Source organism: Pantoea sp. YU22, from assembly GCF_003970755.1.
GTDB lineage: Bacteria > Pseudomonadota > Gammaproteobacteria > Enterobacterales > Enterobacteriaceae > Pantoea > Pantoea piersonii.
This window is the reverse complement of sequence record NZ_RYDU01000021.1, coordinates 1-56,080: the sequence shown is the minus strand read 5'-3', so window position 1 is coordinate 56,080 and position 56,080 is coordinate 1. Positions and strand designations below refer to the sequence as shown.

The 56,080-nt window shown below is 56.1% G+C and carries 57 protein-coding genes, 3 tRNA genes and 2 pseudogenes; 39 read left to right on the top strand and 23 right to left on the bottom strand.

Annotated features, from left to right (window positions below):
• From EKL29_RS20550 to EKL29_RS20540, 3 genes are all read left to right on the top strand, one after another.
• Positions 1–77 (top strand) — tRNA-Met (locus EKL29_RS20550).
• 6 nt (positions 78–83) lie between these two features.
• Positions 84–158: transfer RNA gene (locus EKL29_RS20545), tRNA-Gln, on the top strand.
• Positions 159–185: 27 nt separating this feature from the next.
• Positions 186–260 (top strand) — tRNA-Gln (locus tag EKL29_RS20540).
• A gap of 263 nt (positions 261–523) precedes the next feature.
• On the opposite strand, the gene ubiF is transcribed toward EKL29_RS20540, so the two are convergent.
• On the bottom strand, positions 524–1,696 hold the full coding sequence (ubiF, locus tag EKL29_RS20535) for a 3-demethoxyubiquinol 3-hydroxylase (RefSeq protein ID WP_126690549.1): 1,173 nt from the start codon (positions 1,694–1,696) through the stop codon (positions 524–526).
• A 239-nt stretch (positions 1,697–1,935) separates the two neighbouring features.
• Between ubiF and miaB the strand changes: the two genes are divergently transcribed.
• The 9 genes from miaB (at position 1,936) to EKL29_RS20490 (ending at position 11,204) form a co-directional block, all read left to right on the top strand.
• A complete protein-coding gene (gene miaB / locus EKL29_RS20530) occupies positions 1,936–3,357 on the top strand; it encodes a tRNA (N6-isopentenyl adenosine(37)-C2)-methylthiotransferase MiaB (RefSeq protein ID WP_179256419.1) in 1,422 nt (473 codons plus the stop codon).
• A gap of 204 nt (positions 3,358–3,561) precedes the next feature.
• Positions 3,562–4,623: a PhoH family protein gene (locus tag EKL29_RS20525; protein WP_120451414.1), complete on the top strand. Its 1,062-nt coding sequence runs from the start codon at positions 3,562–3,564 to the stop codon at positions 4,621–4,623.
• Positions 4,620–5,093: an rRNA maturation RNase YbeY gene (ybeY, locus tag EKL29_RS20520; RefSeq protein ID WP_126690548.1), complete on the top strand. Its 474-nt coding sequence runs from the start codon at positions 4,620–4,622 to the stop codon at positions 5,091–5,093. Before EKL29_RS20525 ends, ybeY begins: the two co-directional genes overlap by 4 nt.
• Positions 5,094–5,174: 81 nt before the next feature.
• Positions 5,175–6,056 (top strand): CNNM family magnesium/cobalt transport protein CorC, encoded by an 882-nt coding sequence (gene corC, locus EKL29_RS20515; RefSeq protein ID WP_120451410.1) that lies wholly within the window; start codon positions 5,175–5,177, stop codon positions 6,054–6,056.
• Between the two features lie 4 nt (positions 6,057–6,060).
• Entirely contained in the window at positions 6,061–7,584 is a 1,524-nt protein-coding gene (lnt, locus tag EKL29_RS20510) for an apolipoprotein N-acyltransferase (RefSeq protein WP_126690547.1), read from the top strand.
• Between the two features lie 421 nt (positions 7,585–8,005).
• Positions 8,006–8,905: a glutamate/aspartate ABC transporter substrate-binding protein gene (locus EKL29_RS20505; RefSeq protein WP_126690546.1), complete on the top strand. Its 900-nt coding sequence runs from the start codon at positions 8,006–8,008 to the stop codon at positions 8,903–8,905.
• A 155-nt stretch (positions 8,906–9,060) separates the two neighbouring features.
• Entirely contained in the window at positions 9,061–9,801 is a 741-nt protein-coding gene (locus tag EKL29_RS20500; RefSeq protein ID WP_120451407.1) for an amino acid ABC transporter permease, read from the top strand.
• Entirely contained in the window at positions 9,801–10,478 is a 678-nt protein-coding gene (gene gltK, locus EKL29_RS20495) for a glutamate/aspartate ABC transporter permease GltK (RefSeq protein WP_126690545.1), read from the top strand. The genes EKL29_RS20500 and gltK overlap by 1 nt, the downstream gene beginning before the upstream one ends.
• On the top strand, positions 10,479–11,204 hold the full coding sequence (locus EKL29_RS20490) for an amino acid ABC transporter ATP-binding protein (RefSeq protein WP_126690544.1): 726 nt from the start codon (positions 10,479–10,481) through the stop codon (positions 11,202–11,204).
• A 179-nt stretch (positions 11,205–11,383) separates the two neighbouring features.
• On the opposite strand, the gene EKL29_RS20485 is transcribed toward EKL29_RS20490, so the two are convergent.
• Positions 11,384–11,872 (bottom strand): zinc ribbon-containing protein, encoded by a 489-nt coding sequence (locus EKL29_RS20485; RefSeq protein WP_120451401.1) that lies wholly within the window; start codon positions 11,870–11,872, stop codon positions 11,384–11,386.
• A gap of 224 nt (positions 11,873–12,096) precedes the next feature.
• On the opposite strand from EKL29_RS20485, the gene leuS reads away from it, so the two are divergent.
• The 13 genes from leuS to lipA all read left to right on the top strand — a co-directional run bounded on the left by leuS (position 12,097) and on the right by lipA (position 25,595).
• Positions 12,097–14,679, top strand: a complete 2,583-nt coding sequence (gene leuS / locus EKL29_RS20480) for a leucine--tRNA ligase (RefSeq protein WP_120451399.1) — start codon at positions 12,097–12,099, stop codon at positions 14,677–14,679.
• 14 nt (positions 14,680–14,693) lie between these two features.
• The gene (gene lptE, locus EKL29_RS20475; RefSeq protein ID WP_120451397.1) at positions 14,694–15,287 is read left to right on the top strand and encodes an LPS assembly lipoprotein LptE; all 594 of its coding nucleotides are present in this window, start codon (positions 14,694–14,696) and stop codon (positions 15,285–15,287) included.
• Positions 15,284–16,315, top strand: a complete 1,032-nt coding sequence (holA, locus tag EKL29_RS20470; protein WP_120451395.1) for a DNA polymerase III subunit delta — start codon at positions 15,284–15,286, stop codon at positions 16,313–16,315. The genes lptE and holA overlap by 4 nt, the downstream gene beginning before the upstream one ends.
• Positions 16,308–16,952, top strand: a complete 645-nt coding sequence (gene nadD, locus EKL29_RS20465) for a nicotinate-nucleotide adenylyltransferase (protein WP_126690543.1) — start codon at positions 16,308–16,310, stop codon at positions 16,950–16,952. The genes holA and nadD overlap by 8 nt, the downstream gene beginning before the upstream one ends.
• A 119-nt stretch (positions 16,953–17,071) precedes the next feature.
• Entirely contained in the window at positions 17,072–17,389 is a 318-nt protein-coding gene (rsfS, locus tag EKL29_RS20460) for a ribosome silencing factor (protein WP_120451391.1), read from the top strand.
• A gap of 3 nt (positions 17,390–17,392) precedes the next feature.
• Complete coding sequence (gene rlmH / locus EKL29_RS20455) at positions 17,393–17,863, top strand: 23S rRNA (pseudouridine(1915)-N(3))-methyltransferase RlmH (protein ID WP_033751828.1); 471 nt, start codon at positions 17,393–17,395, stop codon at positions 17,861–17,863.
• A 34-nt stretch (positions 17,864–17,897) separates the two neighbouring features.
• On the top strand, positions 17,898–19,802 hold the full coding sequence (gene mrdA, locus EKL29_RS20450; protein WP_120451389.1) for a peptidoglycan DD-transpeptidase MrdA: 1,905 nt from the start codon (positions 17,898–17,900) through the stop codon (positions 19,800–19,802).
• Positions 19,803–19,810: 8 nt separating this feature from the next.
• A complete protein-coding gene (gene mrdB / locus EKL29_RS20445) occupies positions 19,811–20,923 on the top strand; it encodes a peptidoglycan glycosyltransferase MrdB (RefSeq protein ID WP_048783134.1) in 1,113 nt (370 codons plus the stop codon).
• Between the two features lie 10 nt (positions 20,924–20,933).
• The gene (rlpA, locus tag EKL29_RS20440; protein ID WP_126690542.1) at positions 20,934–22,019 is read left to right on the top strand and encodes an endolytic peptidoglycan transglycosylase RlpA; all 1,086 of its coding nucleotides are present in this window, start codon (positions 20,934–20,936) and stop codon (positions 22,017–22,019) included.
• A 124-nt stretch (positions 22,020–22,143) separates the two neighbouring features.
• A complete protein-coding gene (dacA, locus tag EKL29_RS20435; protein WP_120451386.1) occupies positions 22,144–23,355 on the top strand; it encodes a D-alanyl-D-alanine carboxypeptidase DacA in 1,212 nt (403 codons plus the stop codon).
• 100 nt (positions 23,356–23,455) lie between these two features.
• Positions 23,456–23,719 (top strand): DUF493 family protein YbeD, encoded by a 264-nt coding sequence (gene ybeD, locus EKL29_RS20430; protein WP_033751835.1) that lies wholly within the window; start codon positions 23,456–23,458, stop codon positions 23,717–23,719.
• A gap of 81 nt (positions 23,720–23,800) precedes the next feature.
• The gene (gene lipB, locus EKL29_RS20425) at positions 23,801–24,460 is read left to right on the top strand and encodes a lipoyl(octanoyl) transferase LipB (protein ID WP_126690541.1); all 660 of its coding nucleotides are present in this window, start codon (positions 23,801–23,803) and stop codon (positions 24,458–24,460) included.
• Between the two features lie 169 nt (positions 24,461–24,629).
• A complete protein-coding gene (lipA, locus tag EKL29_RS20420; RefSeq protein ID WP_120451382.1) occupies positions 24,630–25,595 on the top strand; it encodes a lipoyl synthase in 966 nt (321 codons plus the stop codon).
• Positions 25,596–25,701: 106 nt separating this feature from the next.
• On the opposite strand, the gene tatE is transcribed toward lipA, so the two are convergent.
• The 3 genes and pseudogenes from tatE to EKL29_RS20405 form a co-directional block, all read right to left on the bottom strand.
• Positions 25,702–25,905 (bottom strand): twin-arginine translocase subunit TatE, encoded by a 204-nt coding sequence (tatE, locus tag EKL29_RS20415; protein ID WP_033751842.1) that lies wholly within the window; start codon positions 25,903–25,905, stop codon positions 25,702–25,704.
• 104 nt (positions 25,906–26,009) lie between these two features.
• A pseudogene (locus EKL29_RS20410) lies at positions 26,010–26,257 on the bottom strand (ectoine/hydroxyectoine ABC transporter ATP-binding protein EhuA); the annotation flags it as partial.
• A 59-nt stretch (positions 26,258–26,316) separates the two neighbouring features.
• Entirely contained in the window at positions 26,317–27,111 is a 795-nt protein-coding gene (locus EKL29_RS20405) for a deaminated glutathione amidase (protein WP_126690552.1), read from the bottom strand.
• Between the two features lie 161 nt (positions 27,112–27,272).
• Here EKL29_RS20405 and EKL29_RS20395 point away from each other — a divergent pair, with 161 nt between their 5' ends.
• Complete coding sequence (locus tag EKL29_RS20395; protein WP_126690540.1) at positions 27,273–27,572, top strand: hypothetical protein; 300 nt, start codon at positions 27,273–27,275, stop codon at positions 27,570–27,572.
• Here EKL29_RS20395 and EKL29_RS20390 read toward each other — a convergent pair.
• The 3 genes from EKL29_RS20390 to pagP form a co-directional block, all read right to left on the bottom strand.
• A complete protein-coding gene (locus tag EKL29_RS20390; RefSeq protein ID WP_120451378.1) occupies positions 27,556–27,981 on the bottom strand; it encodes a GNAT family N-acetyltransferase in 426 nt (141 codons plus the stop codon). The two genes, EKL29_RS20395 and EKL29_RS20390, sit on opposite strands and share 17 nt — an antisense overlap.
• 355 nt (positions 27,982–28,336) lie before the next feature.
• Positions 28,337–28,546 carry a transcription antiterminator/RNA stability regulator CspE gene (cspE, locus tag EKL29_RS20385; RefSeq protein ID WP_033751857.1) on the bottom strand — a complete coding sequence of 70 codons (210 nt, stop codon included), beginning with the start codon at positions 28,544–28,546 and terminating at the stop codon, positions 28,337–28,339.
• 150 nt (positions 28,547–28,696) lie between these two features.
• The gene (gene pagP, locus EKL29_RS20380; RefSeq protein ID WP_376749720.1) at positions 28,697–29,269 is read right to left on the bottom strand and encodes a lipid IV(A) palmitoyltransferase PagP; all 573 of its coding nucleotides are present in this window, start codon (positions 29,267–29,269) and stop codon (positions 28,697–28,699) included.
• A gap of 384 nt (positions 29,270–29,653) precedes the next feature.
• On the opposite strand from pagP, the gene EKL29_RS20375 reads away from it, so the two are divergent.
• Entirely contained in the window at positions 29,654–29,866 is a 213-nt protein-coding gene (locus EKL29_RS20375; protein WP_120451377.1) for a hypothetical protein, read from the top strand.
• Between the two features lie 30 nt (positions 29,867–29,896).
• Here EKL29_RS20375 and EKL29_RS23150 read toward each other — a convergent pair whose 3' ends face one another.
• Positions 29,897–30,127 carry a hypothetical protein gene (locus tag EKL29_RS23150; RefSeq protein WP_158591210.1) on the bottom strand — a complete coding sequence of 77 codons (231 nt, stop codon included), beginning with the start codon at positions 30,125–30,127 and terminating at the stop codon, positions 29,897–29,899.
• Between the two features lie 96 nt (positions 30,128–30,223).
• On the opposite strand from EKL29_RS23150, the gene EKL29_RS20370 reads away from it, so the two are divergent.
• Together EKL29_RS20370 and EKL29_RS20365 are read left to right on the top strand one after the other, a co-directional pair.
• Positions 30,224–30,469 carry a hypothetical protein gene (locus EKL29_RS20370; RefSeq protein WP_120451375.1) on the top strand — a complete coding sequence of 82 codons (246 nt, stop codon included), beginning with the start codon at positions 30,224–30,226 and terminating at the stop codon, positions 30,467–30,469.
• Between the two features lie 114 nt (positions 30,470–30,583).
• The gene (locus tag EKL29_RS20365; RefSeq protein WP_126690539.1) at positions 30,584–31,666 is read left to right on the top strand and encodes a malate/lactate/ureidoglycolate dehydrogenase; all 1,083 of its coding nucleotides are present in this window, start codon (positions 30,584–30,586) and stop codon (positions 31,664–31,666) included.
• A gap of 35 nt (positions 31,667–31,701) precedes the next feature.
• On the opposite strand, the gene gntT is transcribed toward EKL29_RS20365, so the two are convergent.
• Positions 31,702–33,018 (bottom strand): gluconate transporter, encoded by a 1,317-nt coding sequence (gene gntT / locus EKL29_RS20360; RefSeq protein WP_120451372.1) that lies wholly within the window; start codon positions 33,016–33,018, stop codon positions 31,702–31,704.
• Positions 33,019–33,306: 288 nt separating this feature from the next.
• On the opposite strand from gntT, the gene EKL29_RS20355 reads away from it, so the two are divergent.
• Positions 33,307–34,458 carry an iron-containing alcohol dehydrogenase gene (locus EKL29_RS20355; RefSeq protein WP_126690538.1) on the top strand — a complete coding sequence of 384 codons (1,152 nt, stop codon included), beginning with the start codon at positions 33,307–33,309 and terminating at the stop codon, positions 34,456–34,458.
• Between the two features lie 37 nt (positions 34,459–34,495).
• On the opposite strand, the gene EKL29_RS20350 is transcribed toward EKL29_RS20355, so the two are convergent.
• The 5 genes from EKL29_RS20350 to EKL29_RS20330 all read right to left on the bottom strand — a co-directional run bounded on the left by EKL29_RS20350 (position 34,496) and on the right by EKL29_RS20330 (position 40,300).
• Positions 34,496–35,320 carry a Cof-type HAD-IIB family hydrolase gene (locus EKL29_RS20350; RefSeq protein WP_126690537.1) on the bottom strand — a complete coding sequence of 275 codons (825 nt, stop codon included), beginning with the start codon at positions 35,318–35,320 and terminating at the stop codon, positions 34,496–34,498.
• Positions 35,321–35,480: 160 nt separating this feature from the next.
• Positions 35,481–35,948 carry an RcnB family protein gene (locus tag EKL29_RS20345; protein ID WP_126690550.1) on the bottom strand — a complete coding sequence of 156 codons (468 nt, stop codon included), beginning with the start codon at positions 35,946–35,948 and terminating at the stop codon, positions 35,481–35,483.
• Positions 35,949–36,782: 834 nt separating this feature from the next.
• Complete coding sequence (locus EKL29_RS20340) at positions 36,783–37,484, bottom strand: EAL domain-containing protein (RefSeq protein WP_120451365.1); 702 nt, start codon at positions 37,482–37,484, stop codon at positions 36,783–36,785.
• 316 nt (positions 37,485–37,800) lie between these two features.
• Entirely contained in the window at positions 37,801–38,895 is a 1,095-nt protein-coding gene (locus EKL29_RS20335) for an ABC transporter substrate-binding protein (protein WP_126690536.1), read from the bottom strand.
• 109 nt (positions 38,896–39,004) lie between these two features.
• On the bottom strand, positions 39,005–40,300 hold the full coding sequence (locus tag EKL29_RS20330) for an HAAAP family serine/threonine permease (protein WP_126690535.1): 1,296 nt from the start codon (positions 40,298–40,300) through the stop codon (positions 39,005–39,007).
• Positions 40,301–40,668: 368 nt separating this feature from the next.
• Here EKL29_RS20330 and EKL29_RS20325 point away from each other — a divergent pair, with 368 nt between their 5' ends.
• Positions 40,669–41,793 carry an AI-2E family transporter gene (locus tag EKL29_RS20325; RefSeq protein WP_120451362.1) on the top strand — a complete coding sequence of 375 codons (1,125 nt, stop codon included), beginning with the start codon at positions 40,669–40,671 and terminating at the stop codon, positions 41,791–41,793.
• Between the two features lie 199 nt (positions 41,794–41,992).
• On the opposite strand, the gene EKL29_RS20320 is transcribed toward EKL29_RS20325, so the two are convergent.
• The 6 genes from EKL29_RS20320 to EKL29_RS20295 all read right to left on the bottom strand — a co-directional run bounded on the left by EKL29_RS20320 (position 41,993) and on the right by EKL29_RS20295 (position 46,736).
• Positions 41,993–42,559 (bottom strand): UPF0149 family protein, encoded by a 567-nt coding sequence (locus EKL29_RS20320; protein WP_120451361.1) that lies wholly within the window; start codon positions 42,557–42,559, stop codon positions 41,993–41,995.
• A gap of 467 nt (positions 42,560–43,026) precedes the next feature.
• On the bottom strand, positions 43,027–43,299 hold the full coding sequence (locus EKL29_RS20315; protein WP_126690534.1) for a hypothetical protein: 273 nt from the start codon (positions 43,297–43,299) through the stop codon (positions 43,027–43,029).
• A gap of 101 nt (positions 43,300–43,400) precedes the next feature.
• Positions 43,401–44,546, bottom strand: coding sequence for an NADH:flavorubredoxin reductase NorW (gene norW, locus EKL29_RS20310; protein ID WP_126690533.1), 1,146 nt, complete (start codon positions 44,544–44,546; stop codon positions 43,401–43,403).
• 4 nt (positions 44,547–44,550) lie between these two features.
• Positions 44,551–46,020, bottom strand: coding sequence for an anaerobic nitric oxide reductase flavorubredoxin (gene norV, locus EKL29_RS20305; protein ID WP_120451358.1), 1,470 nt, complete (start codon positions 46,018–46,020; stop codon positions 44,551–44,553).
• Positions 46,021–46,240: 220 nt separating this feature from the next.
• On the bottom strand, positions 46,241–46,474 hold the full coding sequence (locus tag EKL29_RS20300) for a DUF2526 family protein (RefSeq protein WP_120451357.1): 234 nt from the start codon (positions 46,472–46,474) through the stop codon (positions 46,241–46,243).
• 4 nt (positions 46,475–46,478) lie between these two features.
• Positions 46,479–46,736, bottom strand: a complete 258-nt coding sequence (locus tag EKL29_RS20295) for a hypothetical protein (RefSeq protein WP_126690532.1) — start codon at positions 46,734–46,736, stop codon at positions 46,479–46,481.
• Positions 46,737–46,887: 151 nt separating this feature from the next.
• Here EKL29_RS20295 and norR point away from each other — a divergent pair, with 151 nt between their 5' ends.
• The 8 genes and pseudogenes from norR (at position 46,888) to EKL29_RS20255 (ending at position 54,936) form a co-directional block, all read left to right on the top strand.
• Entirely contained in the window at positions 46,888–48,408 is a 1,521-nt protein-coding gene (gene norR, locus EKL29_RS20290; RefSeq protein ID WP_126690531.1) for a nitric oxide reductase transcriptional regulator NorR, read from the top strand.
• Positions 48,409–48,618: 210 nt separating this feature from the next.
• Positions 48,619–49,242, top strand: coding sequence for a pyridoxamine 5'-phosphate oxidase family protein (locus EKL29_RS20285; protein ID WP_126690530.1), 624 nt, complete (start codon positions 48,619–48,621; stop codon positions 49,240–49,242).
• Between the two features lie 95 nt (positions 49,243–49,337).
• Positions 49,338–49,820, top strand: coding sequence for a serine hydrolase (locus EKL29_RS23590; RefSeq protein ID WP_126690529.1), 483 nt, complete (start codon positions 49,338–49,340; stop codon positions 49,818–49,820).
• Positions 49,745–50,599: a serine hydrolase domain-containing protein gene (locus tag EKL29_RS20275; protein WP_158618942.1), complete on the top strand. Its 855-nt coding sequence runs from the start codon at positions 49,745–49,747 to the stop codon at positions 50,597–50,599. Before EKL29_RS23590 ends, EKL29_RS20275 begins: the two co-directional genes overlap by 76 nt.
• Entirely contained in the window at positions 50,583–51,497 is a 915-nt protein-coding gene (locus tag EKL29_RS20270) for an alpha/beta fold hydrolase (protein WP_126690527.1), read from the top strand. The genes EKL29_RS20275 and EKL29_RS20270 overlap by 17 nt, the downstream gene beginning before the upstream one ends.
• A 658-nt stretch (positions 51,498–52,155) precedes the next feature.
• Entirely contained in the window at positions 52,156–52,668 is a 513-nt protein-coding gene (gene eco, locus EKL29_RS20265; protein ID WP_126690526.1) for a serine protease inhibitor ecotin, read from the top strand.
• A 383-nt stretch (positions 52,669–53,051) separates the two neighbouring features.
• Positions 53,052–53,831, top strand: coding sequence for an MBL fold metallo-hydrolase (locus EKL29_RS20260; protein WP_126690525.1), 780 nt, complete (start codon positions 53,052–53,054; stop codon positions 53,829–53,831).
• 124 nt (positions 53,832–53,955) lie between these two features.
• Positions 53,956–54,936: pseudogene (locus EKL29_RS20255) on the top strand (GlxA family transcriptional regulator).
• On the opposite strand, the gene EKL29_RS20250 reads toward EKL29_RS20255, so the two are convergent.
• Complete coding sequence (locus EKL29_RS20250; protein WP_126690523.1) at positions 54,840–55,127, bottom strand: hypothetical protein; 288 nt, start codon at positions 55,125–55,127, stop codon at positions 54,840–54,842. The pseudogene EKL29_RS20255 and the gene EKL29_RS20250 sit on opposite strands and share 97 nt — an antisense overlap.
• 495 nt (positions 55,128–55,622) lie before the next feature.
• On the bottom strand, positions 55,623–55,964 hold the full coding sequence (locus EKL29_RS20245; protein WP_126690522.1) for a hypothetical protein: 342 nt from the start codon (positions 55,962–55,964) through the stop codon (positions 55,623–55,625).
• Positions 55,965–56,080: the final 116 nt, after the last annotated feature.

Here is a 56,080-nt window from a genome sequence, read left to right as displayed (position 1 = left end):
GGCTACGTAGCTCAGCTGGTTAGAGCACATCACTCATAATGATGGGGTCACAGGTTCAAATCCCGTCGTAGCCACCAAATTATTGGGGTATCGCCAAGCGGTAAGGCACCGGATTCTGATTCCGGCATTCCGAGGTTCGAATCCTCGTACCCCAGCCATACAAAGACAATTTGAACAGACACTATTGGGGTGTCGCCAAGCGGTAAGGCACCGGATTCTGATTCCGGCATTCCGGGGTTCGAATCCCTGCACCCCAGCCAAATTGCACAACAGGCCCGCTTTCGCGGGCTTTGTTGTTTTTGTCGTCTGCTATTTCTTTTCAAACAGCAACGTTGCTGCACACCGGCTAAAAAGTCTCTTCCCAAAAAGCAAAGTGTCCCGCGACAGGGCCGTTGCGGGCCGAGCGGCCATGGATGACGAACAGCGGCTTTGCGACCGGGAAGAGACTCTGGCCTAAAGCCACGTACAATCACGGCAGAGGTCTACTATCATCCGCTGCCGCTTACACCTTTAAAACCCGCCGCTACAACCCCAGCGCGTACCGCAGCACCTTGCGCTTCAGCGCCCCCGACCGCTCCGCCGCGATCAACCCCAGGTTGCGCGCAAACGTCAGCGGCGGTAGTCGGTTGCTGAAGGCGAAATAGAAGAGATCCATTCCGCCCTGCATCAGCAAATTATCCCGTCGGCGCTGTGACTGATAACGACGCAGCACGTTCTCCGAGGCCCACTCTTGCGCATTGCTGCGCGCCTCTACCAGCACCTCCACCAGCGCGTCCACGTCGCGATAGCCAAGGTTGACGCCCTGCCCCGCCAGCGGGTTGATGGTGTGCGCCGCGTCGCCGATCAACGCCAGTCCGGGCAGCACATAACGCTGCGCATGGCGTCGCACCAGCGGAAAGCCACCCGCCGCATGCGCTTTAAAGCGTCCCAGCCGCGCCGGAAACGTCGCGGCGATCTCTTTTTCCAGCTGCGGCATCGGCATCGCCTGTAGCTGGCGAATGCGCGCCGGCGCGTCATACCACACCAGCGAGGCGCGATTGTCATACAGCGGCAGAAACGCGCGCGGACCTTGCGGCGTAAACTGCTGCCAGGTGGAGTCACCTGCCGGATGTTCGCAGGTGACGCTGATAAGCAAACAGGATTGCGCATAGCTCCAGCCCTGAATCCCAATGCCCGCCATCTGCCGCACCTGCGAGTTCGCGCCGTCGGCGCCGACCACCAGCCGCGTATGCAGCGCTTCGCCGTCGCTGAGATCGAGCCGCCAGCCGCCATTCTCCTGTTGCAGGCTGGAGAGCGTCGCGGGACAGCGCAGCTGAATATCGAGCTGCTCCATCCTTTCCCACAGCGCGCGCTGCAGAACGTTATTCTCGACCATAAAGCCCAGCTCCGGCAGACCCAGCGACGCGGCGTCGAAACTGACGTGGGCCGTTTGCCACTCCCAGGTTTCCAGCTTGCGATAGGGCGCGCAGCGCATCGCCTGGACGCGCGGCCAGACGTCGAGCTGCTTCAGTAGCCCTACCGAGGCGCTGCCAATCGCGGAGATACGCACGTCGGGATCGCTGTCGGGGTCAAAAGGCGCAGGCTCCGCGCGCTCCACGACCGCGACGCGAAACTGCTGAAGCGCCAGGCCGCACGCCAGCGCCGCGCCGACCATGCCGCCGCCTACCACCACCACATCAAAGCGGTTATCCTGCATTGCTTATCTCCTTCTGCTCTTTACCCGCCGCGTAAGACGGGATAACTGGCGCAAAGTGTACCGGAAAAACGCCCGGCCGGCAGAAATGCCCGGCAAGGGCGGAGAGAATGGTCAGCGTTCGCGTCTCTTCAGGGTCGCTGTATGCGAAGTATGACGGCGATGCGCTGGTCACAACAGCGTCAAAGCATTACAATACGCGCCCTGCACTTCACTGCACTGAATCAATGGCTAGTTCGACAATGAAAAAACTGCATATCAAAACCTGGGGCTGTCAGATGAATGAGTACGATTCATCCAAGATGGCTGACCTGCTGAACAGTACCCACGGCTACACGCTGACCGAGGATGCTGACGAGGCGGACGTTCTGCTGCTCAACACCTGCTCTATTCGCGAAAAGGCGCAGGAGAAAGTTTTCCATCAGTTAGGCCGCTGGAAAACCTTAAAAGAGCGCAACCCTGATTTGATTATCGGTGTCGGCGGCTGCGTGGCGTCGCAGGAAGGGGAACATATTCGCCAGCGCGCCAGCTACGTGGATATCGTATTCGGCCCGCAAACCCTGCATCGCCTGCCGGAAATGATCAACAGCGTGCGCGGCAGCAAAAGCCCGATCGTGGATATCAGCTTCCCGGAAATCGAAAAATTTGACCGTCTGCCGGAACCCCGTGCGGAAGGCCCGACCGCGTTCGTCTCCATCATGGAAGGCTGCAACAAATACTGCACCTTCTGCGTGGTGCCCTATACGCGCGGCGAAGAAGTGAGTCGTCCATGCGACGATATTCTGCTGGAGATCGCCCAGCTGGCGGCGCAGGGCGTGCGTGAAGTCAACCTGCTGGGCCAGAACGTGAACGCCTATCGCGGCGCGACCTTTGACGGCGAAATCTGCACCTTCGCCGAGCTGCTGCGCCTGGTGGCCGCCATTGACGGCATCGATCGCATTCGCTTTACCACCAGCCACCCGATCGAGTTCACCGACGACATTATCGAAGTGTACCGCGATACGCCGGAGCTGGTGAGCTTCCTGCACCTGCCGGTACAGAGCGGCGCGGACCGCATTCTGACGCTGATGAAACGTGCACATACCGCGCTGGAGTATAAAGCGATTATCCGCAAGCTGCGCGCTGCGCGTCCGGATATCCAGATCAGCTCCGACTTTATCATCGGTTTCCCTGGCGAAACTCAGCAGGACTTCGAACAGACCATGAAGCTGATCGCCGACGTCAACTTCGACATGAGCTTCAGCTTTATCTACTCTGCGCGTCCCGGTACGCCAGCGGCGGACCTGCCGGATGACGTCTCGGAAGAAGAGAAAAAGCAGCGTCTCTATATTCTGCAGGACCGCATCAATCAGCAGGCGATGGCCTGGAGCCGCCGTATGCTTGGCACCGTGCAGCGTATTCTGGTGGAAGGCACCTCGCGTAAAAATGTGATGGAGCTGTCAGGCCGTACCGAGACCAACCGCGTAGTGAACTTCGAAGGTTCGCCGGAGATGATCGGTAAATTTGTCGATGTAGAGATCGTTGACGTCTACACTAACTCGCTGCGCGGCAAAGTGGTGCGCACCGAGGATGAGATGGGGCTGCGCATTGTAGAAAGCCCGGCATCGGTTATCGCGCGCACGCGCAAAGAGAACGAAATCGGCGTCGGCACCTTCCAGCCTTGATACGCTTTTCAGTCAGCGGCGGCGCCCACCGCGTCGCCGCTCTTTTCTTCTTTCCGCCCTTGGTTTCTGGACGCGCGACCCAAATATCATTAGCTACGCTTGCGCCCCGGCGACATGCCATAAATAATTTCTTAAAGTGCCGTCGTTAATCAACCCGGCATCAGCACCCATTCTAACTGGCCCTGAGTGACCCAAAGGATTCGTTTGAATATCGAAACTCGTGAAATCACCCTTGAACCGGCTGATAACCGCCGACTGATGAGCCTGTGCGGTCCGTTTGACGACAACGTGAAGCAGCTTGAGCGTCGTCTGGGCATTGAGATCAACCGTCGCGACAATAACTTTAAGCTGGTTGGCCGCGCGCTCTGCGTTAACGCCGCTGAAGATATTCTGCGCACGCTCTATGTCGATACCGCGCCGGTACGCGGCACCATCCCGGATATCGAGCCAGAACAAATTCATCTGGCGATCAAAGAGAGCCGCGTGCTGGAGCAGACCGCCGATAGCGTGCCGGACTACGGCAAAGCCGTACATATCCAGACCAAGCGCGGCGTAATCAAGCCGCGCACGCCGAACCAGGCGCAGTACATTGCCAATATCCTCGACCACGACATCACCTTTGGCGTCGGGCCGGCCGGTACGGGTAAAACCTATCTCGCCGTCGCCGCGGCGGTGGATGCGCTGGAGCGTCAGGAGATTCGCCGTATTCTGCTGACGCGTCCGGCGGTAGAAGCGGGTGAAAAGCTCGGCTTCCTGCCAGGCGATCTGAGCCAGAAGGTCGACCCTTACCTGCGTCCGCTCTATGACGCGCTGTTCGAAATGCTGGGCTTCGAGCGCGTTGAGAAGCTGATGGAGCGCAACGTGATTGAAGTGGCGCCGCTTGCCTATATGCGCGGCCGCACGCTGAACGACGCCTTTATCATTCTTGATGAAAGCCAGAACACCACCATCGAACAGATGAAGATGTTCCTGACGCGTATCGGCTTCAACTCCAAAGCGGTCATCACCGGCGACGTCACGCAGATCGACCTGCCGCGCAGCACCAAATCGGGCCTGCGCCACGCCATTGAAGTGCTCTCCGAAGTCGAAGAGCTGAGCTTCAACTTCTTCCAGAGCGAAGACGTGGTGCGTCACCCGGTGGTAGCGCGCATCGTAACCGCCTATGAAGCCTGGGAAGAAGCGGACCAGAAACGCCGCGACAGACTGGCGGAAGAACGGAAACGCGAAGCGCTGGCGGCGCAGAGCGAGGCGCAGGAGAGTAAATGAGCGCGGTAATTCTTGACCTGCAGCTGGCCTGCGAACAGACCGGCGGCCTGCCTGACGAGGCCGCTTTCCAGCGCTGGCTGGAAGCGGCGGTTACCCCTTTTCAGCCAGAAAGCGAAGTCACTATTCGTCTGGTGGACGAGGCGGAGAGCCATGAGCTTAATCTGACTTATCGCGGCAAAGACAAGCCGACCAACGTCCTCTCCTTTCCCTTTGAAGCGCCGCCGGGCATTGAGCTGCCGCTGCTGGGCGACCTGATCATTTGTCGTCAGGTGGTAGAGCAAGAGGCGGAAGAGCAAGGGAAAAGCGTCGAGGCTCACTGGGCCCATATGGTGGTGCACGGCACGCTGCATCTGCTCGGTTACGATCATATCGAAGATGACGAAGCCGAAGAGATGGAAGCGCTGGAGACAGAGATAATGCTTGCTCTTGGTTATCCCGATCCGTACATTTCGGAAAAAGAAGACGCCTGAGCCGCTGGCTCAGATTACCCGGCTGTCGGCGAGGGCGCCGACAGCGACCCACCTCACCAGAGAGATCTGTAAAAAAACGCCATGAGCGACGACCATTCTCAAAACAGCGATGCACCCAGTAGTAAAAAGGGATTTTTTTCCCTGCTTATCAACCAACTTTTTCACGGCGAACCACAAAACCGTGATGAACTACTGGAGCTGATCCGCGACTCCGAGCAAAAAGAGCTGATTGACGAAGATACCCGCGACATGCTCGAAGGGGTGCTGGATATTGCAGAGCAGCGCGTGCGCGACATCATGATCCCGCGTTCGCAAATGATTACCCTGAAGCGCAACCAGTCGCTGGATGAGTGCCTTGACGTGATTATCGAGTCAGCGCATTCGCGTTTCCCGGTTATCAGCGAAGACAAAGACCATGTTGAAGGCATTTTGATGGCGAAAGATCTGCTGCCGTTTATGAGCAGCGAATCAGAGCCGTTCAGCATGGAAAAAGTGCTGCGCCCGGCGGTTGTGGTGCCGGAGAGCAAACGCGTCGATCGCATGCTGAAAGAGTTTCGTTCTCAGCGCTATCATATGGCGATCGTTATCGACGAATTCGGCGGTGTTTCCGGCCTGGTCACTATCGAGGATATCCTTGAGCTGATCGTCGGTGAGATCGAAGATGAGTATGATGACGAAGAAGATCGCGATATCCGTCAGCTGAACCGCCAGACCTATACGGTACGCGCCCTGACCCCGATTGAAGATTTCAACGAGGTGTTCGGCACGCAGTTCAGCGATGAAGAAGTGGACACGATTGGCGGACTGGTCATGCAGGGATTTGGCCATCTTCCCGGACGGGGAGAGAGCATTGACATCGACGGCTATCATTTCAAGGTCGCCATGTCCGACAGCCGTCGCATCATCCAGGTGCATGTAAAAATTCCGGAAAACTCGCCGCTACCCCAACTGGATGACGAATAACTCTATGTCTCTGGCCTCACTTTACCCGCGCCAGCGGGTACGTTTGTTGCTGGCATTGTTGACGGGTGCCCTCGGCACCCTTGCCTTCTCTCCTTATGACTTCTGGCCCGCCGCGCTGCTGTCGCTGGGCGGCCTGCAGCTGCTGACGCTGGATCGTCGCAACGGTCAGGCCACCGCCATCGGCTTTGCCTGGGGCTTCGGCCTGTTCGGCAGCGGCGTAAACTGGGTCTACGTCAGCATCGCCACCTTTGGCGGCATGCCTGGCCCGGTCAACGTATTCCTGGTGATTCTGCTGGCGGCTTATCTGTCGCTCTATCCGGCGCTGTTCGCCAGCGTGCTTAACCGTTTCTGGCCGCGCGCCACGCTGTGGCGTCTGGCGCTGGCGGCGCCCGCTCTGTGGCAACTCAGCGAGTTCCTGCGCGGCTGGGTGCTGACCGGCTTTCCCTGGCTGCAGTTCGGCTACAGCCAGATCGACGGCCCGCTGAAAGGCTTAGCGCCGCTGGCGGGGGTGGAAACGCTGACCTTCCTGCTGATGGCGATCTCCGGCCTGCTGGTTTACGCCATTCGCCAGCGCAATGCAAAGAGCGCCATCGCCGCGCTGCTGCTGCTGGCGCTGCCCTGGCCGCTGCGTTATATCCACTGGACTCAGCCACAACCGGCGCGCAGCGTCGAGGTCGCGCTGGTACAGGGCAATATTCCGCAGTCGATGAAGTGGGATCCGCAGCAGCTGCTCACCACGCTGCGCGCCTATAACGGCCTGAGCCAGCCGCTGATGGGTAAAGCGCCGTTGATTATCTGGCCAGAGTCGGCGATTACCGATCTGGAAAGCAACCAGCAGCCATTTTTACGCTCGCTGGATGAGGAGCTTCGCGAGCGCGGCAGCTCGCTGATCACCGGCATTGTCGATTCCCGTCTGGAGCAGAATCGCTATCACGACTACAACTCGGTTATCGTGCTGGGCGGCGAAACGCCTTACAGCTATCAGAGCAAGAACCGCTACCAGAAAAACCACCTGGTGCCTTTCGGCGAGTTTGTGCCGCTGGAGAGCCTGCTGCGTCCGCTGGCGCCCTTCTTCGATCTGCCGATGTCGTCATTCAGCCGCGGCGATTATCTGCAGCGGCAGCTGAGGGCGGCGGGTTATAACCTCACCAGCGCGATCTGTTATGAAATCGTGCTGGGCGAGCAGGTGCGCGCTAACTTCCATCCTGATACCGATTTCCTGCTGACCGTCTCCAATGACGCCTGGTTCGGTCATTCTATCGGTCCCTGGCAGCACTTTCAGATGGCGCGGATGCGCGCGCTCGAACTGGGTCGCCCGCTGCTGCGCAGCACCAATAACGGCGTCACCGCCGTGGTGAACGCGCAGGGTGAGGTAGAAAAGATCCTGCCGCAGTTTATTCGCGGCGTCCTGCTGGATAAGGTGACGCCGATCACTGGCGAAACTCCTTACGCCCATGCTGGTCTCTGGCCGGTCTGGTTGCTGACGCTGTGCGCTGCGCTGCTGGCGCTGTGGCGCCGCAAGGCCTGACCTGCCGTAGTGGCGGTGAGCGCAGTGCTCGCCGCCCTCCTCTCCTCCGTTTTCCGCTTGTTTTACGCCCTCGTCCCCGATTTTCTGCTGCGCCTGTTAACTGGCACGATGCTTGCTATCAGTAACACAGGTTTCCTGTAAGCCAGGCTGACAGACGGGTTAAACGGGCTGTCCTGCACCATTAAAAGGCAATGCGACGCACCTTTAACGCGCAACGCCAGAAATACGCCTCAATTTGGTGCGGAACACTTCGCAAAAAAAGAAACTTTTTCGTTTCATAACGTTAACAATCCGCTATGTTAGTGAATATTCTTAGCGCGCTGAAGCGGTGAGATAACAAAAAAAGCAGCAGGAAATACACACAACATCACACATCTGCGCAGTTTATATTCTGCGCAACATCTCTTGAAGGAGTTGGACCATGCAGATACGCAAAGTGGCATTATCACTTTTGCTGGCAGGCGTAGCAGCAGCGGGAGCGGCCCAGGCGGAAGATCTCAGCGGCACCCTGAAGAAAATCAGCGACAGTGGCGTCATCGTCGTGGGGCATCGCGAGTCATCTGTTCCTTTTTCTTATTATGACAACCAGCAAAAAGTTGTGGGCTATTCGCAGGCTTACTCCAACGCCATCGTGGACGCCATTAAAGCGAAGCTGAATAAACCGGATCTGCAGGTGAAGATGATCCCCGTCACGTCGCAGAACCGTATTCCGCTGCTGCAGAACGGCACCTACGACTTTGAGTGCGGCTCCACCACCAACAACCTTGAGCGCCAGAAACAGGCGGCGTTCTCCGACACCATTTTCGTTATCGGTACGCGTCTGCTGGTGAAAAAAGGCGGCGACATTAAAGATTTCGACGATCTGAAAGGCAAAACCGTGGTCGTCACCTCCGGCACCACTTCAGAAGTGCTGCTGCATAAGCTGAACGACGAGAAAAAGATGGATATGCGCATCATCAGCGCTAAAGACCATGGCGATTCGTTCCGCACGCTGGAAACCGGTCGCGCCGTCGCCTTTATGATGGATGACGCGCTGCTGGCAGGCGAACGCGCCAAAGCGAAGAAACCAGACAACTGGGAGATCGTCGGCACACCGCAGTCGAAAGAGGCCTATGGCTGTATGCTGCGTAAAGATGACCCTCAGTTTAAAACGCTGGTAGATGACACTATCGCCAAAGCGCAGACCTCAGGCGAAGCCGCGAAGTGGTTCGATACCTGGTTCAAGCAGCCGATCCCGCCGAAGAATCTGAACCTGAATTTCGATCTCTCTGCGGATATGCAGACGCTGTTTAAGACGCCGAACGACAAAGCACTTAACTAACAACGACAACAAGGGCGGCCTCGCTGCCCTCTCGATTGCTGAAAACCCGGCGCGGACAGACAAGCTGCTCAGGTCGTTCCCCTGAAGCAGGCCATACAGACGCCGTTCATCAATCTTCAGGGTAGCTTAGCTACCCTTTTTTACCGGAGCTCGTTATGGGTATCGACTGGAACTGGGGCATCTTTCTCGAACAGGCCCCGTTCGGCAACACGACCTACCTTGGCTGGCTGTGGTCCGGATTTCAGGTGACCGTTGCGGTCTCCTGCTGCGCCTGGATTATCGCCTTTCTTGTAGGATCCTTATTCGGCATTTTGCGTACCGTGCCTAACCGTCTGCTTTCGACGATCGGCACCTGTTACGTGGAGCTGTTCCGCAACATTCCGCTGATTGTGCAGTTCTTCTTCTGGTATCTGGTGGCGCCAGAGCTGGTTGGGGAAAAGCTCGGCATGTGGTTTAAATCGGAGCTGGATCCCAATATCCAGTTCTTCACCGCGTCCGTAATTTGTCTCGGGCTGTTTACCGCCGCGCGCGTCTGCGAGCAGGTGCGCGCCGCAATCAACTCGCTGCCGAGCGGGCAAAAAAATGCTGGCCTGGCGATGGGCCTGACTCTGCCGCAAACCTATCGCTACGTGCTGCTGCCCAACGCCTACCGCGTGATTGTGCCGCCGATGACCTCGGAAATGCTCAACCTGGTGAAAAACTCCGCTATCGCCTCGACGATCGGGCTGGTGGATATGGCGGCGCAGGCGGGCAAGCTGCTCGATTACTCCGCGCACGCCTACGAGTCCTTTACCGCGATTACGCTGGCCTATATCGCCATTAACCTGGTGATCATGATGATTATGAGCCTGGTGGAGCGCAAGGTGCGCCTGCCGGGTAATATGGGAGGGAAATAATGTACGCGTTTGACTGGAGTTCTATTCCTCCCAGCCTGCCCTATCTGCTTAACGGCATGGTGATTACGCTAAAGATCACCGTCACTGCGGTGGTGTTCGGCATTATCTGGGGCACGCTGCTGGCGGTGATGCGTCTGTCGCCCTTCAAGCCGATCAGCTGGTTCGCCCGGATCTATGTGAACCTGTTCCGCTCTGTCCCGCTGGTGATGGTGCTGCTGTGGTTCTATCTGGTGGTGCCGAGCTTCCTGCAGCAGGTGCTGGGGCTGTCGCCCAAGACGGATATCCGCCTGATTTCGGCGATGATCGCCTTTTCGCTATTCGAAGCGGCCTACTACTCGGAAATTATTCGCGCCGGTATCCAGAGTATTGCGCGCGGGCAATCCAACGCCGCGCTGGCGCTGGGTATGACGCACTGGCAGTCGATGCAGCTGATTATTCTGCCGCAGGCGTTCCGCGCCATGGTGCCGCTGCTGCTGACGCAGGGCATCGTGCTGTTTCAGGATACCTCGCTGGTTTACGTGCTGAGCCTGGCTGACTTCTTCCGCACCGCGTCGACTATCGGCGAGCGTGACGGCACCCAGGTAGAAATGGTTCTCTTTGCCGGTCTGGTCTATTTCGCGATCAGCCTGAGCGCTTCGCTGTTGGTCAGCTATCTAAAAAGAAAAAGGACGGTTTAAATGATTAACCTGAAAAACGTTTCTAAGTGGTATGGTCACTTTCAGGTGCTGACCGACTGCACGACCGAAGTCCAGAAAGGAGAAGTGGTCGTGGTGTGCGGGCCGTCAGGCTCGGGCAAATCGACCCTGATTAAAACCGTTAACGGACTGGAGCCGGTTCAGCAGGGCACTATTCTGGTGAACGGCACCGAAGTGAATAATAAAAAAACCAACCTTGCGCAGCTGCGCAGCAAAGTCGGCATGGTCTTCCAGCATTTCGAACTGTTTCCGCACCTCAGCATTATCGATAATCTGGTGCTGGCGCAGGTAAAAGTGCTGAAGCGCGACAAAGCCGCTGCACGGGAAAAAGGCCTGAAGCTGCTGAATCGCGTGGGGCTTTCCGCCCATGCGCAGAAGTTTCCCGGCCAGCTGTCGGGCGGCCAGCAGCAGCGCGTAGCCATTGCGCGCGCGCTCTGTATGGACCCTATCGCAATGCTGTTCGACGAACCGACCTCGGCGCTCGATCCGGAAATGATCAATGAAGTGCTCGACGTGATGGTGGAGCTGGCGCAGGAAGGGATGACGATGATGGTGGTGACGCACGAGATGGGCTTTGCCCGCAAGGTGGCGAACCGCGTTATCTTTATGGATGAAGGAAAGATTATCGAAGATACGCGTAAAGATGACTTCTTCAATAATCCGCAGTCGGATCGCGCAAAAGAATTCCTGGCGAAAATTTTGCACTAAACGTTAGCTCGGACCTGTGGCTCCGTACTCACGCGGGTGACATGGTCCGATCGCAAAGGCGCAAAAAACGGCCTCCCTGCCCGCTCGTCCCGCGACATTGTTGTCGCGGGACGCTTTGATCTTCAGTCCATGCCACCCGCTGTTCAAGACTCCTCAGCGGTCTGAGAGTGTGCCCAGCCTTAAGGTTCAAATGGCTGACGCTGAAACTGATCGTGACCGCACTCAGGACAGCGCGTTAAGGTTTCCGGCGTATAAATCGCACGCGTAAAGTGACACTTCTCGCACACCAGATTGCCCAGTCCTACCACCTCGCCGCTCTGATAAACGCCGTGATGATGCAGGTCCTGAAAGACCTCACGCCACTCCAGCTGGCTTTTGTCGGTAATGTCTGCCAGCTCTTTCCACAAACTCTCGCGGATAACGCGCATAAACAGCGAATCATTGACCTTCTCTGGCTGATGGACCTCCTGATAGCTGCGTGCAAACTCCTCTAAATCGCGTCGAACCGCCGCCAGGGCCTGATCGATCTCGCCCGTCGTCGCGGACTCGCTGGCCATCAACTGCTGACGTCGCGATGAGACCAGCGCGTCGATATCCCGATCGCCCTGACGCAAACGCTCCGTCAGCGCGGCCAGGGATTCACGGTAAATTTGCGCCACTTTGTTCATTTTATTCTCCTTTCTGCGCGGGTAAGCCAGCTTTAAGTTTAGCCGCTTTGCGCCGGTTGCCGTGTTGTTTAGGAAAGCGGATCGGAATATGACGGGAGGATGCGGCCTTCCGCGAGAAATCGCCGCAACAGGGCGGTGAAGTGTTGTTGACCGGCAGTCATATGGGTATGCTATGCGGATCTTAAAGTAAGCTAAGCGTTATTCATTAAGGACCACAGGCTGCCATGCAAGAGCAATACCGCCCGGAAGAGATAGAATCCCGCGTCCAGCAACACTGGGACGAAAACCAAACGTTCAAAGTGACCGAAGATGAGAGCAAAGAGAAATATTACTGCCTCTCCATGCTGCCCTATCCTTCCGGCCGCCTACATATGGGCCACGTGCGTAACTACACCATCGGTGATGTGATCGCTCGTTACCAGCGTATGCTTGGCAAAAACGTACTGCAGCCAATTGGCTGGGATGCGTTCGGCCTGCCAGCGGAAGGCGCGGCGGTAAAAAACAACACCGCGCCTGCGCCCTGGACTTACGACAATATCGAATATATGAAGAACCAGCTCAAACTGCTGGGCTTCGGCTATGACTGGAGCCGCGAGCTGGCGACCTGTAAGCCGGAATACTACCGCTGGGAACAGTGGTTCTTCACCAAACTGTATGAAAAAGGCCTGGTTTACAAAAAAACCTCGGCGGTGAACTGGTGCCCGAACGATCAGACGGTGCTGGCGAACGAACAGGTCATTGACGGCTGCTGCTGGCGCTGCGACACCAAAGTTGAGCGTAAAGAGATCCCGCAGTGGTTCGTGAAAATCACCGACTATGCCGATGAACTGCTCAACGACCTCGATACGCTGGAAGAGTGGCCGGAGCAGGTCAAAACCATGCAGCGCAACTGGATTGGCCGCTCTGAAGGCGTCGAGATCACCTTCGACGTCGCTGACAGCGAAGAGAAAGTGACCGTCTATACTACGCGTCCGGATACCTTCCTCGGTGCGACTTACGTCGCAGTCGCCGCGGGCCATCCGCTGGCGCTGCAGGCCGCCATGGGCAACCCGGTGCTGGCTGACTTTATCGCCGAATGCCGCAACACCAAAGTGGCCGAAGCCGATATGGCGACGATGGAGAAAAAAGGCATGGCGACCGGTCTGTTCGCCATTCATCCGCTGACCGGCGACAACGTGCCGGTCTGGGTCGCTAACTTCGTCCTGATGGAGTACGGCACCGGCGCCGTTATGGCGGTACCGGCGCACGATCAGCGCGACTGGGAATTTGCCACCAAATACGATCTGCCGATTAAGCCGGTGGTACTGAACCTGGACGGCAGCGAGCCGGACGTCAGCGCAGCTGCCATGACCGAAAAAGGCACCCTGTTCAACTCTGGCGAATTCAGCGGTCTGAGCCATGAAGCGGGCTTCAACGCCATCGCCGATGCGCTGGCCGCTAAAGGCGTCGGCGTACGCAAGGTCAACTATCGTCTGCGCGACTGGGGTGTATCCCGTCAGCGCTACTGGGGCGCGCCGATTCCGATGGTGACCCTGGAAGATGGCACCGTCATGCCGACGCCGGAAGATCAGCTGCCGGTGATCCTGCCGGAAGATGTAGTGATGGACGGCATCACCAGCCCAATCAAAGCTGACCCGGAGTGGGCAAAAACCACGGTGAACGGTCAGCCTGCGCTGCGTGAAACCGACACCTTCGACACCTTTATGGAGTCCTCCTGGTACTACGCGCGTTACACCTGCGCCAACTATGATGAAGGCATGCTGGATCCGGCTGCGGCCAACTACTGGCTGCCGGTGGATCAGTATGTAGGCGGTATTGAACACGCCATCATGCACCTGATGTATTTCCGCTTCTATCACAAGCTGCTGCGCGACGCGGGCCTGGTGACCTCCAGTGAACCGGCGAAGCGCCTGCTGTGTCAGGGCATGGTGCTGGCAGACGCGTTCTACTACCTCGGCGCTAACGGCGAGCGTAACTGGGTTTCTCCGGTTGACGTCACCGTCGAGCGCGACGAGAAAGGCCGCATCGTTAAAGCGACCGACAATCAGGGCCGCGAAGTGATTTACGCCGGCATGAGCAAAATGTCGAAGTCGAAAAACAACGGCATCGACCCGCAGCTGATGGTTGAGCGTTACGGCGCAGATACGGTCCGTCTGTTTATGATGTTCGCGTCGCCGGCAGAAATGACGCTGGAGTGGCAGGAGTCAGGCGTTGAAGGCGCTAACCGCTTCCTGAAGCGCGTGTGGAAGCTGGCGTATGAACACACGGCGAAAGGCGCGACGGTCGCGCTGGATCTCAGCAGCCTGAATGACGAGCAGAAAGCGCTGCGTCGCGATCTGCACAAGACCATCGCCAAAGTCTCCGATGACATTGGCCGTCGTCAGACCTTTAACACCGCTATCGCGGCGATTATGGAACTGATGAATAAGCTGGCGCGCGCGCCGCAGGAGAGCGAGCAGGATCGCGCGCTGATGCAGGAAGCGCTGCTGGCCGTTGTTCGTATGCTCTATCCGTTCACTCCGCACGCCAGCTATGTGCTGTGGCAGGAGCTGGGCGGCGAAGGCAGCGTGGATAACGCCGCCTGGCCTGTAGCAGACGAAGCGGCGATGGTGGAAGAGTCGCTGCTGGTGGTTGTACAGGTAAACGGTAAAGTCCGTGGTAAAATTACCGTGGCCGCCGACGCGACGCAGGAGCAGGTTCAGGCGCGCGCTGCCCAGGAGCACCTGGTCGCGAAGTACCTTGACGGCGTCACCATTCGCAAAGTGATTTATGTACCCGGCAAACTGCTTAACCTGGTCGTAGGTTAAGTTCAGGAGGAACTGTGCGACATCTGATTATCAGGCTGTTTGTCCTGCTGGCGGTGATGATTACCGCCGGCTGTGGTTTTCATCCGCGCGGCACCACCCAGGTGCCGACCGAGCTGAAAACGCTGATCCTGGACAGCGGCGACCCTTACGGTCCGCTGGCTCGTACGGTGCGTCAGCAGTTGCGTATCAACAACGTCACTATTGTTGAGGATACGAAACAGAACCGTACCGACATCCCTACGCTGCGCCTTGGCGCGGAAACGCAGGGCCGCGATACCGCCTCGGTGTTTATCAGCGGTACGACGGCGGAATACTCGCTGATGATGAACGTGTCGGCGCAGGTTCTGCTGCCAGGCAAAGGCATCTATCCAATCAGCACCACGGTTTATCGTTCGTTCTTTGATAACCCGAACGCGGCGCTGGCGAAAGATGCCGAGCAGGACATGATCGTGCAGGAGATGCGTCAGCGCGCCGCTGAGCAGCTGGTACGTAAACTGCTGACCGTGCACGCCGCGCAGATGAACCATAAAGAGACGCTGCCTGCGTCGGCCAGCGAACCTGCGGTGCCCGCGCCAGCCTCCTCCTCTTCCGCTACCAGTACGCAATGATCAGGATCTATCCTGAGCAACTTGGCGCGCAGCTCCGCGAGGGGCTGCGCGCTTGCTATTTGTTAGCCGGAAACGAGCCGCTGCTGGTGCAGGAGAGCGCCGACGCGATACGCGCCGCCGCGATCGCACAGGGATTCGAAGAGCATTTCAGTTTTACGCTTGATGCCCAGACCGACTGGGAAACTCTCTTTGCCAGCTGTCAGGCGCTGAGCCTTTTTGCTCAACGTCAGACGCTGACGCTGCTCTTCCCGGAAAACGGCCCCAACGCCGCCATGGCTGAACAGCTGAATAAGCTGGCGAGCCTGCTGCACAGCGATATCTTGCTGATCTGCCGTCTGGCGAAGCTGACGAAAGCCCAGGAGAATAGCGCCTGGTTTAAGGCACTCTCCGCGCATGGTGTGCTGGTGCCGTGCCAGACGCCGGAGCAGGCGCAGCTGCCGCGCTGGGTGGCGGCGCGCGCCAGAAGCATGAAGCTTTCGGTAGATGACGCGGCGATCCAGCTGCTCTGCTACTGCTATGAAGGCAATCTGCTGGCGCTGGCGCAGGCGCTGGAACGTTTGTCGCTGCTCTGGCCCGACGGCAAGCTTACGCTGCCGCGCGTCGAAGAAGCCGTAAGCGACGCGGCGCATTTTACCCCGTTTCACTGGGTGGATGCGCTGCTGGCGGGCAAAAGCAAGCGCGCGCTGCATATTCTGCATCAGCTGGAAAAAGAGGATAGTGAGCCGGTTATCCTGCTGCGCACGCTGCAGCGCGATATCATGACGTTGCTGCATCTGCAGCGCCATCAGGCGCAGCAGCCGTTGCGCGCGTTAATGGACCAGCAGCGCATCTGGCAGAACCGCCGCGCGCTCTTTACCGAGGCGCTGCAGCGCCTGGACGGCGCACGCCTGCAGCGTGCGATTCGCCTGCTGGCGCAAATTGAATTAACCTTAAAGCAGGATTATGGACAGCGCATCTGGCCGCAGTTGGAGACGCTGTCGCTGCTGCTCTGTCATCGCCACTTCCCTGAGAGCTTCGCCAGTGTCTGAACTACACGCCCTGTTCGGTGGCACCTTCGATCCGGTGCACTTCGGCCATTTGCGGCCGGTAGAAGCGCTGGCGCAGCAAACCGGGCTGGCGCGTGTGCTGCTGCTGCCGAACAACGTGCCGCCGCATCGCCCGCAGCCGGAAGCGAGCGCGTCGCAGCGCGTCGACATGCTGCGCTGCGCCATTCGCGACAGGCCGCTGTTTGATATCGATACCCGCGAACTGATGCGCGAAACGCCCTCCTGGACAGTGGCGACGCTGGAGGCGCTGCGTGCCGAACGCGGGCCGCAGCAGCCGCTGGGATTTATTATTGGTCAGGACTCGCTGCTGAACCTCTCAGGCTGGCACCGCTGGCAGGATTTGCTGTCGCTCTGTCATCTGCTGGTGTGCAAACGTCCGGGCTATCCGGCCGAAATGGCATCGCCGGAAATGCAGCGCTGGCTTGATACGCATCTGGCGAGCGAAACAGCCCAGCTGCATCAGCAGCCCGCCGGTTTTATCTGGCTGGCCGATACGCCGCTGGTCGATATCTCCGCCACGGAAATTCGTCAGCGCCGCCGCCAGGGCTTGTCCTGCGATCAACTGTTGCCCGCATCCGTCATCGACTATATCGATCGCGCAGGCCTCTATCTCAAATAACCGCAAACCGGGCATATATTGCTCGGGCAAAGGCATGCTATACTGCGCGGCTTAATTTTTTGGCTGCCTTATCGGGGCCAGCAGCCGGCCCGCTACTATCCGTATTAAAGGGGAACCTTTTGCAAGGCAAAGCACTCCAAGAGTTCGTTATTGATAAGATTGATGATCTTAAAGGTCAGGACATCGTCGCACTCAACGTTCAGGGTAAATCCAGCATCACCGACTGCATGATCATCTGCACCGGCACCTCGACGCGTCATGTCTCTTCGATCGCCGATCATGTGGTGCAGGAATCGCGCGCCGCAGGCTTGATCCCGCTCGGCGTAGAAGGCAAAAACGCCGCTGACTGGGTGGTGGTCGATCTGGGCGACGTCATTGTGCACGTCATGCAGGAAGAGAGCCGCCAGCTTTATGAGCTGGAAAAACTCTGGAGCTGACGCGTGAAACTGCAGCTTGTGGCCGTTGGCACTAAGATGCCCGACTGGGTGCAAACCGGCTTCACTGAATATCTGCGTCGTTTTCCCAAAGATATGCCGCTGGAGCTGGTAGAAGTCTCTGCGGGAAAACGCGGTAAAAACGCCGATATCAAGCGCATCCTGGAAAAAGAAGGCGAGGCGATGCTGGCCGCAACCGGCAAGGGCAACCGCATCGTCACGCTGGATATCCCAGGTCAGCCGTGGGAAACGCCCCAGCTCGCTCAGCAGCTGGAGCGCTGGAAACAGGACGGTCGCGACGTTAGCCTGTTGATTGGCGGCCCGGAAGGGTTATCGCCCGCCTGCAAAGCCGCAGCTGAGCAGAGCTGGTCGCTTTCTGCGTTGACGCTGCCTCATCCGCTGGTGCGCGTGCTGGTCGCCGAAAGCCTTTATCGCGCCTGGAGCATCACCGCCAATCATCCTTATCATCGTGAATAAACGGTAAGGCAAACCCCGACATTTTAAGTAGCGGATGAAATTACAAAGCAACGCCTTTCGCGATTACAGTGCCGAACAGAAACTCTTTGTCCGTCGGGCATTAATCGCGTTCTTCGGAATTCTGGTGCTTTCCAGCGTGCTGGTGGTCAATCTTTACCACCTGCAGATTCTGCGCTTTGAAGATTACAGTACCCGCTCTAACGAAAACCGCATCAAGCTGGTGCCGGTGGCGCCAAGCCGCGGCATTATCTACGACCGCAACGGCACCGCGCTGGCGCTAAACCGCACCATCTATCAGGCGGAGCTGGTGCCGGAGAAGGTCGATAATCTCAAGCAAACGCTGCAGGATCTGCGCCCGGTGCTTGATATTACCGACGACGATCTCGACGCCTTTGATAAAGAGCGCAAGCGCTCGCGTCGCTTTACCTCTATTCCCGTCAAAGTCGGCCTTAACGATGTGCAGGTAGCGCGCTTCGCCGTCAACCAGTACCGCTTCCCCGGCGTCGAGGTGAAAGGCTATCAGCGTCGCTACTACCCCTACGGCCCTACCCTGACCCACGTCGTCGGCTACGTCTCCAAGATTAACGACCGCGATGTGGCGCGCCTCGATAAAGAGGGCAAATGGCCGAACTACGCCGCAACGCACGATATCGGCAAGCTCGGCATCGAAAGCTACTACGAAGATGTGCTGCACGGCATTACCGGCTATGAAGAGGTCGAGGTGAACAACCGCGGCCGCGTGATCCGCCAGCTGCATGAGCAGTCGCCGCAGGCGGGACGTGACATCTGGCTGACCATCGATCTTAAGCTTCAGCAATATATCGAAACGCTGCTGGCCGGCAGCCGCGCCGCGGTCGTGGTCAGCGATCCGCGTACCGGCGAGATCCTGGCGATGGTCTCCACACCCAGTTACGATCCGAATCTTTTTGTCGACGGCATTTCAGGTAAAGATTATCGCGCGCTGCTTAACGACGAAAACCGTCCGCTCTATAACCGCGCCATTCAGGCCTCTTATCCGCCTGCCTCGACGGTGAAACCCTATGTGGCGGTCTCCGCGCTTAGCGCTGGCGTGATCAACCGCAACACCAGCCTGTTCGATCCAGGCTGGTGGCAGCTGCCTGGCTCGGAAAAGCGCTACCGCGACTGGAAAAAATGGGGCCACGGCCGCCTTAACGTGACCAAATCGCTGGAGGAGTCGGCGGACACCTTCTTCTATCAGGTGGCGTACGACATGGGTATCGATCGCCTGTCGGAGTGGATGAACAAATTCGGCTACGGCCACCGCACCGGTATCGATCTGCCACAGGAGAGCGCTGGCAATATGCCCACGCGCGAATGGAAGATGAAACGCTTTAAAAAGCCGTGGTATCAGGGCGACACCATCCCGGTCGGTATCGGCCAGGGCTACTGGACCGCGACGCCGCTGCAGATGAACAAGGCGCTGATGATCCTGATTAACGACGGCGTGATAAAAGTGCCGCACCTGCTGCGCGCCACGCGCGAGGGACGCACCATGGTGCCATGGCGTCAGCCGCCGGGCGAGCCGATTGGCGATGTTCACTCCGGCTACTGGGAGATCGCCAAAGACGGCATGTATGGCGTGGCGAACCGCGCTAACGGCACGGCGCATAAAAGCTTTGCCGATGCGCCCTATAAAATCGCTGCCAAATCCGGTACCGCGCAGGTCTTTGGTCTGAAAGAGAACGAAACCTATAACGCGCATAAGATTGCCGAGCGTCTGCGCGATCACAAACTGATGACCGCGTTCGCTCCCTATGATAAACCGCGCGTCGCCGTCACGATGATTCTGGAGAACGGCGGCGCAGGCCCGGCAGTCGGTACGGTGATGAGACAGATTCTCGACCACATTATGCTGGGCGACAACAATACGGCTCTGCCGGACGCGGCTCCTACCCCGCCCGGCTATGAAGGTGAATAACGATGTCGATGAACGATAGTCCGCAGAAAAGATCGATCTGGACGCGTATCCACATCGACCCGCTGTTTATGCTGGTGATTCTGGCGCTGCTCGCTTACAGCGCTATTGTGATCTGGAGCGCCAGCGGACAGGATCCGGGCATGATGGAGCGTAAAATCGGCCAGATTGCGATGGGTCTGGTGATGATGCTGGTTCTGGCGCAGGTGCCGCCGCGCGTCTATGAGGGCTGGGCGCCCTATCTCTATATTATCTGTGTGATACTGCTGATTGCGGTAGACGCCTTCGGCCATATCAGTAAAGGGGCGCAGCGCTGGCTCGATCTCGGCGTGGTGCGCTTTCAGCCCTCGGAGATCGCCAAAATCGCCGTGCCGCTGATGGTGGCGCGCTTTATCAACCGCGACGTTTGCCCACCGACGTTAAAAAATACCGGCATCGCGCTGATCCTGATTTTTATGCCGACGCTGCTGGTCGCGGCGCAGCCGGACCTCGGCACCGCCATTCTGATTGCCGCCTCCGGGCTGTTCGTGCTGTTTCTTTCCGGCATGAGCTGGAAGCTGATTGGCGTGGCGGTGCTGCTGGTGGCGGCCTTTATTCCTGTGCTCTGGTTCTTCCTGATGCATGACTATCAGCGCGACCGCGTGATGATGCTGCTCGATCCCGAAAGCGATCCGCTTGGTGCGGGCTACCATATTATTCAGTCCAAAATCGCCATCGGCTCTGGCGGGCTGCGCGGCAAGGGGTGGCTGCACGGCACCCAGTCGCAGCTGGAGTTTTTGCCGGAGCGCCATACCGACTTTATCTTCGCCGTACTCGCCGAGGAGCTGGGCCTGGTGGGCGTGCTGATCCTGCTGGTGCTCTATCTGCTGCTGATCCTGCGCGGCCTGGTAATCGCCGCGCGCGCCCAGACCACCTTTGGCCGCGTGATGGCGGGCGGATTAATGCTGATTTTGTTCGTTTATGTTTTCGTTAATATCGGCATGGTAAGTGGTATCTTACCGGTGGTTGGCGTCCCCCTGCCGCTGGTCAGCTACGGCGGCTCGGCGCTCATCGTGCTTATGGCGGGATTTGGCATTGTGATGTCGATCCATACTCACAGAAAAATGTTATCTAAAAGCGTTTAAGAGGCTGCACATGCGTAAGGAATGGCCTGCCGTTGCTCTGGCACTACTGGTTTTGACCGCCTGTACTACCACACCGGAATCGCAAAACACCGCGCCGCCACAACCGGCCTATAATGGCCCGGTAGTGGAAATTCCGGGCGTTGAACCGAAATATGAGCCCATTAATCCCGGCACCAGCCAGGATTACAGCGCGAACGGCAAGTCTTACCGTATCGTCAAAGATCCCTCTAACTTCAGCGAAGTGGGATTAGCCACGTGGTATGGCGACGAGGCGCAGGGCAAGCGCACCGCAACAGGTGAAAGCTACGATCCCGACGCGCTGAGCGCGGCGCATCCTACGCTGCCGTTGCCCAGCTATGTGCGTGTGACCAATCTCGCCAACGGTCGCCAGATCGTGGTGCGCGTCAACGATCGCGGCCCTTATATGCCGGGACGCATTATCGACCTGTCGCGCGCGGCGGGCGATCGTCTTAATATCACCAACAATACCCGCGTGCGCGTGGATTACATTAAGGTCGCGCCGGACGGCACGCTCTCCGGTCCCGGCACGATCGGCACCACCGTGGCGAAGCAGAGCTATGCCCTGCCCGCCCGGCCCGATCTCGGCGGCAATGGCGTGATGAACGGCGCCAGCGAACCTGCCGCCGCGCCGGTGCCTGCGCAGGATATTCGCGCCGTCGACAACAGCACGCTGCAGGGCGACGGCACTATGGGTGCGCCCGTCCGCAGCAGCGGCTTCCTCGGTGCGCCTCAGCCGCTGCCGAACGGCGTGCTGGAGAGTAGCGAGCCTGCGCCGCAGCCTGTCGCCGCGCCCGCCGCCGCCGTAGCCGTGGCGCCTGCCGCCAGCAGCGCGACCGCACAGCCGGCTGGCAGCTTCGTGGTGCAGGTTGGCGCGATCAACGACGCTGCGCGCGCGCAGCAGATGGCGCAAAGCCTGGGACAGAAGTATGGCGTGCGCGGCACCGTCGAGGATGCCGGTAACAACGTTTATCGCATTCAGCTCGGCAGTTTTAAAAACCGCGCCGACGCCGCTGCGCTGCAGCAGCGCCTGAACGCTAATGGCCAGGCTTCATTTATCACCAGCGCGCGTCGCTGAGCCGCCGCCGCGCTGGACATCTCTGTTAACAACAGAATGCCGAAGCAAGATGCCTGTAAAACAGGCATTTGCTATGATGAGCCACTTTTTTTAACCTTAACTCACGGATGTTGTAGTCCATAACATGAACACGCTGAAACCCTCTCGTTTCCTGAAACGCCTGACAGTGGGATCACTGGTCGCTTTCTCGCTCAGCCACGTAGCCTTTGCTGATGACGTCAACCTCAAAACGATGATCCCGGGCGTGCCGGATATCGATGCCGAAGCCTATGTGCTGATCGACTACAACTCGGGTAAAGTGCTGGCCGAGAAGAACGCTGACGCCCGTCGCGATCCCGCCAGCCTGACCAAAATGATGACCAGCTATGTGATTGGTCAGGCAGTCAAAGCGGGCAAGATCCATCAGGACGATGTCGTTACCGTCGGCAAAGATGCCTGGGCGACCGGTAACCCGGTATTCAAAGGCTCGTCGCTGATGTTCCTGAAGCCTGGCGATCGGGTGCCGGTTTCGCAGCTGACGCGCGGCATCGTGCTGCAGTCCGGCAACGACGCCTGCGTGGCGATGGCGGACTATGTCGCCGGCAGCCAGGACGCCTTTGTCGGCCTGATGAACAACTACGTCAAGGCGCTGGGCCTGCAGAACACCCATTTCCAGACGGTGCATGGCCTGGATGCGGACGGACAGTACAGCTCGGCGCGCGATATGGCGCTGATCGGTCAGGCGCTGATCCGCGACGTGCCGGACGAATATTCGGTTTATAAAGAGAAAGAGTTTACCTTTAACAATATCCGCCAGACCAACCGTAACGGTCTGCTGTGGGATACCAGCCTTAACGTAGACGGCATCAAAACCGGCCATACGGAAGCGGCAGGCTATAACATCGTCTCTTCCGCGACCGAAGGCCAGATGCGTCTGATCTCAGCCGTGCTGGGCGGCCGTACCTTTAAAGGACGCGAAGTAGAGAGCAAAAAACTGCTCACCTGGGGTTTCCGCTTCTTTGAAACCGTGGCGCCGCTGAAGGCGGGCAAAGAGTTCGCCTCTGAGCCGGTCTGGTTCGGCAACAGCGATCGCGTACAGCTGGGCGTAGAGAAAGACGCCTACCTGACGATTCCGCGCGGCCGTATGAAAGATCTGAAAGCGAGCTATGTGCTGAACAACACTGAACTGCACGCCCCGCTGCAGAAAAACCAGGTTGTGGGCAGCATCAACTTCCAGCTCGACGGCAAAACCGTGGAACAGCGTCCGCTGGTGGTGCTGAACGAAGTGCAGGAAGGCGGTTTCTTCAGCCGTATCATCGATTACATCAAGCTGATGTTCCACCACTGGTTCGGCTAACCGGCCTGGCGGTTGAAAAATCGCCACGTCGTCGCCATAACTACGTTATGATAATGCTCCCGCTTCGGCGGGAGCCTGTTTTTTATGCACCGGAGTCAATATGAAAACCAAACTGAATGAACTGCTCGAATTCCCTACCCCTTTTACCTATAAAGTGATGGGTCTGGCGCAACCGGAGCTGGTTGATCAAGTGGTTGAAGTGGTGCAACGCCATGCGCCCGGCGACTACTCGCCCGACGTAAAGCCAAGCAGCAAAGGCAACTACCACTCGGTGTCGATCACCATTAACGCCACACATATCGAACAGGTGGAAACCCTGTATGAAGAGCTGGGCAATATCGATATCGTGCGCATGGTGCTGTAAGTGCCGGCGTCGGCAAAGGGTCTTGGTCTTGCCCTTTGCCGACGTTATACTCAGCCTTTCTTCCTTAACCGGACCGCCGTTTTGTCAGCAGATACGCTTCTTATCCGCCAGCTGGGCCAGCGCGACTGGCAACCCGTCTCCGATGCCATGCATCAGTTCACCGATCGCCGTAACAGCGACAGCCGCGACGAAGTCTGGCTGGTAGAGCATCACGCCGTATTTACTCAGGGCCAGGCCGGCAAGGCCGAGCATCTGCTGATGCCGGGCGATATCCCGGTGGTGCAGAGCGATCGCGGCGGCCAGGTGACCTATCACGGCCCGGGGCAGCAGGTGATGTACGTGCTGATTGACGTAAAGCGCCGCAAGATCGGCGTGCGTCAGCTGGTTACCGCGCTGGAAGAGACGGTCATCAGTACGCTGGCGCACTTCGGCGTTGAGGCGCGCGCGCGTCCCGACGCGCCAGGCGTCTATGTCGGTGAAGAGAAAATTTGCTCGCTCGGCCTGCGTATTCGTAAAGGCTGCTCGTTTCACGGCCTGGCGCTCAACGTGGCGATGGATTTAACGCCCTTTCTGCGCATCAATCCCTGCGGCTATGCCGGAATGCGGATGACGCAGCTCAGCGCTTTTCAGCCTGGCGTCACGCCTGAAGACGTACAGCCGCTGCTGGTCGCGGCCTTCGCGCGCCTGCTGGGCTTTACGGAAGTCGAGTGGCTGGCGGCAGAAAACGCGCCGCTGCCTTAACCGCGCATGCGAATTTACAAAATTGTAACTTTTCCCGCCGCACTACGGCTGCTTATGCCAGGCGGAACTGATATAATTTTTGAAATTTTATCAAATAAAGTTGAAAGCTTTACCGCTGGCCTGAAGCCGAAAGCTCTCATTACGCAATCCGACCGGAACCTGCAGACTTATGAGTAAACCAATTCAGATGGAACGCGGCGTCAAATATCGTGACGCAGATAAAATGGCGCTGATCCCGGTGAAAACCGTCGTGACTGAACGCCAGGAGCTGTTACGCAAGCCCGAATGGATGAAAATCAAGCTGCCTGCGGATTCCAGCCGAATCCAGGGCATCAAAGCGGCGATGCGTAAAAACGGCCTGCACTCCGTATGTGAAGAGGCCTCCTGCCCTAACCTGGCCGAATGCTTCAACCACGGCACCGCGACTTTTATGATCCTCGGCGCTATCTGTACCCGCCGCTGCCCGTTCTGCGATGTGGCGCACGGTCGTCCTAACGCGCCGGACGCTGGCGAGCCGCTGAAGCTGGCCCAGACCATCGCCGATATGGCGCTGCGCTATGTGGTTATCACCTCAGTAGACCGCGACGATCTGCGAGATGGCGGCGCACAGCACTTCGCCGACTGCATTACGGCTATCCGCGAAAAGAGCCCGTCGATTAAAATCGAAACGCTGGTGCCCGATTTCCGTGGTCGTATGGATCGCGCGCTGGAGATCCTCAACGCCACGCCGCCAGACGTCTTCAACCACAACCTGGAGAACGTGCCGCGCGTCTACCGTCAGGTACGTCCGGGCGCGAACTATGAGTGGTCGCTGAAGCTGCTGGAGCGTTTTAAAGAAGCGCACCCGGAAATCCCGACCAAATCGGGTCTGATGGTAGGTCTGGGCGAAACCAATGCAGAAATTATCGAAGTCATGCGCGATCTGCGCCGTCACGGCGTCACCATGCTGACGCTGGGCCAGTATCTGCAGCCGAGCCGCCACCATTTGCCGGTTCAGCGTTACGTCAGCCCTGCTGAGTTCGATGAAATGAAAGAAGAAGCGCTGGCGATGGGCTTTACCCATGCCGCATGCGGTCCCTTTGTACGCTCTTCCTACCATGCGGATATGCAGGCGAAAGGCCTGGAAGTGAAATAAACCGGGCGGCTTTATCCCGCGCAATAAAAAACCAGACGTTAAAAGGTCTGGTTTTTTTATGTCCGTGAGAAATAAATAGTTACATCTATTCTCTGGCAGTCAGCTTTTACTCTTTATGAGTAACGCGCTCTGCCGGAACATCTTCAGCCGTTGTTTTGGTTGCGGTGGGTTCTTCATCTTTCATGGCTTTTTTGAAGCCTTTGATTGCGGAGCCCAGATCGCCACCCAGTGAACGTAACTTGTTGGTGCCAAAAAGCAGTACGATGAGCGCACCGATGATCAGCAGTTTGGCAATACTGATACCTTCCATACTTTACCTTTCAACCTAAGCGAAAAATGAACAGTGCTATTTACGCGCAGAACGGCGCCAACCTCAACTAGATTCTGTAACAGAGTAAGATCGTATACGCCTCGTTAAAGGAAACGGCTCAGAAACGCCTGCGTGCGCGGATGCTGTGGCCGGGCGATTACCTGTTCGGGCGGGCCCTGCTCCACGACTAGCCGCCATCCATAAACACCACCCGATCGGCCGCTTCGCGGGCGAAACCGATCTCATGGGTCACCACGATCATGGTCAGTCCCTGATCCGCCAGCGTACGCATGGTGGCCAGCACTTCGCCCACCAGCTCCGGGTCGAGCGCTGAAGTCGGCTCGTCGCTCAGGCCAGGCGCCAGCAGGCTGGTGGTTGCACTCTTTTCACGATGGTTTCTCTCAGGCGTTGTTATTCTGTTTTAAGTTCCGGGCGGGCAAAGCGGCGATTCTCCAGAACCGGCAGTACGCTGCGCGCATAGGCGATGCGTTGCGGATCGAGGTCAGCAAAGACCAGCGCGGCCGATTCCGGCGCTTTGGCGATGGCGACGCCAAGCGGATCGATTGTCAGGCTGTTGCCGATGTTGCGCGGGCCGCACTCGCCCACCGCCACCATATAGCAGGTGTTTTCCAGCGCGCGCGCCGTGGTGAGCAGCTCCCAGTGCATCTCTTTCAGCGGGCCTTTCACCCAGGCGGCAGGAAGCACCAGTACCTCGGCGCCGTCCAGCGCCAGACGTCGCGCCAGTTCCGGGAAGCGCACGTCATAGCAGGTCATCAGCCCCACCTTCATGCCTGCCACCTCAATCAGCGGAGGAATAACATGGCCGGGATTAACGCGCTGTGACTCCTGCATGGCGAAGGCGTCGTACAAATGCAGCTTTTCATAGGCGGCGATAATTTCGCCATTGCGCAGCGCAACCAGCACGTTCAGCGCCTTACCGCCCTCGGTCGGGACATGAATGCTCAGTATGGTGGTGAGTGCGCTACCCTGGCTTTTCGCCAGCAGCTGCGTCAGAAAGGGGCCATCCAGCGGCTGGGCGGCCTTCAGCACCAAATCCGGATCGGCAATATCGCTCGCTAACACCGCTTCCGGCAGCACCAGCAGATCGGCGCCGCCCGCTTCGGCGCGCGCCATCAGATCGAGGCAAACAGCCGCATTTTCCTGCCATTCACGGCTGACCGCAAACTGTCCCATCGCTACTTTCATCATGCTTCCCCCTTACTGGCCGCCAGGAAGATCGCTTCCGGCGTCAGGCGCGTTTTCGTCAGACCCTGCTAATAAAGTTCACCGGCAAAGTCGGCTATCATCTTCTTGTTAATCTCAAATCCGTTCTGATTCCAGCTGGCGGGCAATTCCTGCGCGGTGCGTTGCAAATCAGTCAGCAGCCCTGGGGCAGAAAAAAGCAGAAGGTGCTGGCGGCACGCGGACTGGATCTGCCGATGCGCGACGGGCTAAGCATTTGCATACCGGTGGCGTCGGAGCAGTATGCCATGATCACCCTGGCGGCGCGGGGCATTGCCGTGTTGCCAGGAGAACGCTGCCGGCTGGGGCCGTTGCAGTTCATCCGCGTCAGCATCGCCTGCCTGCAGGAGACGCAGGTAGAGATGCTGGCCAGCGCGCTGGCTATTGCTGCCGGACGTGAGCTGAGGCTCAGTTCAGACCTTTAATATGGTAGCGCGGCGACTCTACGTAGCCTTCGCGCATGTAAAACTGATTCGCCTTTAAGCGCGATGCGTGACAGTGCACTTCCATACGGTCGCATCCGCGCTGCGCCGCCATCGCTTCGGCGTGCTGTAACAGCTGCTGGCCAACACCCTTGCTGCGCTCCCCTTCAGCGATACAAAAATAGCTGATGCGGGCGAAGTCACCTGCCAGCGCCAGCTGCGGAATAAAATGCATCGACAGGAATCCCAGCACCTGCGTCCCATGCTCCGCCACCAGCAGCATTTCGTCGGGGTCGCTGCTGAGCTGGGCAAGGCGTTTATCGATAAAGCTCTCGGTACCGCCGTAGCCTAATTCCGCCAGCAGCGCGCTGAGCGCAAAGCTGTCTTTCGCCTGTGCCTGACGTATGTTCATCCTGTCTCCTCAAGTAGATAGAACTGCCGCTCTTTTATATAGCGTTGGCGGAAAAAAAGCTGCAAGTAAGGGTTGTTATAATTATGTTACAAGGCTTTTATGTGACTGACGCCGCAGATTTGTTAAGGAGAATAATCTGTCACAGAAGGTTAAGGCTGCGTTAATCTTTCCCTGCGAAGCTGAGCCCCTGAGCCTGATCGAGAGAAAACGTCATGAGAATGATGATACCGCGAAGCCTGGAGGAAGCGATGGCGCTGATACTGGCGCTGGGTAGCATGGCAGGCGGCTTGTACCGCTTTTTTCAGCCATAAAAAAACCCGCCATGCGGCGGGTTTTTGAAATTCTGACTGTTAACTTACAGGCTGATAACGTTAGCAGCAGATGGGCCTTTGGCGCCTTCGGTGATTTCAAACTCTACGCGCTGACCTTCAGCCAGAGTTTTAAAACCGTTGCTCTGGATAGCAGAGAAGTGTACGAACACGTCTTTGCTGCCATCTTCTGGAGTAATGAAACCGAATCCTTTGGATTCATTAAACCACTTAACGTTACCTTTAATCTTGGACATCTATATTACCTTTACATGAAAAATGGACACTAAACTGTGTCGGCGTCTAGTACAGCAATTGCAGTGACATTTGTCCAGTGAGAATTGATGAAAAAGTGATAAATATCGCCTTTTTTCTCTTCCTCCCGCTTTCCTGCCACCATCAAAAAATCAAAACTGAAACCTCAGCCAGGCGAAGAAGACGTTGCCGTTATTGTAAGTCCCTGGAATATAGGTCATCTGGAAATTCAGCGGGCCATATCCCACCGAAGCCAGCGGCAGCAGCGCGGGGACAGGGATATAATTCCAGTTATGACGCGCCGTCACGCCTGCGGTATAGCCTGCCCCCAGGTGGAAGCGCTGATCGCTCAGCGGACGCCAGGTCGCTTCCCAGCCATAGCCGCTAAAGGGCTCCCACTTATTAAACGAATCTTTAAACGCCATCAGATAAAGGCCGTGCCAGTTGCCCTTCTCGTCATAACGGGAGATGCCGCCGCCCGCGCCCCAGGGCCGCTCATTGTAGCGATTGATATGCTCGTCGTCGTAGGTCCAGCGGTTATGCCAGGTGATGGCAGGCAGATAGAAATCTTTATTCTGCGGCTGTTCCCAGGTCTGCTGCACATTATTGCTAAAGGTATTCCAGCCGCTTTCAACGCTCTGCGTCAGGTTCGCGGCATGGAGTGAAAAAGGGAGAGTAAGCGCAGCGCACGTTCCAGCAAAGGCGCTCAAAAAAGACCGGTTCAAAACTGTTTTCCTGTACAAATCGACGGCGGTTTGACCGGCTTGCTCCTTTCAGGTCGCGCGCATCGTGGTTTAATAAAATCCTGTGTCAGGGGCGTAATTATGCTCAACCGAAACCAAACACTGGCAAAACAGCGAGAGAAAACGCTTGTTTGCTGGCACGTCGGCAAAGGCGGTTACCGATACTTCAACGCTGCTTCAGGCGTTTTCTGGCATCTCGCAGCATGAAAAAGTAACTTTCATTAACAATCACACCATATAACAATTAAAAAGTTAACTAGAAACCCTAAAAGATAACGCGCATTAATTGTTTAGGATTTTTGATAAATAAAAGATAGGGATTTGTTAGAATAACGCCTGTTCGTTTCAGGCAATGAGAGCATTGATATGGTGATGAAGATTCGCTGCACCGCCTGCGGCAGCGCAAAGTTTACTTTTACCGATGATCCTTCCGCAGAACCGGCGCTTCATGGCGCACGCTGCGCCAGCTGCAACAAGCGCCTGACCGCGCAAGATTTGTTGCCGAATACGCCGATTGATCCCATTACGCGCTGTCTGGTTTCGCAGATGAAAAAGAAGGATACGAGCAAGGGCACCTGAGCGGTGCCCGTGTTGATTCAGAAGATTAACTTAAATACGCCAGTCAGCGTCAGTAACCCTACAATGAAGATAATGGCGATAATCCACAAAATTATTTTCATATCCATGTTCCTTTGCCAGTAAAAAACCTTTCAAGATAAGAGTATAGCTTATCGCTGCGTTTTTGCCGGTCGGCTCGCCGCTGCGTCTGGCCCTCGCGCTTTCCAGAAAAGCCCGATCTATTTCTGCGACGTCGGTCGCAGCAGTTGTTTTTTTAACCACTTTACGCTTCGTTTTGATCTTTGCGACCCGCTAAACTTTTAGCGGCAAAGGCAGGCCTCTGCGAGTACCAACGTAAGTCGAGCAAAAGGAGACATTATGAGCATGATTAATACCAGTATGGGACGATATAGCCTTAAAGCGAAAAACGCGGGCGATCATATTAAAGGATCTTTCGCTATCAATGATGAAGGCGGCACGCAGCTCACCATGCAAGAGTTTGATGAGCACTACCTGGATGATGTCGTCAACAACGTGATCTACCCCGTTACCGGCGGTAATCGCGAAATTACGCGCGCGCTGCGTGAGCAAATGGTCAAAGCCGGTTTTGAACAGCCGCATTGATGCTCGCCCTGGGCCACACTCTGTGGCCCTTCCCTTCTGCTGAACGCTCCCCACTTGCCGTTGCCGTTTTTTGGTCGCAGGATGCGGTTGTACCCATAAAAAGGAGAAACGAAAGTGAGTGAACTCTATCGTATCAATGCCGCGCGGCTGCATCAGTTTGTGCAGGCGATATGGCTGCATGCCGGCAGCGAAGCTGATGAGGCGCGCCTGGTGGCGGATCATCTGGTGGCGGCCAATCTGGCCGGGCACGATTCCCACGGCGTCGGCATGATCCCCAGCTATATGGCCTCGTTCAGTCAGGGGCATCTGCAGCTTAATCAGCATCCGGTGCTGGAAAAAGACGCCGGCGCGGTGCTGACCTTTCACGCCCGTTCCGGCTTCGGTCAGGTCGCTGCTTTCGAGGCGATGCAGCAAGGCATTGCGCGGGCGCGTCAGTCGGGCATCGCCGCGGTCGGCCTGCACCATTCTCATCATATTGGCCGAATTGGCCACTGGGCGGAACAGTGCGCGGCGGCAGGCTTTATCTCTTTTCATTTCGTCAATGTGATGGGCGATCCGATGGTGGCGCCCTTCGGCGGCAGCGATCGCCGTTTCGGCACGAACCCGTTCTGCGCCATCTTTCCGCGCCGTAACGCCAGCCCGCTTTTGCTCGATTTCGCTACCAGCGGCATCGCCTTTGGCAAAACGCGTGTCGCCTACAACAAAGGGGTCGACGTCGCGCCTGGCTATCTGATCGATCATCAGGGCAAGCCGACCGAACACCCTGCCGTCATGCATGAAGCGCCCTACGGTTCGCTGCTGCCTTTTGGCCTGCATAAAGGCTATGCGCTGGCGACCCTGTGCGAAATTCTCGGCGGTGCGCTCTCCGGCGGGCGCACGACTCATGACGAAACGGTGCTCGCCAGCCATGATGCGATCTATAACTGCATGACCACCATTATCCTTAACCCGGACGCGTTCAACGCGCCGGCGATGCAGGAAGAGGCGGAAGCCTTTCTTGAGTGGGTGAAGCGATCGCCGCAGAGCGGCAGCGAGCCGATACAGGTGCCAGGCGAATGGGAAGAGGCGAATCGCGCGCTGCGCGAGCGTGACGGGATCCCGCTGGACGCCAACAGCTGGCAGCAAATTTGCGCGGCGGCGAAACAGGCAGGCATGCCTGAAGAGGAGCTGGCCGCGTTTCGCGCGCTGGCCAGCTAAGGCTATCCGCCGGGCAGCGCGCCCGGCGGTTGGTTTTAAATCACATACGACAGCAGCATACAGCCCACCAGACCGCACACAGAAATAATGGTTTCCAGCGCGGACCAGGAGCGGATGGTTTCGCCAATCGTCAGGTTAAAATACTCTTTAAACAGCCAGAAGCCGGGATCGTTGACGTGAGAGAAAATAACGCTGCCTGAGCCGACCGCAATAACCATCAGTTCCGGGCTGGCACCGCTGCTGGCAATCAGCGGCGCGACAATGCCGCCCGCGGTGATCGCCGCCACGGTGGCGGATCCCAGCGCAATGCGCAACACGGCGGCAATTGACCAGGCCATAAAGATCGGCGAGACGTTGCTCTCCTGCATCATTGCGGCAATATATTTATCAACGCCGCTGTCCACCAGCACCTGCTTGAACGCCCCGCCGCCGCCGATAATCAGCAGCATCATAGCGATGATTTTTATCGAGTCGGTAATGGTGCCCATTACCTCATCCATGCTGCGCCCGCGGTTCAGGCCGAAGGTGAAGATCGCGATCAGCACCGCAATCAGCGTCGCCATCACCGGATCGCCAAAAAACTCTGCATAAGGCAGAAGCGCATGTCCTTTCGGCAACGCCATTTCCGCCAGCGCACGCAGCGCCATCAGCACCACCGGCACCAGCGCGGTCCAGACGCTGACGCCAAAGCCCGGCATCTCCTCTTCGCTGAAGGTTTTCGGGTTATAAAGCCCTTCCGGAATGGGTTTATCGATGCTTTTCAGAAAGCGGGCGTAAACCGGTCCGGCAAGGATCACTGTTGGGATGCCGAGCAGCGTGCCCCACAGCAGCGTTTTGCCCATATCGGCATTGAACAAGGTGGCAATCGCCGTCGGGCCGGGGTGCGGCGGCAGGAAGCCGTGCGTCACTGACAGCGCGGCCGCCATCGGCACGCCGACGAAGAGCAGCGGCACGCGCGCAGACGCGGCGATGCTGAAGACCAGCGGCAGCATCAGCACGAATCCGACTTCATAGAAGAGCGCGAAGCCAACGGTAAAACCGGTCAGCACCAGCGCCCACTGAATATGCTGTTTGCCGAATTTCTCGATCAGCGTCGTAGCGATGCGCTGCGCGCCGCCGCAGTCAGCCAGCAGCTTGCCAAGCATGGCGCCGAATCCCATGATGAGCGCCAGGCTGCCAAGCGTGCCGCCGACGCCGTTTTTGATTGAAAGAATGACTTTATTGACCGGCATGCCCTGCATCATGCCAACCACCAGCGCCACCAGAATCAGCGCGATGAATCCATTGAGTTTGAAGCGAATCATCAGCAGCAGCAGTAACGCCACCCCGATCGCCACAATAAGTAATGGCATAGCTTTTCTCCACCTTACTGACCGGCCAGCGCCAGCAGCGTATTGTTATCATGGGTCCGAATCGGACGTTGGGTACGGCATCGAAAAAACGATTAACAACCTGACATAACTGTTACCAGTAACATGTTAAGGGTAACATCCTGTTGAAAGCACCTCCCGCTGAGGTTGAATTTCTGTTTTGCGAAGGTGATCAACTTTTCGTCGCAGCGTTATCAGAAAGTTTGCCGCTGCCGGACTCTGGCTTTTAGATACACTCTGACTTTCCCCTTTTGACTTAAGGATGTTGCGGTGAGTGAGAACCTGAGCGAGCTGTACAGCAATCAACGAACCCTCTCTGGACGCGGAAGCATCAATAAGCTGGTGCCGCTGCTGAGCGCCGATCCACAGCCTACGCTGCTGTTCTGCGGCCGCTCTTTTCTTAACGGGCCGATCTATGCGCGACTGAAAAGCGATTTAAACGATCTTATTATTGGTTATGAAATCGTGGCGCATGAAGCGTCACCGGCTGAGATTGATGCCTGGGTCACACGCTGGCGCGGCCATGTGGACCGCGTGGTGGCAATAGGCGGCGGCAGCGTCATCGATGGCGCCAAAGCCTTCAGCGCCATGATGCAGCATCCGTTGCCCACCGCGCGCTATCTGGAAAAGGTCGGTGATACGCCAGTACAGGCGGCTACGCTGCCGCTGATCGCCGTGCCAACAACGGCTGGCACCGGCAGCGAGGCGACGCAGAACGCGGTAGTGACCGATCAACACGACATCAAGGTTAAGGCTTCGCTGCGCCATCCGGTATTTGTGCCGCAGGTAGCGATTCTCGATGCGGATCTGCTTAAAGGCGCGCCCGATAAGGTACTGGCGACCTGCGGCATCGACGCCTTCACCCATCTGTTTGAAGCCTGGCTCTCAGGCAAGGGCAATCTCTTTACCCGACAGCTGGCGCTGACCGGGCTGAGGCTCTTCGTTCAGGCCTGGCCGGCGCTGAACCGTGATGATGCGCAAGGCGATACGGCGCGCGAAGCGATGATGATGGCCTCCTGGCTCGGCGGCGTCAGCCTCAGCAGCGCGGGTCTGGGCGTTATCCACGGCATCGCGGGCGAGCTGGGCGCGATCAAGCCCTACCACCATGGCGAAGTTTGCGGTCGCCTGCTTTTTCCGTTCCTTGATTTACTGGCAGAAAGCCGCGAGCCGCAACAGCAGCAGCTGATGCAGACGCTCCAGCAGGCACTCTTCGCCGAACCGGAAGCCCAGCCGGCGCGTTTCCTGAAAAACTGGCTGCAGCAGCAGGCCATTACCCCTTTCTGGCAGGAATCTCAGACGCTGAGCAATGAGGATGTCGAATGGATTCTGGCGCGCGCCAACAGCAAAAACTCGCTGGTGAATTACAGCCAGCAGGCGATGCGCGCGATGCTTATGCAGGGATGGGACGTGACCTCAGCATAGCGCTGACGGGCAGCTAAGCTGCCCGTCAGGGTGCCCTTTACGCGAATGGCGGTTCGCCCGCCAGCATCTTCTCGATGACCTGCAATACGCCCGCGTCGCTGTTGGCGGGCGCGGCATAGCGCGCCGCCTCTTTTACCCGCTGCGGCGCGTTCGCCATGGCGAAACTAAAACCGGACTGTCTGAGCATTTCCAGATCGTTGCCCCCGTCGCCGAACGCCAGCACCTGCTGATGATCAATGCCCCAGCGTTGCGCCAGAATATTCAGGCCGTTGGCTTTGTGATGGCCGGGCACAATCAAATCCACCGAGCCGTGTCCGCTTGAGGTTGCCGCCGCCGCGCCCTCATGCAGCCGCTGAATATCTGCCATCAGCGGCTCGACATAATCATCGGACAGGTTAAGCGCGAACTTAAACAGCCGATCGTGGCTGGTCTCATCCAGCGATTGTATTGCCTTCAGGCGATGGCAGTAGTGACGCATCTTCGCCAGCCACTGCTCATCAGCGCCTTCAAAGTAATAGGCGCTTTCGCGGCCGCACAGAATATAGCGCAGCCCTGGATAGTCGCCATTTTGCAGCGTATCGAGCAGCGCATAAACGTCCGGACGGGAAAACTCACCGCAAAACAGTTCCTCTTCGCCATCCAGAATCCAGGCGCCGTTCTCCGCCACAAAGGCGATTTCGCTGGCGATAGTCGGGAAGAAAGATTTCAGCTGGTAGTACTGATTGCCGCTGGCGACGACAAATTTAATGCCGCGCGCTTTCATCTCTTCGTAGCAGCGCATAAAGCGCTGGCGGTCGTACTGCTTTTGGTTATCAAGAAAGGTGCCGTCCATATCAACCGCCACCATTTTTACCGCTGTCATCTCGACTCCTTATCAGGCGAAAGGGAACAGTGTGGAAGCAAAGCATAGCCTGGGGAGCGTGAAAAAAAGAGGAACAGGCGCGCGCGCAGGCAGCCGGTTTTTATGAGGGAGAGGTGGAGAGAAACAAGAACGGGCGGCTTGCGCCGCCCTTGTTACAGGCTTAGTTGAATGCGTTGCCGATAATCAGCGAGGTGATAATGCCCGTTGCGGCGGCAATCAGCACATAGTTGCCGTCGACATAGGACCAGTACTCACCACGCGGCGGCTCCGGCAGGCGGCGCTCGCGCCAGTCATCAACCCGGTAGTGAGGACCGCGATATTCGTGCGGCATCGGATGGCCGCGACGGAAATCATGGCCGTTCCAGGCAAAGTGATCGCGGTCGCGATCTTCATGGCGATCGCCGCGTGGTCCGCCGGCAAAGCGATCGTGCTGCGGGCCGCGATCCGGGCCATGACCTTGCGGGCCACGTCCACGATCGTCGTGACGGTCACCGTCGCGGCGGTCGCCGTCGTGCTGCTGCCATGGCTGTCCATGATGATCGCCCGGGCCGTCAGCCCAGGAAACCGTAGAAATCAGTGAGCTGCATGCAATAAAAGTCGCGCTAACGCGTAATGTTGTTTTTTTCATCATAAACCTCCAGTAGCAACAGCGAGAATCGCGCCGTTGAGATGTACTATCGGCGATATGGAGCCAAATCTGCATCTCCAAAAGTCTTAAAAAACGGTAACTTACAGACTATTACCCCGTTTATCGCTTTCTTAACACTCGGCAGAAATAATGGAGACGAGTGGATCTGGAGACGAGGCATGTCACGCAAATAGCGCAGAGGCAAAATTCGCAGTGTGTTAACGCGTAAAATATACCTGAAAGCAGCGGGTTAAACAGAATGAAAAAGAAATGAAAAACCCGATCGAAACCGATCGGGGGAACAGACATTCCTGACTACCGAATACCGGCTAATCCTTGCCAAATCAAGGAAAAAACTAGAGCTCACAACACCACATCACTAGCGTTGAATGCTAATCTTATCACCCTTTATATTTCTGTCACGGATAATTAACTGAATTAGGATATTTCCTTTTGATTTAACAATCTTTGCGTAGTTATTTTTCAGCGAGAATTAGTGGAACAGCTAAATAATATCACCCTGCTTTGCGTCAATAGTGAAACAGGTCTGGGGTCTGACCAGGCAGGGAAATTAATTAATCTCTCCATTAATTTGCCTGCTAAATGTTACGCCACTAAAACAGCAGGCCACACTGACGTCCTTCCGCGCGCCGCCTGGCTGTAGGTGCCTAAACCGCAGGGCGAAGAAAACCGCGCTCGCAACGTCTTTTTCGCTTTCTTAACGTTTTATCCGGCTTAATCCGCAAAAAATGACGACGCCGGTAATAATAAATTGCGCAACGGTTATTAAGCAGGCGCTACACAGACTCACTTTGCATCACTATATAAATCGCGTCAGCCTAAATATTGCGGCAGTTCGTCAATCTCCAGCGCGCTAAAATAGTATCCCTGTAGACCGTAAAGCGGTATATGTTCCAGCGCTGCTAAATCCGCTTTATTCTCTACGCCCTCCACAATTATCTGCGGACAATAGCGCTGAATAATGGTCATTAATACCGGGAAAATGGATTTATCCTTTTGCTCCCAGAAAAAGCGCTTGTCAATTTTCACCGCGTCAAACAGGCCGGTATAGAGCGCTTCCAGGTTGGAAAAACCGGTGCCGAGATCGTCAAGAAAGAAACAGAGGCCGCGTGCCTTAAGCTGCTGCAGCGTTGCGCGCACGTCATGCTCTTGCAGAAAGTCGATATTCTCGGACACTTCCAGCCGAAGCACGCTGGCGATGCTGAGCAGCCATCCCAGCCGCGCCTCCTCCTCCAGCATGCCCACCATATCGCTGTCGATGTTAATACTGATAAATAAGCCGCGCTGCTCAAGCAGCGCCACGATCGGCGACAGCGCAGCCAGCTGCTCATACAGCAGTTTGCGCTTCTCGCTGTGCGGCATATTTTCAATCACCATAAAGGGATTACGTGGTTTACCCGCCTCCGAGGTATAGCGCGTCAGGAGTTCAAAACCGATACAGACGCCGCTCTGCGACATCACCGGTTCAAGGATAAATTTTTTACTCAGCGTGGAGGCCAGGGAGTGTGTAGTCATAAACACCTCGGGCAAAGCCCAAACGGCAGCGATCGATTACCTGAAACCTGTCAGAGCTTCCTGCGGCAACCAGCGCTACCCAATTGATCATCTGTTTTTGCACTCCCTGTTGCAGGGTTTATTGCGTCCTCGCGAAATAAACGCGCGCATTTCACCATGTTTTCGGGTTTTGGCAATCTTTTTCGACTGGTGGCGCTGAAGGCGCAAGGAAAATAGCGGAACTAAAAACAGAAAGCGATTTGTATTAAGAGTAGCGAAAGATAGCGCAGTGGGAAGGTAAATTAACCGCGCGTTTTGTCAACGCGCGGCCAGCTGCTCAGGGATAGCTTAAGGTAACGGGCGCGTCCGGCAGTCGGGTAAAGTGGGTCACGATATAGTGAAAATCAGCCGTGGGATCGAGCTGCGTAAAACGCTGCGGATAGAGATCTTTAGCCAGAATTTCCATGCCAATAATGTTGTAAGGATGGTTATAGAAGTGGTGATAAACGCCATAAACCCGACCGTTCTGCACCGGCGCGATCTGCTTCAGCCCGGTGCGGTTCAGCAGGCCACTGAAGGTCGCCGAGACCTGCTGCGCTGTGGTGTGATAACCAAACGGCAGCACCCCTGGATTAGGGCGCTTTGAGCCGGTCATAATATAGACGTCCGGCTTCATTGCGATAATCTTCTCCAGCGAGACGAAGCCTGCGTTGCCCGGCAGCAGCGCAGAGCCGATATTTTTACCGCCCACCGCCTCCACCAGCCCGCCCCAGCCGTTGTGGCCGTGAGTGAAGCAGCAGTTATCGCTGTTGCCGGCGATCGGTTCGATAAAGACCGTCGGCTTCTGCGGTACCGGTTTGATAGCGGCATCAAGCTGCTGCAAACGCTGCTGATAGAAGGCGGTATAGTCCCCCGCTTCTTTCTCGCGGTTCAGCACCTGGCCCAGCAGCGCCACGCTGCGCATGGTGTTCTCTTTCGGATGCAGTTCATAATCGATAAACAGCACCGGAATATTGAGTCCCTTCAGCGTATCCAGCACGCCTGACTGCTGCAGCGCCGATTTCGCGCGCAGCTGGGCGATCATCAGATCCGGCTTCTGCGCCAGCACGCTTTCGAGATTAACCTGCCCCTGATCGTTGAACCCCATATCGACGATGTGGGTCGCCTGCGGCCAGCGCTGCTTCAGCAGATCCCAGGTCTGGGTATCCTGCTTTTTCGGCAGGTTATTCCACGCTACGACGCGCTTAAAGGGATCGTCGCGGTCCAGCAGCGCCAGCGCCAGCACGTCGCGGCCATCCTGCAGGATGACATGCTGCGGCTCATGGTCGAGCCGGATGGCGTTGCCGTCCAGATCGGTTATCTGCAACGGATAAGTGGTTGCGCCGCATGCCGCCGACGTCAGCAGCCCGGCCAGCAGAAGTCCCTTGTTCATCGCTTACTACCTCAGTAACTAATAATTATTCTCAATAAAGTTAGCATGTTGCCGGACGGGAAAGCTATAGCAGCCGCGAAACGGCCCGCGTGTCGCGGGCGCGGCCTTCTTAGCTGAACAGGGAGTAGAAGATAGCGGAGATCGCTACCAGCCCTATTAGCACGACGAAAAGATTGCTGAGATGTCCGCTGTATTTGCGCATCGCGGGAACCGTGCGAATGGCGTACATCGGCATCAGAAACAGAATGATTGCGATAACCGGACCGCCCAGGGTCTCAATCATATCAAGAATGCTCGGGTTCCAGCTCGCCACCAGCCAGGTGCTGAGCAGCATAAACAGCGCCGTCGCACGGTTCAGTTTCGCAGGGGCCAGGGTCTTGCCGCGGCTGTGCAGCATTTTATTGACCAGCCCGTTAAAACCTTCACGCGCGCCAAGGTAGTGGCCGAGGAAAGATTTCGTAATGGCGACGATGGCGATCACGGGTCCGAGCCAGGCGATAACCGGTACGTTAAAGTGATTGGCGAGATAGGAGAGAATAGAGATGTTCTGCGCCTTCGCCGCGGCGAGATCTTCAGGCGACAGGCTGAGCACGCAGCTAAAGACAAAAAACATCACCGTCGCCACCATCAGCAGGTGTGAGCAGGCAAGAATGCGTGAGCACTTGCGTTCCGCGCCTTCGCCATACTCCGCGCGTTTCGCCACGGCGAAAGAGGAGATAATCGGCGAGTGGTTAAAGGAGAACACCATCACCGGGATCGCCAGCCACAGCGTCATCCCTGTGCCTTTGCCGCCGCCATCATGGTGCAGTGACAGCGTCTGCAGCGCTGCGCTGTGCCAGTGCGGGATCAGGTAAACCGCCAGCAGCATCAGCACCGCGACAAAAGGAAAAACCAGAATACTCATCGCCTTGACGATCATCTGCTCGCCGAAGCGCACGACCGTCATCAGGCCGATGATCAAGATCAGCGACAGCAGCACGCGCGGCGGCGAGACCAGCCCCAGCTGGTGTTCGATAAAGCTCTCGACCGTATTGGTGATCGCCACGCTGTACATCAGCAGAATAGGGAAAATGGCGAAGAAGTAGAGCAGCGTAATGATCTTGCCCGCGCCAGCGCCGAAGTGCTCTTCCACTACGTCGGTAATGTCTTCCCCCGCGTTTTTGCCGGAAAGCACGAAACGGGTGAGCGCGCGGTGGGAATAGAAGGTCAGAGGAAACGCAAGAATCGCCATAATGATCAGCGGCAGCAGTCCGCCGACGCCCGCATTGATCGGCAAAAAGAGTACGCCTGCGCCGATAGCGGTGCCGTAGAGCCCCAGCATCCAGGTGGTATCGGATTTGCGCCAGCCGCGTTCTGCTGGCGTCTCTGCGGCGGCCGTAAGGGTGCCGGTTTGCGTGGTTTTCATCTGCCTGTCCTGTCTTTATAACGTCAACGCCATCGACGGTGAGTTTGCATCAATGGCCACATTGTTACGCCGCCCTGCTCCGCTGCTCCGCGGCAGCGCAGTCAGAAGACGCAACAAAAAAATTCGTTTATCCACAGCGGGAGTAAACGATTGCGCAGGATTTTTACACACCTTAACGACAGGCTTCAACAGCCGTGCGTTGATCGTGCATATTCCAGGCAAATAGCCGTTATCACGACGGCGCTGTGCCTTCGTCCAGGCCAGGCTGGCGGGGAGATTGATATTTTTAAACGAAACCACAGATTGGCATTACAAAGCACGTCGGGCGTTCTATAGTTCATCCGCAACACTTAACCTGAGGTTTATGCATGCGTGTTAAAGGATTAAATATCGGTTTCTTCATCGTGATTCTGGCAATGGTCACCATTGCGTTTTTCGATGTGCTGGCACCCTACTTTTCGCCCATTCTCTGGGCCGCTATTCTGGCAGTGATTTTCGCCCCGCTGAAGGTCTGGCTGCGGCATAAGATGGGCGATCGGAACGGTCTGGCGTCGTTGATTACGCTGCTGATTATCTGTCTGATCGTGTTTACGCCGCTGGCGATTATCGCCTCTTCACTGGTGGTGGAAATCAACGCCGTTTATCTCAAGCTGCAGACCAATTCGGCGCAGTTCCCGGCGGTATTCGCCGATCTGCTGCAGCATCTGCCCGGCTGGCTTCGCAACTTCCTTTCTGAGCATCAGTTGAATAATGCGACGCAGATCCAGCAGAAGCTGTCGACCTTCGCGCTGAAAGGCGGCCAGTATATGGCGGGCAGCGTCTTCCTGATCGGCAAGGGCACGTTTACCTTTACCGTCGGCTTCGGCGTCATGCTCTATTTGCTCTTTTTCCTGTTAAAAGATGGCTCCTATCTGGTGCATTTAATTCTGGAGGCGCTGCCGCTCTCTACTTACGTAAAGCATCACCTCTTTATGAAGTTTGTCGCCGTCTCACGCGCCACGGTAAAAGGCACAGTGGTGGTGGCGCTGGTTCAGGGGGTGCTCGGCGGGCTGGCATTCTGGTTTGTAGATATCGACGGCAGCCTGCTGTGGGGCGCGCTGATGGCGTTCCTGTCGCTGATCCCTGCCGTGGGCTCGGCGATTATCTGGGTGCCAGCCGCGATATTCTTCTTCGCCACTGGCGCGCTGTGGAAAGGCCTGTTTATCGTCGGCTTCTTCGTGGTGATCGTTGGGCTGGTGGACAATATTCTGCGTCCGCTGCTGGTAGGCAAAGATACCAAAATGCCCGATTACCTGATCCTGATTGCTACCCTGGGCGGCATGGAGATTTACGGCATTAACGGCTTTGTGATTGGTCCGCTAATCGCCGCGCTGTTTATCGCCTGCTGGAACCTGCTGTCAGGCAAGGATAACCGCGACAACGCCGAAGAGATTGACGAAGAGTTTATCGAAGAAGGGAAAAAGCAGTCGGACGAGGCGGCCATCAATCAATAAAGCAGGCCGCGAATAGCGCTTACAGACGACGGCCAATGTCTGCAAGCGGGAGAGATGGCCCGGGGAGCAAAGCGTCCCGCGACAAGGATGTCGCGGGCCGAGCAGGCAGGGATGCCGCTTTTGCGTCTTTGCGATCGGGCTATCTCTCCCGCGCTGGCACCTTGCCAGCGCACTTAGTGCCGTTTATCTTACCCTGTTTTTAGTGAACCGCGTCTGTCTTACCATGCCAGTAGTTATAAAGGCGCAGCGCCGCAGGCTGAATCGCGTCGGTGCTCTGCAAATAGGCGATTTCATCCATGCCGTCGAGCTTCTCCACCTCGTCGATATCGCCATGCAGTGCAATCGCCTGCAGCGACGGCTGCAGCTCAGCAGGCAGCTCAGGCCACTCAGCCAGCGCCACCCCTGTCATGTAGCCGAAACACCACTCTTCCACCACCAGCAGTTCGCGACCATCCATTTCACGGTAGCCGAACAGCGGTTCGAACTGTTCCGGGTAGAGGCTCAGACGCTCGGCGATATCATTCATCATTCGCGCTGCCAGGGTGTTGAAACGCAGCTCATCCGCAGGATCGTCCCAGTCCGGCGTAGTTTCGCCCCAGATAACCGGCTTCATTGCATCCAGCGCCAGCGGCGACGGGCTGGAGAGCGCGGCGGTGAAAAGGCCGTCCAGCTCGCTGATGTCAATCAAGCCATCTTCGCTGTCATGCTCCATCAACACGTCTTCCATCCACTCGATCTCGTCTGCATTCAGTGGGCCTGTAGCCATGGTAATTCCTCTTGTGGTGTATCGAAGATGTGGGTGGTTCGCGATGTCAGTCTGACCCACGGTAAAGTTGGATGAGAGACCTGAGTCTCAGCAGGGAATAAGTCTAGCTGCGGGTAGTGTGCCTGAGAGGAGACGCGAAGCCAACTGAAGAGTCCAGCGGTAAGGCGCTCGGCTAGCGATAAAAGCGCCGTCTGTTTTCTCAGGCGCGCCTCGGTATGAAGCTGGTCACCAATTTGATCGCAGAAAAAGCCCGCTTCAGGCACCTTTAGCCACCGCTTTTCGCGGTTACAGCCGGTTGTTGTCGGGAATGGAGGCATTTGCGCCAGCCATTAATGCGCCGCACACATTAATGTCCTGAAGCCCTTACTCTACTGTCATGCATCGCCGTTGCGGGTATTTTTACGGCTCTTTCCCGTTTCCATTGCGTGCGCATTAGACCAGGCCTCGCTTAGCGATGCTGAGTGCGGCTATCCCGTGACTTTGATACCCTCCGCGGGCTCCCAGAGATTCCACATCTGCCAGAAAACATCGGCAACGGCTTCTTTAAGATTTTCCGGACGAAACTGAACGCCGCTGCAGGCGGAGCCGAGCTTTGCCTCGATCCGCGCATCACTCTCGTGGGTGCCGAGGCTCATCGCGAAAAAATCACAGTTCATGCTTAGCCAGATAATTCTGCCGCAGGTACAAGAAGAGGGATTATGAAGCGTAACGCTTGCTGTTGAGGTGTCGGTGCTGTTCATCGTATGACCTTTAAAAAATGGCGCGGCGCAGGCCGGTGATTAACCGGCCTGGCAGCAGGAGGCAACTAAGCCTGGTGCGACCTTCAGGAAGCAAAGCGTCGTTAAGCGGCGCCAGCCAGCTTAATCTCCTTTAGCATGCTAAACGCCATTTGCATGTGATCCTCACTGACGACAAACGCCCGCAGCTCGCCGCTCTCGTCATAGCCTTTAGCGATAATGCCGGTCGGTGAAAAAGTCATTTGCCACTGGTAGGTGGGATTGGCCGGATCGCCCGCCAGATGGAGCGGCATAGCGGGCGTTTTAACCTTGATTAGCATGGCGGGCAGCGTCAGTTTCGCGGAGCGGCCGGTCAGGTTCTTGCCCAGCGTCATCGCCGCCAGCATGGCGGGCTGAAGGTAGGGCATCAGCCTTCCCTGGATTTCCGCACAGTCGCCCAGCGCGTAGATATCAGGCGCCGAGGTGGCGAGCGTGTCGTCAACCACAATGCCGCGGCGCACCTCGATGCCCGCCTCCTGCGCCAGAGCGAGATCGGGACGCAGGCCGATAGCGCACACAGCGGCATCGAAGCGCCCGCTCTCGCCGTTGCTGAAGCGGACCTCCAGCCCGTCTCGATCGCGAACCAGCCCGCTGATTTCCGTCTGGAAACGAAACTGAACGCCGCTGCGCACTAAACGACTCTGCAAACGACCGCCGATCTCAGGCGGCAGCAGCGCGGAAAGCAGCGTTGCGCTGCGGTCGACGACCGTGACCTGTTTACCGGCGCGATTAAGGTCCATTGCAAGCTCTGTTCCGATCAGGCCGCCGCCGATCATCAGCACCCGCTTCGCGTTGATCAAACTGGCTTCACATTTCCGGTAAGCCTGCTGGCTGTTCAGGGTATAAACCAGATCGCTGCCCTGCACGGGGGGAACGATGGCGCTGGCCCCGGTGGCGAGAACAAGCTTGCCATAAGAGAGATCGCCCGCGCTGGTCTGAACGCAATGCGCCGCTCGATCGATCCCCCTGACAAAAGTAAAAGGATGCAGCATGATGTTCTGGCTTTCCGCCCATTCCGCCGCCGTCTGACGGGTTAAGTCGTCCGCGCGATGCCCCATGCTGAACACATGACTGAGCTCAGGCTTATTATATTCATTGCAGCTGTCAGCGGCGATAATACGAACCGGCACCGCTTTATCCTGCTGACGGATAAATTTAACCAGCTGCCGGGCAGCGAAGCCTGAACCGATAATGACAATATCTGCTGGCACTGGCTTAACCCTCATATGGCTCGAACACGGATTTACCCAGCGCACAGCCGGGACACAGGAAATCCTCCGGCACCGCTTCCCACGCGGTGCCAGGTGCAACCGCCTGAGCGGGTTCACCCTCAGACGGGTCGTAAACCCACTGGCATACCGTACAAATCATTTTCTGACCGCCCGCTTTGTCCGCTTGCGTCATACCGTATCCATCGCTGCTTTCAGGCGTCGCGGCGGCAATAACTGCCGCGGCGCTGTCAACGGAAGGCGCTGCCGAAGGGATGGGAGAAAGCGCCCATTCGCGGGCGATGTTGCGACCATGTTCACGACACGCTTCCAGCGCGGAGAGATCGGGACGCCATTTGGTTTTCAGGGCGATAGTCATATCGAAACCGGCATCCTGCAGGCGGGTCGCCACGCGATCGACAGCGCCGCCCGTCCAGCCATAGGAGCCAAACGCGGAGGCGCGTTTATTACGGAATTTCAGGCCGGTGATCTCCTCCAGCATGCCCGCCACCTTTGGCATCATCACATTGTTCATGGTAGAGGAGCCGACCAGAATGCCTTTTGAGCGGAAGCAGGAGGTGATGATCTCGTTTTTGTCGTGGGCGGAGACGTTGTAAACCTTAACGGCAACGCGCGGATCCGTTTCCCGGATCCCCTGAGCGATGGCATCCGCCATCATGCGCGTATTATTCGACATGGCGTCATAAAAGAGCGTGATGCGATCTTCCTGGTAATCGGCGGACCACTTCAGATAAAGCTCAACAATCTGCGCCGGGTTGTCGCGCCATACCACACCGTGGGAGGTGGCGATCATACTTAGCGGCAGATTGAAGCTCAGGATCTCGTTGATCTTCGCCGTCACCAGGCGTGCAAAGGGCGTAAGGATATTTGAGAAGTAGCGCTGACACTGGTCGAACAGTTCGTGCTGGTCGACTTCATCGTTAAACAGGTGCTCATCGCAGTAGTGCTGGCCGAAAGCGTCATTACTGAACAGCACGGCGTCCTGCGTCATATAGGTCATCATGCTGTCCGGCCAGTGCAGCATCGGCGTTTCAACAAAGATCAGTTTTTTGCCGTTGCCGATATCGAGCGAGTCGCCTGTTTTTACTACGTTGAAATTCCATTCGGGATGGTGATGATGGCCGTTAATCGAGTCTACGCCGTTGGCAGTGCAGTAAATCGGCGTGCCTGGGATCAACGCCAGCAGTTCGGCCAGTGCGCCTGCGTGGTCTTCCTCCGCATGGTTGATAATGATGGCGTCGATCGTTTTTAAATCGATCTCTTCGCTAAGATTTTTAACGAAATCGGTGCGGAAACGGAGATCGACGGTATCGATCAAGACATTCTTCTCTTCGCGGATAAGGTAGCTGTTATAGCTGGTGCCGCGCTGCATCTTGTACTCTTTGCCGTGAAAATGCTCAACTTCCCAGTCCCGTTTGCCGACCCAAAAAATATTGTTTTTTACATGAATGTTCATCAGATGCCCTTTTAGCTGAGGTGAATTTCCTTAACCCAGTGCATCTGTCATGCCAGTTTTTAAGTGTTTGATTTTAAAATTAATAATTTATAAGCATTGTTCAAAAAACCCTATCAAATATTGTCTCAGTCACAATTAATTGTCTTAAAGACACTACTCAGCACATAAAAAAGCCCGCCGTAGCGGGCTTATCTCGATCAGGGCAGGTTGTGATCCTTCTTTAACTGATAATGCCGCCGCGAGTCAGCCAGTTACGGCGCTGTTCGGCCAGCTCTTTTTTCTCTGTACTGTGCCGGAAAACCGCAGCGCGCAGGCGCTGCTGCTGGGTAAAGCGCTCCTCGCGCGTGAGCCTGCTATCCTCGCTGAGTTCGCACAGCAGCACGTTCATCTCGCGAATAATATTATTCGCGATGGCGGTATCGACCGCTGTCATTACTTCATCCAGATGCGTCATGGTTTCACCCAATCCAGGTATTAAGCTGCTGTAACAGAAGCGAACCGGCAATCAGCAGCGACAAGGGAGTACAGGGAAGATCTAAGTCTACCCAGGCTTTGCGTCCGCCATATTCCGTTTCGAAATGAAGCCGATCTGGAGCGCGCTGGTAACAGGTTAAGTCTGGCCCTCGGCTGCCGCCGAACGCGGCCCAGCGCAGCGCATTCGCGGCGGTATTGATCTGTTGTGCGCTGAGCGCTTTTATCTTTACATGGTTGGACATTTCTGTGCTCCTTAACTTAATTCATTAAGCTAATCAGGCATATGTCGTGCCACTTCTTAACTAATTGATTTGCATCAAGGGAGAAGGCCCATACTGTATTTATAACAATAGTTAATATTGTTATTAAGACATCTATTGTACAGGTGACACTATGGCTCTCTCAGTTGAAACCCTGGCGGCGCTGGCTGTCGATATTCAGAACGGCGTACGTGAGCGTGACCGCTTTATGCGGATGATAAAAAGCATCCACCAGGCGTTAAGCTGTGACGCTACCGCCCTGTTACGCTATGAAAATCAGCAGTTCAGACCTCTGGCTACGGCCGGGCTTGCCCCTGACGTTATGGGCCGCCGGTTTAGCCTTGATGCGCATCCACGGCTGGAAGCGATCGCGCGCGCAGGCGATGTTGTGCGCTTTCCTGCGGATAACGATCTGCCCGATCCCTACGACGGTCTGATCCCCGAACAGGGCGAATTACATGTTCATGCGTGCGTCGGCATGCCGCTCTTTTCGGGGCAGACGCTGATCGGTGCCCTGACCCTGGACGGCATGGACGCGCATCAGTTTGATACTTACAGCGATGAGGAATTGCGCGTCCTTGCCAGCCTGACCGCTGGTGCCCTGAACAACGCCCTGCTGGTTGAGCAGTTAGAAAAGCCGCCCTCCTCCTTTATCCCGCAGCATATGCGGCCAGAAGGGAATGAGGAGATGCAGATTATTGGTGAGTCCGCGCCGCTCGCCCATCTGAAGAAAGAGATCGCCGTTGTCGCCCCCTCTGACCTGAGCGTATTGATCATGGGTGAGACAGGGACCGGCAAGGAACTTATTGCTCAGGCCATCCATCGCCTCTCCCATCGCGCCGCGCAGCCCCTGATTTACCTTAATTGCGCCGCGCTGCCGGAAAGCGTCGCAGAGAGCGAGCTGTTTGGCCACGTCAAAGGCGCTTTCACCGGCGCTATTCACGATCGGCCAGGTAAATTTGAACTGGCGGATAAAGGAACGTTGTTTCTGGATGAGATTGGAGAACTGCCGCTCTCGCTACAGGCTAAACTGCTGCGCGTACTTCAGTATGGCGATCTACAGCGCGTGGGAGAGGATAAAGCTCTGACCGTCAATGTCCGCATCATCGCGGCGACCAACATGGATATGCGCAAAGCAGTTACGGAGGGCAAATTCCGGGCTGACCTTTATCACCGCTTAAGCGTTTTTCCCCTGTTCGTGCCCTCGCTGCAGGAGCGGCGCGACGATATCGTGCTGCTTGCCGGCTATTTCTGTGAAAAGTGCCGGATAAAGTTTGGTTTGACCAGCATCGCCCTTAGCCCGACCACCAGCGCCATGCTTGAAGCAGCAAGCTGGCCCGGAAACGTGCGCGAGCTGGAGCATGCCATCTATCGTGCGGTCATCATCGCGCAGGCGGAGTCACGCAGCGGCGAAATCATTTTGCTGCCTCAGCACTTCAACCTGAAAGGCGAAACAGCTCTTCGCTCAGCGCCGACCGAAACCGCGCCGTCGCTGCCCTTAGCGAGCCTTAGCGAGGCAACCCGTCAGTTTCAATATAAGTACATTAAACAGGTCTATGAAAGCACCGGGAAAGTCTGGGCCAGAACCGCGCGTCAGCTGGAACTCGATCCGGGAAACCTACATCGTCTGGCCCGCAAACTCGGACTGAAGTAAAGACGCCGTTCGCCGTCAGAGCGAAGGATGGTCTCCTTTAACCGGGCTGGCAGCTTCAGGCAGCGAAGCGATGTGCAAGATGCGTTATGCGCAGACCGGGCTTTTGCCTGAGTAAAGCCGACCGCTATTCAGCGGTGCAAGTGCATCCCCACCAGCCGTCATGTATAAAGGTGATGAGCGTATTCCTGAATACAGAAGGCGGTGGAGGATATGGCTGTTGAACAGACATTCATTACGAGTGATGCGGAGCTGGAACGGATTTATGGCGCAGTCGCAAAACCCTCTTTAACCAAGGAGACTGACCATATTCATCCGGCCTACCGCCCTTTTATCGAAGCCTCGCCCTTTGTGGCGCTGGCAACCTCAGGGCCGGGTGGACTCGATGTGTCTCCAAGAGGCGATCCGGCGGGCTTTGTCGTCATTGAAGATGCGAAGACGCTGTTATTGCCCGACAGGCGAGGCAATAACCGCATAGACAGCCTGCGCAATATTCTTCACGATAACCGCGTTGCGCTTCTTTTTCTTATCCCAGGCATTGGCGAAACGCTGCGCGTGAACGGCACGGCGAAGATCACGACGGATCCAGAATTACTCCACAGGTTCGCCGTAAACCATCAACTGCCTAAAACGGTCTTGCGTATTGCGGTCGAAAGCGTTTTTTTTCAATGTAGCCGCGCCATCATTCGCTCAAAGCTCTGGGATCCCGCCGTACAAATCAAGCGTGACCAGCTCCCCAGCCCAGGCTCTATTCTTCATCAGCTTTCCCAGTCTGAAATTAATGGCGATGCCTATGATCAGGCGCTGCCGGAACGATTAAAAAACACGCTTTACTGATATTACCTGTACCTCGACTACGGCCATAGCCAGGCTCATCAAAAGGCTACAGCGCCTGCAGCCGGTGAGCGACTGGCCTGAGCTGATTACCTGTAATGTCAGGAACAGCCATACTTAAGCCAGTGGCGCGCTGTTCTCTCTCTTTGCGTCATAAATGTCTTTATTCAGAAGGAAGCAAAATGGCTTCACCCGAAAGCGCGTTGCAGGATTTACTTCTTCAGAAAACGCGGACCCGCTTTCCTGCTGTATCTCTGGCCATCGGCAAGGGCAGCCAGATAATATGGCATGAAGCCGCTGGTTATGCTGACGTAGAAAACGGCACCAGAAACACGCCAGAAACGCTTTTCGGCATTGGCAGCATAACGAAAGTCTTTATTGCGGTATTAGCTCTTCAGCTAAATGAAGAGGGTTTGCTGCCTCTCGACGCGCCCGTCTCGCGCTGGCTCGACGAAAAGCTTTATCCCGAATTGCCCATGCCGATACCGCCACCCCCAGACAACTTTTGTCCCATTACGCTGCTATCCCAAGCTGGGAAGATGATCCCGGCTGGATTTCCGATGCGCGCGGAAAGCATCTGAATCCAGAAAGACGCTGGATGCCGCATGAACCCCTTGACTATATCCGGGGCAAAAAAGCGTTAAGCCTGCCAGCCGAGAACTTCCACTATTCAAATACCCACTTCACCTTGCTGGGATTGTTAATTGAGAAAATAACGCAGAACAGCCTGGAAGCAGAGTTGAGCAAAAGAATTCTGGCGCCGCTGTCCCTGAAAAATACCTGTATGGCAGGCGCTTCCCCGGCGAAGAACGGAAACCTTGCCGGCAAGTATTACCGGCTGGATGCTGCTTTTATACAAAACGCCGGTTTTTCCCCGCATTTTCACCCGGCGCCTTATGACCTGATAAATGTATCTGCCTCCAGCCTCGCTGTTGAATGGGCCGCTGGCGGCATCGTTTCCACTGCGCAAGACATCATGACCTTTATTCTTGCCCTTAAAAACGCGCAGTTGCTTAACCTGCAAAGCATGAAGGCGATGCAGCGCTGGCTCCCGGCTGAAAGTGGCGAAATGGGGTTAAGCCTGTTCAGGATCGAAACAGACTACGGCCCGGCATTAGGGCACGGCGGCAATGTTCTGGGTTTTAGCGCATGCGTATGGTGGTATCAGCACAGCGACTGTGCCGTGGCTATATTGACCAATGCAGGCTCCATGCATGCGGATCCTCAGGCTGACTGCGCAAGTCGCTTTTTCAGAGAGTCTGAGGCAGGAAAACTGGCACAGGAAATAGCCTCGCGCTATGCCGGTGATAGTGACCCTGTCTCAATACATCGAGGAGAAAACCATGAACCCTATAGTTGAACACGGTGAGTCGCCTTTCATTCCAGGTTTCAGACTACAGGATATTACCCTTGCTAACGGCATCAGGCTGCGCGTCGCCACGGGCGGCTCGGGCAAGCCGCTGCTGTTGCTTCATGGCCATCCTCAGAACCATATTACCTGGCGTAAGATTGCCCCGCAGCTGGCAGAAAAGTACCGCGTGATACTGCCCGATCTGAGAGGTTATGGCGACAGCGACAAGCCCACCAGCGACGAGCAGCACCGCCCCTACTCTAAGCGCGTCATGGCGGAAGATATCAGCCTGCTGATCGAGGCGCTGGACTATAAGCAGGTGGCTTTCGTCGGCCACGATCGCGGAGGTCGGGTTGGCCACCGGCTGGCGCTGGATCACCCCGACAAGGTGAGCTGCTGCGTATTCGTGGATATCGCGCCTACGGCGACCATGTATGCGCTGACCAATAAAGCGTTCGCTACCCGCTATTTCTGGTGGTTTTTTCTGATTCAGCCCTGGCCGCTGCCTGAAACCATGATTGCGAACGATCCCGGTTTTTTCCTGAAAAAACATATCGAAGGCCAGCTAAAAACCGCTGGTGCCACTTCAGAAGCGGTCTTCAACGACTATCTGCGCTGCTATCAGCAGCCAGAGATGATACACGCGGTGTGTGAAGATTACCGCGCCGCCGCCACCCTAGATCTGGAAGACGACGCGGCAGACAGTGAGAAAAGAATCGCTTGCCCGCTACTGCTGCTGTGGGGCGAAAAAGGAACGGTCGGCGAACTCTATGATGTGGTGGCGACGTGGCGTGATAAAGCGCAGCAGGTAACCGGCGAGGCGCTACCTTGCGGGCATTCGCCCCATGAAGAAGTACCAGACATTTTCCTGGAGAGGCTTTGCGCTTTTCTTGATGCGCAGCTCTGATTTGAGTGATTTAAGGCGGTGAAGCTGGATTGTCAGATTTGCGGTGGCCGCCTGCGTCAGTCAGGACCAGCGTCGAATGATATTCAATAAAGTCAGCCTTAAGCGCGCTGTAGCGGTGAATATCGTTATTCGCTGCCAGCGCTGCTGCATATTTTATGCGGGTATAACATGCCGCCACCATTGTTTTTTATCCGGTCATCCCGAAACGCCGGAGGTGTTACGATGTGGCGGTTCGTAAGCTGATATTGCTAATTTTATTAACAGCTTGAATCTATAAATTATTTGCCGCCTTACATGATGGTTTTCTTTAACCTGGCCGCTATTGATTAACAAACAAAGGCTATCGATATCCGTTTCCGGCAAACACACATCTATGCGTCAAACCGTTCGGTATAAATACGTTAAATAAACGTTTTTCGAACTCTTTTAACGTTTCCTCTAATCATCACCCCTGTGACAGATGACGCTTTTAGGAGGGTTCGCGCACGTAAACCCATACAAAGATAATGTAAATTATTTTTTACAGAACCTGGATGCCGCTATCGATCTGTCGGATGACAGTAACCACTAACTTTAAATAAAATCGCAGCGCTTAACGCTAACTTTCACCATTTTGTTAGCTATTTATATTATTGAAATGGACTCAAGGACACACTTAATGACCAGAAATTCCTCGTGGGCTCTATGTTTGCTGATGTCTGTCGGTTGCCTTTCGGCTAGCGCTTCCGCTCAGCAGCAATCTTTGAAAGCTATCGCGCCTTATCCAGAGCCGGAAAAGGGTATAAGTCGTCAGGTGATAGAGCTGCCTGAGCTTAAGAATGAGTACTTATATAAAGTCGAGCTGATGATTGGTCAAACCTTAGAAGTTGACTGTAATGCTCATCAGCTTCTGGGCCAGCTGAAGAGCGAAACAGTCGATGGCTGGGGGTACCCTTATTATGTGTTTGAAACAGCGAAAACATCAGATTCAGGCGTGATGCACGTCTCTACTATGATGGCCTGTCCAGAACAGAAGAAGGAAAAAAAATTCGTGGGGGCCAGTCTCGGTGCGAATGGCATGTTGAGTTATAACAGTAAGCTACCAGTTGTCGTTTATACTCCCGATAACATTGAGGTTAAATATCGCATCTGGAAAGCAGATGATAAAATTGTTTCCGCAAAAATAAGATAGTTATATTAAAGGCAGTCTGCTTACTACGGTATAGCGTTCCGATAATTAACAGTATCTCCTTTTGCCGGTTATCAGACTTTAAACTGCCTTCCATTAACTAGTTTAAATTTATGCTGCAAACGTCCGCTTTTAGCACAGAGCGGACACTGGCATCAAACACCCCGCCCTCCTCCAACAGAACCGGTCAGGATGACGGGCAGCAGCGTTATCGCGACTGTCCGCCCGATCGCGTTAAGTTGACCTGATTTCATCGACTAATGACCCCGGAGCCTGTCACGGCTTTCTGGCTTCACCTCTTACAGTAAATCCACTCGCAGCCACCTGCTCGCTGACAGGTCGCGGCAGGCTGTGGCTTAAAACCTGACGAATTAATGGAGTAAGAAATGAAGCTAACACAAGTCCGTAATGCCACTCTCGTACTGGAATATGCCGGTAAGACATTCCTTATCGATCCTATGCTGGCAGAGAAAGAGGCCTGGGAAGGTTTTGCGGGAAATGCGCGCCCGCATCTTCGCAACCCCATGGTGGCCCTGCCCGTAGCGGTTGAGAGTTTGCTGGACGTTGATGCTGTGATCCTGACGCACACGCATACTGACCACTGGGACGAGGCAGCACAGCAGGCCGTGCCTAAAGATATGCTTATTTACACGCAGGATGAGAATGATGCGGCACTGATCCGTTCTCAGGGCTTTCTTAATATCCGCGTTTTGAAAGAGGAAAATCATTTCGTGGACGGTCTGACGATTTACAAAACCGACGGCCAGCACGGCAGTAATGAGCTCTACGCCGATGCTGAATGGGGTGCTTTACTGGGGGATGCGTGCGGACTGGTCTTTACGCATTACGGTGAAAAAACGCTTTATATAGCTGGCGATACCGTCTGGGTAAAACCTTATGCAAAAAATCTGCAACGCTTCCAGCCAGACATTGTCGTGCTGAATACCGGCTATGCGGTTAACGATCTCTATGGCCCGATTATCATGGGTAAAGAGGACACGCTGCGCACGCTTAAGTTGCTGCCCTCTGCAACCATCGTTGCCTCACATATGGAATCGATTAACCATTGCCTGCTTACCCGTGCGGAGCTGCGTGAGTTTACGCTTGAGCAGGGTATTGAAAGTCAGGTGCTTATTCCGGCAGATGGCGAGACTCTCGCTTTCTGACCGGCCTTGTTACCTGAGTAAGGAAAACGTTATAACGACCGGCTGACGGCCAACGTGGCCGTTTAAAATCAGCCTGTCAGCCACTGGTGCTCTGGTGGCAATCATTGACGGAAAGGTAAACATTATGTCTGCTCTGACAGTTGCCGTGATCGCCACGGCTGGATTCAGCCCGTTTCACTTTTCAGTGCCCTGTATCCTTTTCGGGTCATCAATGCCGGAACCTGATTTGTTCTGCCTCGAAATCTGCGCGGAAAAAGCGGGTATTGTCCAGTCGGATATCGGCCTGTCTATCAATGTAGAGCACGGTCTGGAACGACTTGACGCTGCAGATATTATCATCGTGCCGTACTGGAATAACCCTGATGAAAAACCCTCTCAGGCCCTGCTTGATAAGCTGATAAGCGCCTGGCAGCGCGGTGCGGAAGTGGTGGGCCTCTGTCTGGGCACCTATGTGCTCGCTTACTCGGGCCTGCTCAATGAGCGCCGCGCCGCCACACACTGGGAGTATGAAAAGGACTTTACTGCACGCTTTCCTGCCGTTCACCTGGACAGTAACTCGCTTTATACCAGCGATGAGCGGCTCATCACCTCTGCCGGAACGGCAGCCGGTATTGACTGCTGTCTGAACATTATCCGCGACCATTACGGTTCGGCCGTTGCCAACCGGGTGGCAAGAAGGATGGTTGTTCCTCCTTATCGTGAAGGCGGGCAGGCCCAGTTTATAGAGCGTCCGGTTCCGGGCTCCACACGGGACAGTAAAATGAATGAATTAATGGATTACCTGCGCCGCAATCTGGACAAGCCACACGACCTCGACTCGCTGGCCGGATTTGTCAGCATGAGCCGACGAACGCTGACCCGTCACTTCCTGAAGGCCACGGGAACCACGCTGGGAGACTGGATTAACGCAGAGCGGCTTCAGCGAAGCCAGGAGCTGCTGGAGACGACGGATCACAGTATCGAAAAAGTGTCCGGGATGACCGGATTTCAGTCGCCAGTCTCATTTCGTTAGAGCTTTAAGGCGAGGTTCAGCATCAGCCCCAGCGAATGGCGCCGGGCATTCCGCGGCCCTGAACCGGTTGACCGGGAAGCAAACCTGTCGTAACAGAGATACCCTGCATTTTTATTGGCTCCGGCGCTCTGCGCTGTCGCGCAGCCACTCTTGCCGGAAATAGCTAGCAGACTCGCTTTTGCTGTGGCGAGCCTGGCAATATTCTGCTGCAGGGCTGCCAGCATCGCTTTACCAACACTTTTCCTGCCGGACCAGAAAGATGTCGTCCACCAGATGATATACATTTTTGGAAAATCCCGATGCTGTTTTGCTCCCTCTCCTCCGGACAGGAGGAAACCTCAGCGGTGCTGATTTCGTTACGCTTTTTTAAGGGATCTGACAGACTTCAGAAGGAATTAATGGAAGAAAAAATGGCACGCCCTACAGGATTCGAACCTGTGACCTACGGCTTAGAAGTTCCTAGAGCCACCTTTTAACACAGTAACTTACCGCATTCTGCCGCGCTCACACGTCCCACGATGCGAAAACATGCAAAGGCTTGGTAAAGGTCACAAACCTTTGCGTGTCCCAAATCTGTCTCACAGGTGCTAACCTCTGATGATTGCCTTTAACAGGAGGATATCGTCATGGATGTCTCGCCACGCGTTGTTGTGATAATCAATATCATCGTTGTAGCGGCTCTTGTTGTCGGTCTAGCCTGGTATAAGCACTGGATCTAACGAAACCCGTAGCCTGCTCAGATCGGCGCGGTATACCTCTGCCCCGTCGCCGGGGCTTTTTTAGGATGTAGCACTTTCATTGTGTTGTTCATTCATCTGTGAAGCCACTTCTTGCTGGCGTTGGTTGTAAGCAGAATCAGCCGGCATTTCCAGACGAACGTCAATCCACGTTTCGTCCGGGATATCAATCAGCGCCCCCTTGCCAACAGTCAAATCTCCATCCTCAGTAAGCGTGTATTTTTGCTTGTAGCAATGTACTACCACACCCTCTGCTGTTTCCTCTGCTTCAGCCAGAGCAATTATTCGACCCTGACCATTACCACAATCCATCACTGACCACAGGTCTTTAGCCAGGCCAACAGCGCCCTTGATCAGGTAGGTGCCAGTACCAGACCTGGACACCGTGCAACCTTTAGATTCTTCATTGCACAGACCTCGAACTGAATCGCCACGGATAATCTAGACACTTCCGAGCCGTTGATAATACTGGTTTTCATATTCTGTCGGTGACATCTGTT

Excerpts from the sequence above, each read along its gene's own strand:
- ubiF (WP_126690549.1), bottom strand. The coding sequence starts at position 1,696 with ATGCAGGATAACCGCTTTGATGTGGTGGTGGTAGGCGGCGGCATGGTC.
- miaB (WP_179256419.1), top strand. The coding sequence starts at position 1,936 with ATGAAAAAACTGCATATCAAAACCTGGGGCTGTCAGATGAATGAGTAC.
- ybeY (WP_126690548.1), top strand. The coding sequence starts at position 4,620 with ATGAGCGCGGTAATTCTTGACCTGCAGCTGGCCTGCGAACAGACCGGC.
- corC (WP_120451410.1), top strand. The coding sequence starts at position 5,175 with ATGAGCGACGACCATTCTCAAAACAGCGATGCACCCAGTAGTAAAAAG.
- lnt (WP_126690547.1), top strand. The coding sequence starts at position 6,061 with ATGTCTCTGGCCTCACTTTACCCGCGCCAGCGGGTACGTTTGTTGCTG.
- EKL29_RS20505 (WP_126690546.1), top strand. The coding sequence starts at position 8,006 with ATGCAGATACGCAAAGTGGCATTATCACTTTTGCTGGCAGGCGTAGCA.
- EKL29_RS20500 (WP_120451407.1), top strand. The coding sequence starts at position 9,061 with ATGGGTATCGACTGGAACTGGGGCATCTTTCTCGAACAGGCCCCGTTC.
- gltK (WP_126690545.1), top strand. The coding sequence starts at position 9,801 with ATGTACGCGTTTGACTGGAGTTCTATTCCTCCCAGCCTGCCCTATCTG.
- EKL29_RS20490 (WP_126690544.1), top strand. The coding sequence starts at position 10,479 with ATGATTAACCTGAAAAACGTTTCTAAGTGGTATGGTCACTTTCAGGTG.
- EKL29_RS20485 (WP_120451401.1), bottom strand. The coding sequence starts at position 11,872 with ATGAACAAAGTGGCGCAAATTTACCGTGAATCCCTGGCCGCGCTGACG.
- leuS (WP_120451399.1), top strand. The coding sequence starts at position 12,097 with ATGCAAGAGCAATACCGCCCGGAAGAGATAGAATCCCGCGTCCAGCAA.
- holA (WP_120451395.1), top strand. The coding sequence starts at position 15,284 with ATGATCAGGATCTATCCTGAGCAACTTGGCGCGCAGCTCCGCGAGGGG.
- mrdA (WP_120451389.1), top strand. The coding sequence starts at position 17,898 with ATGAAATTACAAAGCAACGCCTTTCGCGATTACAGTGCCGAACAGAAA.
- mrdB (WP_048783134.1), top strand. The coding sequence starts at position 19,811 with ATGAACGATAGTCCGCAGAAAAGATCGATCTGGACGCGTATCCACATC.
- rlpA (WP_126690542.1), top strand. The coding sequence starts at position 20,934 with ATGCGTAAGGAATGGCCTGCCGTTGCTCTGGCACTACTGGTTTTGACC.
- dacA (WP_120451386.1), top strand. The coding sequence starts at position 22,144 with ATGAACACGCTGAAACCCTCTCGTTTCCTGAAACGCCTGACAGTGGGA.
- ybeD (WP_033751835.1), top strand. The coding sequence starts at position 23,456 with ATGAAAACCAAACTGAATGAACTGCTCGAATTCCCTACCCCTTTTACC.
- lipA (WP_120451382.1), top strand. The coding sequence starts at position 24,630 with ATGAGTAAACCAATTCAGATGGAACGCGGCGTCAAATATCGTGACGCA.
- tatE (WP_033751842.1), bottom strand. The coding sequence starts at position 25,905 with ATGGAAGGTATCAGTATTGCCAAACTGCTGATCATCGGTGCGCTCATC.
- EKL29_RS20405 (WP_126690552.1), bottom strand. The coding sequence starts at position 27,111 with ATGAAAGTAGCGATGGGACAGTTTGCGGTCAGCCGTGAATGGCAGGAA.
- EKL29_RS20390 (WP_120451378.1), bottom strand. The coding sequence starts at position 27,981 with ATGAACATACGTCAGGCACAGGCGAAAGACAGCTTTGCGCTCAGCGCG.
- cspE (WP_033751857.1), bottom strand. The coding sequence starts at position 28,546 with ATGTCCAAGATTAAAGGTAACGTTAAGTGGTTTAATGAATCCAAAGGA.
- EKL29_RS20375 (WP_120451377.1), top strand. The coding sequence starts at position 29,654 with ATGGTGATGAAGATTCGCTGCACCGCCTGCGGCAGCGCAAAGTTTACT.
- EKL29_RS20370 (WP_120451375.1), top strand. The coding sequence starts at position 30,224 with ATGAGCATGATTAATACCAGTATGGGACGATATAGCCTTAAAGCGAAA.
- gntT (WP_120451372.1), bottom strand. The coding sequence starts at position 33,018 with ATGCCATTACTTATTGTGGCGATCGGGGTGGCGTTACTGCTGCTGCTG.
- EKL29_RS20350 (WP_126690537.1), bottom strand. The coding sequence starts at position 35,320 with ATGACAGCGGTAAAAATGGTGGCGGTTGATATGGACGGCACCTTTCTT.
- EKL29_RS20345 (WP_126690550.1), bottom strand. The coding sequence starts at position 35,948 with ATGAAAAAAACAACATTACGCGTTAGCGCGACTTTTATTGCATGCAGC.
- EKL29_RS20340 (WP_120451365.1), bottom strand. The coding sequence starts at position 37,484 with ATGACTACACACTCCCTGGCCTCCACGCTGAGTAAAAAATTTATCCTT.
- EKL29_RS20335 (WP_126690536.1), bottom strand. The coding sequence starts at position 38,895 with ATGAACAAGGGACTTCTGCTGGCCGGGCTGCTGACGTCGGCGGCATGC.
- EKL29_RS20330 (WP_126690535.1), bottom strand. The coding sequence starts at position 40,300 with ATGAAAACCACGCAAACCGGCACCCTTACGGCCGCCGCAGAGACGCCA.
- EKL29_RS20325 (WP_120451362.1), top strand. The coding sequence starts at position 40,669 with ATGCGTGTTAAAGGATTAAATATCGGTTTCTTCATCGTGATTCTGGCA.
- EKL29_RS20320 (WP_120451361.1), bottom strand. The coding sequence starts at position 42,559 with ATGGCTACAGGCCCACTGAATGCAGACGAGATCGAGTGGATGGAAGAC.
- EKL29_RS20315 (WP_126690534.1), bottom strand. The coding sequence starts at position 43,299 with ATGAACAGCACCGACACCTCAACAGCAAGCGTTACGCTTCATAATCCC.
- norV (WP_120451358.1), bottom strand. The coding sequence starts at position 46,020 with ATGAACATTCATGTAAAAAACAATATTTTTTGGGTCGGCAAACGGGAC.
- EKL29_RS20300 (WP_120451357.1), bottom strand. The coding sequence starts at position 46,474 with ATGACGCATCTGGATGAAGTAATGACAGCGGTCGATACCGCCATCGCG.
- EKL29_RS20295 (WP_126690532.1), bottom strand. The coding sequence starts at position 46,736 with ATGTCCAACCATGTAAAGATAAAAGCGCTCAGCGCACAACAGATCAAT.
- norR (WP_126690531.1), top strand. The coding sequence starts at position 46,888 with ATGGCTCTCTCAGTTGAAACCCTGGCGGCGCTGGCTGTCGATATTCAG.
- EKL29_RS20285 (WP_126690530.1), top strand. The coding sequence starts at position 48,619 with ATGGCTGTTGAACAGACATTCATTACGAGTGATGCGGAGCTGGAACGG.
- EKL29_RS23590 (WP_126690529.1), top strand. The coding sequence starts at position 49,338 with ATGTCAGGAACAGCCATACTTAAGCCAGTGGCGCGCTGTTCTCTCTCT.
- EKL29_RS20270 (WP_126690527.1), top strand. The coding sequence starts at position 50,583 with ATGAACCCTATAGTTGAACACGGTGAGTCGCCTTTCATTCCAGGTTTC.
- eco (WP_126690526.1), top strand. The coding sequence starts at position 52,156 with ATGACCAGAAATTCCTCGTGGGCTCTATGTTTGCTGATGTCTGTCGGT.
- EKL29_RS20260 (WP_126690525.1), top strand. The coding sequence starts at position 53,052 with ATGAAGCTAACACAAGTCCGTAATGCCACTCTCGTACTGGAATATGCC.
- EKL29_RS20250 (WP_126690523.1), bottom strand. The coding sequence starts at position 55,127 with ATGTATATCATCTGGTGGACGACATCTTTCTGGTCCGGCAGGAAAAGT.